At 41.1% G+C, this 57671-nt stretch carries 51 protein-coding genes, 3 tRNA genes and 1 pseudogene (1 of these 55 running past the window's edge); 27 read left to right on the top strand and 28 right to left on the bottom strand.

Translation table 11 applies throughout. From position 1 onward, the window contains the following. Positions 1 to 67: 67 nt before the first annotated feature. From HM003_03405 to HM003_03365, 9 genes are all read right to left on the bottom strand, one after another. Entirely contained in the window at positions 68 to 529 is a 462-nt protein-coding gene (locus HM003_03405) for a hypothetical protein (protein ID MBX5328384.1), read from the bottom strand. A 103-nt stretch (positions 530 to 632) separates the two neighbouring features. After that, a complete protein-coding gene (locus HM003_03400) occupies positions 633 to 4193 on the bottom strand; it encodes a hypothetical protein (GenBank protein MBX5328383.1) in 3561 nt (1186 codons plus the stop codon). A gap of 2 nt (positions 4194 to 4195) precedes the next feature. Then, positions 4196 to 5500 carry a hypothetical protein gene (locus HM003_03395; GenBank protein MBX5328382.1) on the bottom strand — a complete coding sequence of 435 codons (1305 nt, stop codon included), beginning with the start codon at positions 5498 to 5500 and terminating at the stop codon, positions 4196 to 4198. 1 nt (position 5501) lies between these two features. Beyond that, entirely contained in the window at positions 5502 to 6716 is a 1215-nt protein-coding gene (locus HM003_03390; GenBank protein MBX5328381.1) for a hypothetical protein, read from the bottom strand. A gap of 14 nt (positions 6717 to 6730) precedes the next feature. Beyond that, complete coding sequence (locus tag HM003_03385; protein ID MBX5328380.1) at positions 6731 to 7213, bottom strand: hypothetical protein; 483 nt, start codon at positions 7211 to 7213, stop codon at positions 6731 to 6733. 21 nt (positions 7214 to 7234) lie between these two features. Then, on the bottom strand, positions 7235 to 8092 hold the full coding sequence (locus HM003_03380) for a hypothetical protein (protein ID MBX5328379.1): 858 nt from the start codon (positions 8090 to 8092) through the stop codon (positions 7235 to 7237). A 12-nt stretch (positions 8093 to 8104) separates the two neighbouring features. Beyond that, positions 8105 to 9799 carry a hypothetical protein gene (locus tag HM003_03375; GenBank protein MBX5328378.1) on the bottom strand — a complete coding sequence of 565 codons (1695 nt, stop codon included), beginning with the start codon at positions 9797 to 9799 and terminating at the stop codon, positions 8105 to 8107. After that, entirely contained in the window at positions 9777 to 11405 is a 1629-nt protein-coding gene (locus tag HM003_03370; protein ID MBX5328377.1) for a type II/IV secretion system ATPase subunit, read from the bottom strand. Before HM003_03370 ends, HM003_03375 begins: the two co-directional genes overlap by 23 nt. Positions 11406 to 11483: 78 nt before the next feature. Further along, positions 11484 to 14207: a PKD domain-containing protein gene (locus tag HM003_03365; protein ID MBX5328376.1), complete on the bottom strand. Its 2724-nt coding sequence runs from the start codon at positions 14205 to 14207 to the stop codon at positions 11484 to 11486. 179 nt (positions 14208 to 14386) lie between these two features. On the opposite strand from HM003_03365, the gene cofE reads away from it, so the two are divergent. After that, complete coding sequence (cofE, locus tag HM003_03360) at positions 14387 to 15160, top strand: coenzyme F420-0:L-glutamate ligase (protein ID MBX5328375.1); 774 nt, start codon at positions 14387 to 14389, stop codon at positions 15158 to 15160. On the opposite strand, the gene HM003_03355 is transcribed toward cofE, so the two are convergent. Next, a complete protein-coding gene (locus HM003_03355; GenBank protein ID MBX5328374.1) occupies positions 15155 to 15793 on the bottom strand; it encodes an MBL fold metallo-hydrolase in 639 nt (212 codons plus the stop codon). The genes cofE and HM003_03355 overlap by 6 nt on opposite strands. Before the next feature lie 121 nt (positions 15794 to 15914). On the opposite strand from HM003_03355, the gene HM003_03350 reads away from it, so the two are divergent. The 5 genes from HM003_03350 (at position 15915) to HM003_03330 (ending at position 25682) form a co-directional block, all read left to right on the top strand. Continuing rightward, a complete protein-coding gene (locus tag HM003_03350; protein ID MBX5328373.1) occupies positions 15915 to 16121 on the top strand; it encodes a hypothetical protein in 207 nt (68 codons plus the stop codon). 92 nt (positions 16122 to 16213) lie between these two features. After that, positions 16214 to 20797, top strand: a complete 4584-nt coding sequence (locus HM003_03345) for a glycosyltransferase (GenBank protein ID MBX5328372.1) — start codon at positions 16214 to 16216, stop codon at positions 20795 to 20797. After that, complete coding sequence (locus tag HM003_03340) at positions 20779 to 21627, top strand: class I SAM-dependent methyltransferase (GenBank protein ID MBX5328371.1); 849 nt, start codon at positions 20779 to 20781, stop codon at positions 21625 to 21627. The genes HM003_03345 and HM003_03340 overlap by 19 nt, the downstream gene beginning before the upstream one ends. 87 nt (positions 21628 to 21714) lie before the next feature. After that, positions 21715 to 22461, top strand: coding sequence for a glycosyltransferase family 2 protein (locus HM003_03335; GenBank protein ID MBX5328370.1), 747 nt, complete (start codon positions 21715 to 21717; stop codon positions 22459 to 22461). 116 nt (positions 22462 to 22577) lie between these two features. After that, on the top strand, positions 22578 to 25682 hold the full coding sequence (locus HM003_03330; GenBank protein ID MBX5328369.1) for a hypothetical protein: 3105 nt from the start codon (positions 22578 to 22580) through the stop codon (positions 25680 to 25682). Between the two features lie 37 nt (positions 25683 to 25719). Here the strand turns inward: HM003_03330 and HM003_03325 are convergent, their stop codons facing one another. Further along, positions 25720 to 26970: a glycosyltransferase gene (locus HM003_03325; protein ID MBX5328368.1), complete on the bottom strand. Its 1251-nt coding sequence runs from the start codon at positions 26968 to 26970 to the stop codon at positions 25720 to 25722. Positions 26971 to 26993: 23 nt separating this feature from the next. Beyond that, positions 26994 to 28196: a glycosyltransferase family 4 protein gene (locus HM003_03320; GenBank protein MBX5328367.1), complete on the bottom strand. Its 1203-nt coding sequence runs from the start codon at positions 28194 to 28196 to the stop codon at positions 26994 to 26996. Between the two features lie 223 nt (positions 28197 to 28419). Here HM003_03320 and HM003_03315 point away from each other — a divergent pair, with 223 nt between their 5' ends. Continuing rightward, positions 28420 to 29778, top strand: coding sequence for a site-2 protease family protein (locus HM003_03315; protein MBX5328366.1), 1359 nt, complete (start codon positions 28420 to 28422; stop codon positions 29776 to 29778). 374 nt (positions 29779 to 30152) lie between these two features. On the opposite strand, the gene HM003_03310 is transcribed toward HM003_03315, so the two are convergent. Next, positions 30153 to 30401 (bottom strand): hypothetical protein, encoded by a 249-nt coding sequence (locus tag HM003_03310; GenBank protein ID MBX5328365.1) that lies wholly within the window; start codon positions 30399 to 30401, stop codon positions 30153 to 30155. 281 nt (positions 30402 to 30682) lie between these two features. On the opposite strand from HM003_03310, the gene HM003_03305 reads away from it, so the two are divergent. The 7 genes and pseudogenes from HM003_03305 to HM003_03275 all read left to right on the top strand — a co-directional run bounded on the left by HM003_03305 (position 30683) and on the right by HM003_03275 (position 35368). Further along, the gene (locus HM003_03305; GenBank protein ID MBX5328364.1) at positions 30683 to 32044 is read left to right on the top strand and encodes an NAD(P)/FAD-dependent oxidoreductase; all 1362 of its coding nucleotides are present in this window, start codon (positions 30683 to 30685) and stop codon (positions 32042 to 32044) included. A gap of 61 nt (positions 32045 to 32105) precedes the next feature. Then, positions 32106 to 32777, top strand: coding sequence for a TIGR00289 family protein (locus HM003_03300; protein MBX5328363.1), 672 nt, complete (start codon positions 32106 to 32108; stop codon positions 32775 to 32777). Between the two features lie 245 nt (positions 32778 to 33022). After that, positions 33023 to 33598 (top strand): 50S ribosomal protein L15e, encoded by a 576-nt coding sequence (locus HM003_03295; protein ID MBX5328362.1) that lies wholly within the window; start codon positions 33023 to 33025, stop codon positions 33596 to 33598. Between the two features lie 46 nt (positions 33599 to 33644). Continuing rightward, positions 33645 to 33842: pseudogene (locus HM003_03290) on the top strand (ribosomal protein L13e). A 34-nt stretch (positions 33843 to 33876) separates the two neighbouring features. Next, a complete protein-coding gene (locus tag HM003_03285) occupies positions 33877 to 34323 on the top strand; it encodes a hypothetical protein (GenBank protein MBX5328361.1) in 447 nt (148 codons plus the stop codon). Further along, the gene (locus HM003_03280) at positions 34320 to 35063 is read left to right on the top strand and encodes a hypothetical protein (protein MBX5328360.1); all 744 of its coding nucleotides are present in this window, start codon (positions 34320 to 34322) and stop codon (positions 35061 to 35063) included. The genes HM003_03285 and HM003_03280 overlap by 4 nt, the downstream gene beginning before the upstream one ends. Next, positions 35048 to 35368, top strand: a complete 321-nt coding sequence (locus HM003_03275; GenBank protein ID MBX5328359.1) for a hypothetical protein — start codon at positions 35048 to 35050, stop codon at positions 35366 to 35368. The genes HM003_03280 and HM003_03275 overlap by 16 nt, the downstream gene beginning before the upstream one ends. 121 nt (positions 35369 to 35489) lie before the next feature. Here the strand turns inward: HM003_03275 and HM003_03270 are convergent, their stop codons facing one another. The 4 genes from HM003_03270 to HM003_03255 form a co-directional block, all read right to left on the bottom strand. Beyond that, on the bottom strand, positions 35490 to 36230 hold the full coding sequence (locus HM003_03270) for a rhomboid family intramembrane serine protease (GenBank protein MBX5328358.1): 741 nt from the start codon (positions 36228 to 36230) through the stop codon (positions 35490 to 35492). A 147-nt stretch (positions 36231 to 36377) separates the two neighbouring features. Further along, entirely contained in the window at positions 36378 to 36749 is a 372-nt protein-coding gene (locus HM003_03265) for a hypothetical protein (GenBank protein ID MBX5328357.1), read from the bottom strand. Positions 36750 to 36831: 82 nt separating this feature from the next. Then, a tRNA-Val gene (locus HM003_03260) sits at positions 36832 to 36905 on the bottom strand. A gap of 258 nt (positions 36906 to 37163) precedes the next feature. Then, positions 37164 to 37325, bottom strand: a complete 162-nt coding sequence (locus tag HM003_03255; GenBank protein MBX5328356.1) for a hypothetical protein — start codon at positions 37323 to 37325, stop codon at positions 37164 to 37166. 292 nt (positions 37326 to 37617) lie between these two features. Here HM003_03255 and HM003_03250 point away from each other — a divergent pair. From HM003_03250 to HM003_03230, 5 genes are all read left to right on the top strand, one after another. Beyond that, positions 37618 to 37691 (top strand) — tRNA-Phe (locus tag HM003_03250). Between the two features lie 55 nt (positions 37692 to 37746). Beyond that, positions 37747 to 37950 (top strand): VOC family protein, encoded by a 204-nt coding sequence (locus HM003_03245; protein MBX5328355.1) that lies wholly within the window; start codon positions 37747 to 37749, stop codon positions 37948 to 37950. Positions 37951 to 37970: 20 nt separating this feature from the next. Continuing rightward, positions 37971 to 38162: a hypothetical protein gene (locus HM003_03240; protein MBX5328354.1), complete on the top strand. Its 192-nt coding sequence runs from the start codon at positions 37971 to 37973 to the stop codon at positions 38160 to 38162. A gap of 181 nt (positions 38163 to 38343) precedes the next feature. Then, positions 38344 to 39231: an RsmB/NOP family class I SAM-dependent RNA methyltransferase gene (locus HM003_03235; protein MBX5328353.1), complete on the top strand. Its 888-nt coding sequence runs from the start codon at positions 38344 to 38346 to the stop codon at positions 39229 to 39231. Continuing rightward, positions 39228 to 39698 (top strand): hypothetical protein, encoded by a 471-nt coding sequence (locus tag HM003_03230; protein ID MBX5328352.1) that lies wholly within the window; start codon positions 39228 to 39230, stop codon positions 39696 to 39698. The genes HM003_03235 and HM003_03230 overlap by 4 nt, the downstream gene beginning before the upstream one ends. Here the strand turns inward: HM003_03230 and HM003_03225 are convergent. Genes HM003_03225 through mtnA form a run of 3 tightly spaced genes read right to left on the bottom strand, consistent with a single transcriptional unit; the run spans position 39695 to position 42623 of the window. Beyond that, the gene (locus HM003_03225) at positions 39695 to 40990 is read right to left on the bottom strand and encodes a histidine--tRNA ligase (GenBank protein MBX5328351.1); all 1296 of its coding nucleotides are present in this window, start codon (positions 40988 to 40990) and stop codon (positions 39695 to 39697) included. The two genes, HM003_03230 and HM003_03225, sit on opposite strands and share 4 nt — an antisense overlap. A gap of 14 nt (positions 40991 to 41004) precedes the next feature. After that, a complete protein-coding gene (gene endA / locus HM003_03220) occupies positions 41005 to 41562 on the bottom strand; it encodes a tRNA-intron lyase (GenBank protein MBX5328350.1) in 558 nt (185 codons plus the stop codon). A 32-nt stretch (positions 41563 to 41594) separates the two neighbouring features. Further along, a complete protein-coding gene (gene mtnA, locus HM003_03215; protein ID MBX5328349.1) occupies positions 41595 to 42623 on the bottom strand; it encodes an S-methyl-5-thioribose-1-phosphate isomerase in 1029 nt (342 codons plus the stop codon). A gap of 74 nt (positions 42624 to 42697) precedes the next feature. Here mtnA and HM003_03210 point away from each other — a divergent pair, with 74 nt between their 5' ends. After that, positions 42698 to 43408: a hypothetical protein gene (locus HM003_03210; protein ID MBX5328348.1), complete on the top strand. Its 711-nt coding sequence runs from the start codon at positions 42698 to 42700 to the stop codon at positions 43406 to 43408. Here the strand turns inward: HM003_03210 and HM003_03205 are convergent. The 4 genes from HM003_03205 to leuS form a co-directional block, all read right to left on the bottom strand. Beyond that, the gene (locus HM003_03205; protein ID MBX5328347.1) at positions 43374 to 44132 is read right to left on the bottom strand and encodes a helix-turn-helix domain-containing protein; all 759 of its coding nucleotides are present in this window, start codon (positions 44130 to 44132) and stop codon (positions 43374 to 43376) included. The genes HM003_03210 and HM003_03205 overlap by 35 nt on opposite strands. Positions 44133 to 44293: 161 nt before the next feature. Next, positions 44294 to 44677, bottom strand: a complete 384-nt coding sequence (locus HM003_03200; protein ID MBX5328346.1) for a hypothetical protein — start codon at positions 44675 to 44677, stop codon at positions 44294 to 44296. Between the two features lie 219 nt (positions 44678 to 44896). Then, positions 44897 to 45008: transfer RNA gene (locus HM003_03195), tRNA-Arg, on the bottom strand. Between the two features lie 45 nt (positions 45009 to 45053). Then, positions 45054 to 47963 (bottom strand): leucine--tRNA ligase, encoded by a 2910-nt coding sequence (gene leuS / locus HM003_03190; GenBank protein ID MBX5328345.1) that lies wholly within the window; start codon positions 47961 to 47963, stop codon positions 45054 to 45056. 320 nt (positions 47964 to 48283) lie between these two features. On the opposite strand from leuS, the gene HM003_03185 reads away from it, so the two are divergent. The 3 genes from HM003_03185 to HM003_03175 all read left to right on the top strand — a co-directional run bounded on the left by HM003_03185 (position 48284) and on the right by HM003_03175 (position 49974). Then, positions 48284 to 48970 (top strand): Dna2/Cas4 domain-containing protein, encoded by a 687-nt coding sequence (locus tag HM003_03185; GenBank protein MBX5328344.1) that lies wholly within the window; start codon positions 48284 to 48286, stop codon positions 48968 to 48970. Positions 48971 to 49205: 235 nt separating this feature from the next. Next, complete coding sequence (locus tag HM003_03180; protein MBX5328343.1) at positions 49206 to 49457, top strand: GIY-YIG nuclease family protein; 252 nt, start codon at positions 49206 to 49208, stop codon at positions 49455 to 49457. Between the two features lie 46 nt (positions 49458 to 49503). Then, the gene (locus HM003_03175) at positions 49504 to 49974 is read left to right on the top strand and encodes a hypothetical protein (GenBank protein ID MBX5328342.1); all 471 of its coding nucleotides are present in this window, start codon (positions 49504 to 49506) and stop codon (positions 49972 to 49974) included. Between the two features lie 46 nt (positions 49975 to 50020). Here HM003_03175 and HM003_03170 read toward each other — a convergent pair whose 3' ends face one another. Together HM003_03170 and HM003_03165 are read right to left on the bottom strand one after the other, a co-directional pair. Then, positions 50021 to 52786 (bottom strand): alanine--tRNA ligase, encoded by a 2766-nt coding sequence (locus tag HM003_03170; protein MBX5328341.1) that lies wholly within the window; start codon positions 52784 to 52786, stop codon positions 50021 to 50023. Positions 52787 to 52891: 105 nt separating this feature from the next. Continuing rightward, on the bottom strand, positions 52892 to 53200 hold the full coding sequence (locus tag HM003_03165; protein MBX5328340.1) for a hypothetical protein: 309 nt from the start codon (positions 53198 to 53200) through the stop codon (positions 52892 to 52894). Positions 53201 to 53290: 90 nt separating this feature from the next. On the opposite strand from HM003_03165, the gene HM003_03160 reads away from it, so the two are divergent. Continuing rightward, positions 53291 to 53554 carry a hypothetical protein gene (locus tag HM003_03160; protein MBX5328339.1) on the top strand — a complete coding sequence of 88 codons (264 nt, stop codon included), beginning with the start codon at positions 53291 to 53293 and terminating at the stop codon, positions 53552 to 53554. On the opposite strand, the gene HM003_03155 is transcribed toward HM003_03160, so the two are convergent. After that, a complete protein-coding gene (locus HM003_03155) occupies positions 53551 to 54891 on the bottom strand; it encodes a DUF1743 domain-containing protein (protein MBX5328338.1) in 1341 nt (446 codons plus the stop codon). The two genes, HM003_03160 and HM003_03155, sit on opposite strands and share 4 nt — an antisense overlap. A 91-nt stretch (positions 54892 to 54982) precedes the next feature. Next, on the bottom strand, positions 54983 to 55222 hold the full coding sequence (locus tag HM003_03150) for an Lrp/AsnC ligand binding domain-containing protein (GenBank protein MBX5328337.1): 240 nt from the start codon (positions 55220 to 55222) through the stop codon (positions 54983 to 54985). 133 nt (positions 55223 to 55355) lie between these two features. On the opposite strand from HM003_03150, the gene HM003_03145 reads away from it, so the two are divergent. From HM003_03145 to HM003_03135, 3 genes are all read left to right on the top strand, one after another. Further along, entirely contained in the window at positions 55356 to 56888 is a 1533-nt protein-coding gene (locus tag HM003_03145) for an NAD(P)H-hydrate dehydratase (GenBank protein MBX5328336.1), read from the top strand. Then, complete coding sequence (locus tag HM003_03140; protein MBX5328335.1) at positions 56872 to 57390, top strand: DUF367 family protein; 519 nt, start codon at positions 56872 to 56874, stop codon at positions 57388 to 57390. Before HM003_03145 ends, HM003_03140 begins: the two co-directional genes overlap by 17 nt. An 80-nt stretch (positions 57391 to 57470) precedes the next feature. Further along, positions 57471 to 57671 carry the 5' portion of a hypothetical protein gene (locus HM003_03135; GenBank protein MBX5328334.1) on the top strand. It continues 297 nt past the right edge of the window, so 201 of the gene's 498 nt are visible here — the first part of the coding sequence; it begins with the start codon at positions 57471 to 57473; its stop codon lies beyond the right edge, outside the window.

The raw sequence follows: 57671 nt of genomic DNA, 5'->3' as shown, positions 1-57671 counted from the left end.
GCGAAAGATTAGGTTTGTTATAATAAAAGTTTAGAAATCTAAGATATAAGTTATTGAAAATTTGGAATTAGGGTGCTTGTTCTGGGAATGGTAGTTCGTGTCCCGTTTCCGTGACTATCTTGTAGTAGTAGTAGTTTCCCGATGCCCAGTCATTTGCTACATCGTTTGGCCAAGACAATGCTATTGTGGCTACTGATTTTGCGTTAAGCATAATTCCCGTGCCAATGTTCGTGTATGCTGTCACATTAACAAGGTTGGCTTGCGCTGTTCCCAGGTAAAGCCTCACTATTTTAGTGTTGCCAGTTCCAGAATTGCCTACAGTTATGTAAGTCTTTTTTTCAGTTGAATTCCAGTAAATATTCTCTTTGTATAGCGATACGCCTGCTTGTTGTCCAGAACTACTTACGTAGGTCATTATCCACGCGTATGTAACAACTATAGCTGCAACGGCAATAACAATCAGCAATAACGTAGCCAATATTGGTGATATAGCTTTTCTAGATTTTAACACGTTATTTTCTGTTAACATAGCATCTCCCTTTTACTGTTTAGGAAATCCTCAGATTTCTTATTTAACTTGTATGAATCTGAAATCTGCATTCTAAATAACTCGAGAATCGAACAGTGCAAACCTAACCCTCCGTTGTAACCGTAACTGTTGGTGGGTACTCAACAATTATCCACAGGCCATTTTCTCCGCTATAGATTGGTGTAGTTCCGTCAAACGTAACCACGGCGCCATGCCATGTAACATCTAATGCATACGTAAACGCCACTTGAGCCATCGATGTTACTGGAGCTAATTCAATAGCTCTTTCTGTGGCATTAGAAACTCTGAGAGCGCCTGTTTTGTCTCCTGCAATAGCATCAAAAACGTAGAGCATTTCATTCGCTGTGTCAGTGAACATTATTCCTGTACCTCTATTTCCAGAGATGAACTGGCTCCAATGGTGTTCCCAAGTGGAACTTGAGGTATTATAGAATAGACCTGTTGCCTCCGAGACTGCAGGAAAACCGCCTACAATTCCATTTTCAGTTTGTGGTGTACCTATCATAGTGGTTAATTTAAGTGGGCATAAGTCTGTGATGGTTCTGGCTTGCTGTGAATTTACAAACATTAGTCTCAACTGGTAAGTGTAGTAGGATGCGTTGGCTGGCAAAGTTATTACTACATGGGCGTAAAGATTCGGACAGTTGTCAGCTCCGCCACTCCACTCTGATTCTTGATGCACTATGTCCCTTACTATGCCATGATGAATTACGTATGCTGGACTTGCTCCATAAACACTCCATTCGTTGTTGATGCGCATGAATGATGCAACTGAAGATTGGGTCCCAGCAGTAGAGGTTACAGGAAATCCATTATCATTGTCGTCAGGAGGAAACTGAAGTGTCAATATTCCATTTGTCAGCGTTCTGCCAGAAGGATTGTCTCCGGTGAAGTATCTGTTGGTGTATGCATAAGCTGTCTGATTAACGTCGTCTCCTCCATCCCACCATATAGTGATTTTAGAAACTTTGCTAGTTACGAGAAAAACCAGCATGTTCCTGTTGTTAAAAACACTCGCATTGTTAGCCAGTCCTAACGGTATGCGATATTCTGACGCCCAATCTTCAATTTGGAACGGAACCTCTGTATTTACGCCATCTATGGTTTGGTTTACTCGAATAGCCTTCACTGGTATGGGTGGAATAGGTTGAGCTTGTGTTGACAACTGCAAATTCTGGCCGAGCCACCTCATCGTGCCATTTTGTAACAACTCAATAACAACCGTCGCATTTTGCAAAGACGCATACAAATCTGGAGACGGCCAAACTTTTAGAATTGTTGCGTCTATTCTCCAACTGTCTTGAATAGAATCCAAGCTTTCGCTAGCGCCCTTAAATCTTATAGTAAACACTGAAGCGTCTAAGTAAGGAATAACTGAAACGTTGTTCCATCCGTTTACGAGACTTGGGAAAAGATTCTGCCATGAGCCACCATACCAAACATCCACCCGCAAGTTTTCTGTAGCGTTCATATTGTCGACGTAAATGGCAAGTTCCTCTGTTGTTCCGTTATAGTAGACATTTGTCCATTGAACTTCCAAGTCAAGTTCATAGTTGTCTCCTCCAAACGCCACATAAATTACTTGTCTTCCAGAAGCTTCTACATTGCTCCAACTCAACCTGAATCCGGTAGACAAGAACGAAACAAAATCTGCTGAACCTCGTAATGAGAATGTGTCGGAAGCGGTTCTATCTCTCCATTGAATGATTCTTGTGTTCAAAGTTTCCATTTCATTATCCGAAGTGCTTAAGCCATCTCGGTCTTCAAACCATGTCACGCCCCTATCAGCTGCAGATGTCGCTCCACCTAGAGATGCTTCAGCGTGTTGACCTATCATAGTTGATGAGCGCCCTTGCGTTGCCAACATTATTGCTGCTGGTTGAAAACCAAGAGTTGCAATATCCTGGGTTCCTGTGGAAGTTGGCGAATTGAAACTTCCCACATCATAATTTCCACCTTTTAATGCAAGATAAAAGATTGGAGTTATAGCTGCAGGAGCATCAATTTTGTTAACTCTAAAACCGTCAGCTAGAAATTGGCTGAAATCAACAATTGCGTCTTGACTGCCTGATGTTGGATCCAGAAGAAGTATGCAGGAGTCTGTTCTCTGTTGTCGCCATGTATCTGTGGTTCCTCTGCCATCTTCAGAAGCGGCAACCAATGCTGCCCTCTTTGTTGGGGACGCGGCAAATCCTATGCCTATCTCAGCGTGAGAGGTGCCTGTGTTCACTGCTTCGGTATAAGTCCAGAGAAACATTGCAAAATTTGGTTGGAAGCCAACACCTGTTATGTCTTGTGTTCCAGACGCTGTCGATAGACTAAATGAACCTGCTTTTGCGTAGATTAAGTCTTCTCCACCTAGAGCTAAATAATGTATTATGTCCGCTCTATTCTCGTTTATTTGCCAGTTTAAGGAAAAACCGTCCGCATCAAAACTCGTTATGCTGGCTAAAGCCGTAGCGGTGGGGTTTCCTGAAGACAGAATTATTATTGAATATGTTTCAGACCTGTACCTTCCAGCATTTGAGTCTGCCAGTCCATCGTCTGATGCAAAAGCAACTCCGCGATTTTGATATAGCCCGCTATAATTGGTTGCGAATCCGTAGCCTACACTAATGGAGGGTAATTCACCCAATAAGGTTTGTCGTGTCCACCATAAGATAACTACTTTAGGCGTGAAACCAACACCAGTGACTGCCTGTGTTCCTGTCGTTGTGGCTTTTGTGAAAGTTCCCTTTTTAGCCAGGAAATTTCTACTGGTCTTTCCTTCTGTTAGAGTGTCGAAAACTCCATCAAAAGATTGCTGAGCTGGAAAGTTGCTATGTGACCCTTTATCTTCTGAGGCATCTACATCCGATGTGTTGTTATCCACGTAGTTTTGCGATGAGGATTGAGCTGAGCTCCATGATAATGTAATCGTATAGTGGCTGAATGTGGAAGCAACAACAATTATTCCTCTTGAATCTTTTACTTGAATAACATAAGACTTTGGGTCTATCCCTGATGGAATATCTACTAAATATGTGCCATTTGCGTAGGCTATTGGCTCCGTGCTTGGCTCAATTAATGTCCATGACGAATTTGTTTCCCAGTAACGGTAGAACTTGAAGTTTTGTTTTCCAAGATTTATGAGCGGTTCAATCCCATCTTTGGTTATCTCTAAACAAGCTTCATTGTCCGCTGTTGTGTTCATGACTTTAACATCTAGTCTGCTTGATGTTTCATAGGATACTCCGTAAATTCCGAGACCAGTGAGATTGTATGTTATTACGAGTTCTCCTGTGCTGTAGCTGGTGTTTGTGAACCAGTATGCATAGAGCTGTGATCTGGTTACGTTGAATGATGTTCCCCATTCTGGATGCATGTTTCCCATGTTTTCTAATCCGCTTTGAAGATAGTTTAGGGCAAGCGTCTTCGCGTAAGAAGAGTTTCCTGTAACTTGCAGAATAGAGCCGTAATAGCCTATGGTGAAGCCTAGAATTTGTTTCAAGGCAAGATTAGTTTCATCTATTGCGCTTTGGACTTGTGGTTGATTTTGGATTGGGCTGTTGCGTATCGTGGAGTAAGTGATTACAACTGTCGATATAAGGATAACTGCAACAAGCAAAGCGGCAATTATTGAGAATTGCCCTTTTTCATTCAAGATTATACACCTCCTACAAGCCCAAGCTGCAAAACGACAAGCCTTGAAGTTCCATAAGCTGTGTACTCGGATCGATAAAGTCTTGGCTTATAGCCGCACAAGAGACCTAACGCTGTGAGTCTAATATCCGGGGTTCTTGTTAAACCCAAAGCTAAAAATGAACCTGAAACATTGTTCTTGAAAAACGCGCCTGCAATCCAGTTATCCACTTGATTGAAGATGTAGGATGTTACCGTTAAGTGATAAGTATTCAGTATTGATGAGGGAAGTGCTCTTGTGGCTGTTTGATATGGAGAAGGATAAATACCATAATAATTGCAATAATACGAGGCTTCGTTGGAAAGATAAACAACTCCTGGGCTTCCCGTAATCCAGCCGGAATTATACACATAGTTTTGGTTATCTATGCCTTGAAGGAAAGCTGTTAATCCTGCTGGTCCGACGTGCCTCATTCCGTAGATGCCCCATGTGTTTTGTTCGTCTGGAAATAGCGCAGTATTGCTGACATAGTAGAGTGGATAGCCTACTATGCTAACCCATGTCCAATTGTACTGACGTACTCTTAATCCTAGAGTATGGCAATATTTTGCGTAGGAACTGTGTGCTGGGTCGTATCCAACGCCTGAGCTTGCGTAGTATCCTGCGGGTATTGGTACGGCTTCTCCGAAGGTGTTTATGATTACGGCATTTTGTAACACTTCGTTCTGCAATGCTGTGCCATTTAGTACCTGTGCAAGTTGGGCAGTGTTTTGAATCATTATTGTGATTTGAAAGTATGGTGAAAGTAAATTGTATAGGTCTTGTGCGAGGCTTTGGGCTGTGTATCCGGTGATCCACCATCCGTTGGCATCGCTACAATTCAATATGTACAGCGTTCCTCCGCCGCCTTGCTCTCCAATTTTCTCCGGAACAACATTAAAAGTCACATTAGAAGAAGCGACCAGATAAGATGAAGCTTCTGAATCTATTCCAAGGCTTTCTGCGTTGGAGATTGATTTTAGAGGACTATAGAGTATAGCGCCATCGCTCGAGACCTCGTAAACCGTCAAGTTGTAAACAATACTAGGAGGTAACGTGGCTGCGAGTGCTATTTGAAGTTCGCTCCAAGAAGGGTCATTAGGTGGTTTGAACACTATCTCGCTTAGATCGTAATCCCTATCCAGCGTCTGAAGGGTCGTTAATGCAAGTCTTCTTAGATTGAGAGGTGAAACTTCTCGTGGCTGTGGTAACACGGCGAAGAAGGAGGAAATTATGAAGGCTGCGGTGATGATGATTATTACGAGTAAAACCTCAATTGTTCGCATCATTTTACTTGATCACCTGGTAACCCTCAAGGCTCCACAAAGCCAAGGTCGCTTGATAGGCAATGTCATTGACTATGACTTGGCGTATGTCAGTGGCTACCCATTCCTTTCCTGAAGGGTCTTCTCCGAATACTACTGGAAAAGCCATGGCGCTTATTCCCCATGGCATCATGATGATGCCTCCTTCCACCGCACTTTTTTTGTAAGTGATAACCAAAATGCCGGGGTTATGGGTTGGAATAGTGACATTCTTGTATGGTTGTCCTTTGCCATAATTCACCTTGCCAATTTTATCCGCGCCCAATGGTACTTCACGTAGAGTGAAATCTTCTGCCAATAAAACAAAAGTTGCATTGTAAGAAATCTCTGCTGGGTTATCTCCACCATGAACATCCCAACTATGCGCAATAATCACTCGGCCCTCTTCAATGTTGTCAACAAATGGCATTACGTATTGTCCAGTGGAGCTTACACGTTGATGATATCCAACTCCAATAAGTCCACTTAACTTGGCATACGCAATTAAGGCATATGAAGTGTCTTCCTTTGTGATCTCTGAAAATTCTAACGATGTCGAACCTTTTTCATCAGTATAAACCGTACCGTATGTTGTTTTGTAGTCTGGAAACACTCCTTTTAAGTCAACGGTGAGAAAACAGTAGCTTACTGCAGCGTTTGCTAGAGGGAATCCTCTTCCCGTAACATTAACAGCTATTCTCAATGGGCTTTTGGATTGGGTTTCTGAAATTGAAAGAGTTACAATTGGCGTTATGGTTAGTTGGAAGCCGTAAGTACCGTTTAATCCGAGGAGTCTCGATGCTGTTGAATAGTTAATAGCCTCACTGAATGATGTTAGTAAAAAGTTTCCGAAACCCATTGTTATGTTGCTGTACCATTGATCGGTTTTCGGGTAGTACACTGGTGTCCCAACGGAAGAAATCAGCCGCATAAGCGAAAATGCGCTAAGTCTGTACTGCGTGAACTCTGGATCTTGCAGTCCAAAACCGGTAGGCGTAACGTTTGTTTGCCCCCAATTAGATGGTATGCCTGGGCTCAATAACATGTTGTCAAGCAAATCGCTGCATTTCATTGCGAGGCTTCTGTGCCGTTGATATAATGCTGCGGTTTGTAGAATTTGGTTAAATAGGCTAATGAAAATCAGTATCGCCGCTAAAAAGGCAACGACGGAAACGAGGTGGTCTATTGTTGAACCTGCCATGGCTTATTTCTCCCTCATCCTCCAAAAGATAGAGAAATTGTTCCATTCTCAAATTTTTCAGCCACTATGCAAGTGTTGGCTGAATTGCTCACGAAAGTGGAATTTTTCCATAAAGCATTTTGACCTAGAATAACGCGTGTTGTTGCTGTGATTCCAGTGTTTTCTAGTTTGAAGGTTATGTCCAAAATTTTGCTCGCATTCTGGGTTTCGTCTACTACCGTTTTCAGCGTTGCGCTTCCTGTATACGGATTATTCTCTATATATAGTGGAACATCTGGTTTTTGCGTTACAGAACCAGCTAATATTGTGTCATGGCTTAATGAGAAATACATTTGTTGCATTATGCTGCCTAAATGGCTAGCTGCTTCTTGAAGAGCCAAGCTTCTTCGTGAATCCACCCATGTGCTCATGAGCCAGCTTGCTGTAAGTGGAAATAGGAAAATCTGTAATATTAAAATTGGGACTAAGATGACGTATTCGATGGTTATATGAGGCATCCATATTTCCTCCTTACATCATTATGGATAGAGCCCTAACGATGTAGTCACCTCTCCCGTGTAAAACTTAATAACAGAACCATCCGCTACGTCAATTTCTTCCACTGTGTTGCGAAAGTTGAAGAAACTCTCATCAAATCCTAAACTTTGTTTCAGGAAAGAAACTTCTATTCTAACCGAGTTAACGCTACCCTCTGTTTTGACAGCGACATTCTTTCCCATGAGTGTAACGGATTGTGAAAGGTAAGAATGATTTCCCGAGTTGAGTATGGGCAAGTAAAACTTTGCATAATTAATCGTTTCTCCTCCTGTAAAAATTGTTGAATTCAACATTCTGATTGATGGAGCGACAACTACCCTTATGAAACTTCCATCATTCATTGCCAACTTTTCAACTACAAAAATGTGATTTACTGGCGCGGATGTGCCTTTCTGAAGAAAAGAGTTATCTAAGGGAAAAATGCGTTCGTGATAATTGTCTGCAACTGAATATCTGCTTATAGGCATTTTGAACAAGATGACGCCAGTAGTGTAGTTTGCTAAGTAAACATATCCAGCACCCTTATTCACATAGACAGTGTAATTCAAAACTGCGGTTTCGAAATATATCTGTCCATACTTGCTTGCGTAACGAACTGTTTGTGTACGTCCAGGCATCCATGCCACATCATCTATATCCAGCCCTACTGTTTGCATGAACTGTTTCATCGCGGCGAATTCGTTCTCTGCAATTCGCCCATTCAAGTAGTTGTTTGCAAAAACAACCGCTACAAGAACCAAAACCACAACAGCGCTTGTTATTATAACTGCAGAAATTGCTGGGCTAACTGCTCTTTTATCATTTCTTAGCTTTTTAAGGTGAATATTTTTTATCTTCATTTTCCTCCCTTTTTAACCCATTAACATTGGGGTCAACTTTGCCGCCAACACAGCAATTATTACCAGAACAGAGGCATGCTTGAAACCAGCAGCAATCGATTCTTCACTGATTTTACCCGCAACCAAACCAATAAGGTAGCTGTGAAAAATGCTTGAAGTAACGAAAATCGTTATTGTTGGACCTAGGTTTGTTGCTTTTGAGCCTCCTGCAACTCCCAGAGTTGCTGGCATGATACCAATCATCATTGTTGTTGTCGCCACTAGTAGAATCGCAGCAAAATATGGCATTAATACATAGGGACGAACTGCCATTCTCTTTTCTTTATCGACTTCTTGAGTAAGATTGTTAAACCTAGCTATAGATTCAATCATGGCTATCGTTCCGCCTCCCACATCTATTGTTTCGACAAGCAAGAACATGATGACTTGAGTCATCCAACTTTTGACTCGCTTGACAAAATCAAGTATCACTTTCCTAATTGGGACTCCCCAAGAGATTTCTGAACTTATCTTACGTAGTTCTTTGCTGAATTCGCCATAATCCCGATGAGCAAGACTTTCAATGCATTTTTCCGGAGACAGCCCTGTTTTCCTAACTTCTGTTAAGTCTCTCAGAAAACTGTTTATGCCTTGTTCCATGCTGGATTTTTTCTTTGACAATCTACTGTGCACAACCGCTGCTGGTGCTGTTGCAATGAATAAGGCTATGGAGATTGCTATGGGTAAGTCTACCATTGTTTGAATAGGTTTTAAGAATGGAACTTCTATAAATCCCAAGAAATTAGTGAGTAGCATCAGTAGCACTATTGCTATTGCGCTGCAGATTCCGAAGACCTTGTAAGGGCGTGTTTCTACAACTGGCGTTTTGGGTTGCATGCTATGTGCTAAGTAAATGAACACTATTGACAACATGGGCGTAAACAAGTAAGTGTATAGAATTATGCCTGAAGAGCTTGATATGCCAGCGCTGTAGAACGATTCTACACTGAACAGTATGTAGAAGCATAGAGACATCAGAACCATTACGATTATGAAGGTCTCTAAGAGCATTCCAAGTCTTTCAGCCGCAGCCTTAACGCGCATTGCTCTTGTTTTGAAAATATCTTCGGCTTTCCTCTCAAGAAAATGTCCAATATCGCCGCCTATGATAACCGTTGATGCATATCCTGAAAGAAAATCCTTAAACACGTCCAACGGGTTTTTCTTTGCTGCATTCTCTATGGCAGTGAGTGGGTCTATGCCGAAAATCTCCACGTCCTTCAAAATTTCTCTTGCTTCGCTTCTCATTGAAGGCATAAGCTCAACTTCTGCAAGTCGTTTGAAGCTTGTGTAAGGAGCGATGCCTCCAGAAGCCATGACGCTGATGTAAGCAGCTGCGAAGGGCATTTCTCTCTCGAGGTTGCTTGCTCTATCACTTGCTTTTGACATGGGTATTAACAGAAAACCTATCATGACATAGAATGGAAGCGGAACTAAGAATATTATTGGCAAAAAACCGTAGAAGTAAAGAAGTAGTATAGATATTATGCTGACGGGAAGTGTAAGCACAGCAATAAAAAACATCATTGAAACATAGGTTTCTGGATAAATCTTGATTTTCGCCCTTTCCAAGTAGCCCTTGAATTCAAAGACATTCTTAAGGAAGGAAGGCGCCAGCCTACCAAAGATGCGGAAAGACCACGCCTCAAGGGTTTTTAGTAGCGACAACTACTTTAACCTCCTCCCCCGCAAGAACTTTTTCGTAAATCTGCTTTGGTCTAGCATAGTATTCTGCGATAATTGCGGCTACGTCCTTGTAACTGCGTATGTTACGTTCTCGCATCCAATGCAGAACATCTTTGCGTCTATTCAATTCCTCAATTAATTCTTTCTTAGTAACGCCTATCCGCTCAGAAATTCTCGTTAGCATTAAACTTTTGTCAAATGAAGATACATACATGTCTTTGGTTGGATTCCACTTTAACGCAGATCTGTAGTCCTCGTAATCTGCGATTTCGTTCACATCTATTACACGTCTATACGCTTTTTTCTCTGTTCCTTTCGTCAAGTGAACTCTTTGGACTGATAACACAATGTTCATTAATGGAATGTAAGCAGGTGAAATATCCATTGGTTTCGATGTCAAACGTTTCACTGCTGAATCCAAGTTTTCAGCGTGCATTGTACACATGCCACCGTGACCAGTGGCTAAAGCTTGGAATAACACGTATGCTTCTTGACCTCTGATCTCGCCCACAATCAGTATGTCTGGGCGGTGTCTCATCGACGTCTTTACAAGGTCAAAGAGTGTTACTTCGCCAACGCTGGTTCCGCCTAAACCATAGCTCTGTCTTGCTATGAGTGAGACCCAGTTTTCATGAGGTAGATTCAGTTCCGCCGTTTCTTCTATGGTTATTATTTTGCTTCCAGGCTTGATGAGGCAAGCAAGAGCGTTCAAAGCTGTTGTTTTTCCCGCCGCCGTGCCACCTAAAACCATTATTGATGCTCTATTTTCAAGGCAGAGCCAGAAATAGGCCGCCATCTCTTCTGAGTAAGTGCCTAAGTTTATCAAGTCTATTATTGAGTAGGGGTCTTCTCTGAATTTTCTGATGGTGAAGGCTGTTCCGAAAGGCGTGACTTCACGTCTATAGCATACTGCTAATCTATGTTTACCCGGCAGTGAAGCGTCCACTATTGGAAAGGCTGAGCTTACATGTTTTCCAGCCATGTGAACAAGTTTGACAACTACGTTGTCAAGTTCTTCATCGTTTTCAAACTCAAGATTCGTCTCAATACTTTCGTAATTTCTGTGCCAAATATAAACTGGTTTGCCTACACCGTCGCATGAAACGTCTTCAATGTTTGGGTCACGCATTAACGGGTCAATTCTGCCGAAACCAACAAGGTCTCTTTCGGCGTGATATAGAATCTTATACCATGAAACATCGGGCAACCATCCTAAACTTATGCGGTATTTATCAACAATTTTCTTAGCTTCTTCTGCAAAAAATTTTCTCGGGTCCAAGATTTCCTCTTTTGGCGATTCTATTTCTGCAAGTAATATCTCCAAGATGCGGTTGTAGACGTTTCTTTCTAGGGGATCTAATTGTAATTCGTCTAATATGTATTTGTATTCGCCTGTTTTTGGATTCTGTACTATGGCAACATGAGCAAATGGTTCATAAAGCGGATATTTATCAACAACCTTGAATCCTCTCGGAACAGGCTTTGGTGGTGGTGGTGGAATTGCAACTTGTTGACGTTTCCCTATATTGAATCGAATTTTCACTTTTTTAAGTTTAGCTAATGTTTCTTTGACTCGGAGCTTCGCCATTGTCTTTTCTCCTATTCTACTATTATTGATATGTCCAGATTATTAAATATTACGTCTCACGATATATTACTGTGGACGTCACGTCTCTTCTTCATGGGAAATCACGATGATTTTTAGCTTAATCAGAACAACCACTATAATCACAATCACTACGGGAATTAGTATCAGAAGTAACATCCACAACCATCCTCCATCACCTGAGGGGGCAGCTTTTAACACTGTTATTTTTGTTTGGCTTTCTCCGGGTATGTATCCTTCTTTGGCTACGTTAGCAGTTAGGGTCACGTTGAGATTTGAAGATGTTATTGGAGCATTAAAAGTGAATACGCAAGCGCCTGTCGAGTCAGTAGTTTGTGTAATTATCTCAAAGCTTCCATACGTGGAGGACATCGTAACGGTTGCACCAGCAACGGAGGTGCCATCCTCATTACATACCGCAATAACTGTAACCATGGCGGTTCCTCCCGACTCGACTGATGGCGCAACTATCAGAACATTAAATGTTCTGGGGTTAACCGTTATTTCCAATTGGCTTTCTGTTCCAGCATATTCAATCGCTGTAGCATAGGCTGTGATTACAATGTTGGTTTGTTCGCTCACTGGCGGTGCGGTGTAAAGGAACGTTACATTACCATAGCTATCTGTTAATTCTGAACTTTTTGAGAAATATCCACTATCAGCTGTTATGGTAACATTTGCTCCCGAAACGGGATTCGCGTCGTATTCAACATGAACTGTAACGTTTAACTTTGCTTCTGATATTGTTGTTGCGTTAGGTGCGGATGTAATCTCAACCGCAAGCACTTTTGGTTCTACTGTTATTGTTGCATATCCTATTCCGTTCATGTATCTGTCTTTTATCGCGGCTGCCGTTATGTCCACGTTGAGCAATGTTGTTGTTTGAGGAGCAGAGAAAACGGCTGAAAGGATTCCGTTTAGGTTTGTTGTTCCGGTTTGTGGAGAAAGGCTTCCTTTACTAGATGACAATGTTACGCTTGCGTTGGCAACGGGTTCTCCACTACTTTCAACGTAAATTGTTATTTGCGAGGTTTCTCCTGATTTAATAATTTGTGGATTAGCCGTTATTTGAACCGAGAGGAATGGCAAAACTTGCAAATATTTATAATCTGATCCATCAGCATATTGGATTCCATTTCTCGTTGCTCTCGCCACAATTCTGACGCTAGTTCTTTCAACCACATCCGGTGCTATGAAGTTTGTGATGAAATAGCCGTTAGTGTCGGTTGAGCCGCTTGATTGGGAGAAGTTACCTTCTTTAAATGAAAGCATTGTTACGTCTGCATCCTGCACTGGAGCGGTTCCATTTGTCACGTAGACTGTGACAGAAATTTGTTCTCCTTCGCTCACAGAAGAGCTGCTCAATTCAATGTTAACGTATAATTGTGGTGTTGTTGAAGAGAGGACGTTTATTGTTACAGAAGCGACATTGCTTAAAGCTCCGTAGTCGTCAATCACTCTGAGGTTTGCAAAGTAGGTTCCCTCAGCCGAATATTTGTGCGAGAAAATCGATAGTGTGGTCCAGCCGCTGTTGCTGTCGTCTCCAAAATCGAAAAGGTACTTGTCAACTTTTCCGTCTGGATCATAGGAGTTTGTGCCGAAAAACATAACATCGGCGTTTCCGGAAACCCAAAGCTTGTCTGCTACGAGGTTTGCTGTTGGACGCTGGTTGATGATGCCAAATGGTTTTGTTGAGAAGAATATAAAATCTAAGTTAACGCCGTCACCGCCTACTTTGTTGCCTCTTCCTGTTGGGTTTAACGTTTCATGGTATGGACCGTTTGAGGCACCCCAATAATTATATTCTGCAGTAACAGTTGCGTCGTTTTCAATATTCATGCCATAGTCGATGTTATCGTATATGTCGTTCCATTTTGCGGTATGATTTCCCGAGTCATATAAGAATCCAATTCCGTTGCAAGAAATGGAGTTATTAGTTATTTGTGTGCTTTGGCTTGTGGAAATGTGGAAGCCTATGTAGTTTGATGCTATGTTGTTATTGATTATTGTGATGTTGCTATGTGTGCTGGCTTCGATTTTTATTCCGCTTTGCGTGTTTGCTGAGATTATGTTCTGGCTTATGTGCACGTTTGATGCGTCGCTACCAGTTAAGAGTATTCCGTTACCATTTGATAGTAAGGAGTTGTTTTGTATGGTCACTTGACCATTACCAATGAGGTATATACCATTTCCAGAGTTCTGTGTTATCTGGTTGTTTATGATTGTGGAATCGCAGTCTACTATGTTAACTCCATTTTGGCTGCAAAAACTGATTACATTGTTCTTAAGTGTTAACTTTCCATTTGCGGCTGTGATTGCGTTCTGGCAATTGCTAAAAACACAGTTTTCAATTTCGACATTACTGTTCACAAGGCCTATGGCATTTTTGGCATAAGATATGCTGCAATTAACTAGTACAGATTTCCCGGTTCCTGTGAATAAAATTGAGCTCCAATCCTGGTTTGTTGGTTGTTCTTTATTAGATGTGAAGACTATCATGTTGCCTGTGCCATTTGCGTACAGTCTTCCAGAAACGATTACCCAAAAATCCCCGCCAAATCTTACTTCTACCCCAGGCTCTATTGTTAATGTGGCGTTTGAATAAACTGTAACATTTTTTGACACTATAAATGGACTGTCAACCAAAGTCCATGTAGTGTCTTGTATGATGTCTCCCTCAACGTAAGTGGCATTAACAAAAGAAACAAAATTGCTGCCAATAAAACTGAAAATGTTAAAAGTTATAGCTAACAGAATAACTAATACGGTTAATTGTTTTTTCATATACATTCATCCGCTCGTTTAGTTAGATTTACAGTATCCCTCTGGTCGCTTTGAGTTTAAGCATTATGAATTCGGAATAAAACTTCAAAATCTGTATAGCATTCTCATTTAACTAAGCAAATAAGCAAGAGATTTAACAAAGTAAGAGAACAACCTAGAATCTGTTAGGAGGAAAAAGCTTGAAAGAATTCACTGCGGCCGCTCTTGAAGATTTTCCTTTAGTGAACTCAGGAGATGACGTGGCAGAAATTATTGTTGAAACGGCGGGTAAGAACGGCTTGACTATTGAGGATGGAGATGTTGTGGTTGTTGCGCAGAAGATTTTTTCGAAAGCTGAGGGAAGAGTGGTAAGGTTAAAAGGTGTTGTTCCTTCTAAAGAAGCGGTAGAAATTGCGAAATTAACTGGGAAAAGTCCGAAGTTCGTTGAGTTGGTTTTGAAAGAATCAAATAAAATATTGAAGGCTTCTCGAGAAGTGTTGCTGGTGGAAGATAAACGCGGTTTGGTCTGCATAAACGCTGGAATAGACAAGTCAAATGTGAAGGGAAGAGGAAACTTTGCGTTGTTGCCAGAAAACCCTGATGAATCAGCAAGAAAGTGTCGTGTGGGCATCAAGAAGTTAACGGGTAAAAATGTTGCAGTGATAATATGTGACACTTATAGTCGTCCTTTTAGGCGTGGGCAAGTGAACTTCGCTATAGGTGTTGCTGGCATCAAGAACTTCAAAGACTATAGAGGTAAAAGAGATCTTTTTGGGCAAATTTTGAAAGTAAAGAATGTCGCGGTCGTGGATGAAATTGCTGCTGCTGCAGAATTGCTTATGGGTCAAGCAAAAGAAGCCACACCGGTTGTGATTTTCAAAGGCTTAAACAGTATAGTAGAGTTTTGTGAAAAATGCAGCTCAAGTGAATTGCATATCTCAAATGAAGAGGACCTTTTCAAAAATGCGTTATAACCATTGAAGAAACGGGTTAGCGTGTTTTTCTTCGCCGATTGTTGTTGTTGTTGGTCCATGTCCTGGGTAAACAGTGAGGTTTTCAGGTAGCTGTGCTATTTTTCTTAAGGAGTTTTTCATATCGCGCTCAGAGCTTTCTGGGAAATCTACTCTTCCAATCGAGCCCATAAACAGTGTGTCTCCGGTGAAGATTTCTTTTTTGCCGAGAAGTGAGATGCTTCCGCGGCTGTGGCCTGGAGTGTGTATGACTTTTAAGAGTGTATTTCCAATCTTCACAGTGTCTCCGTCATGTAGCAGTTTGTCTGCTTGTGGCGAGAAATTGTGAAAGCCGAAAAATTGAGCGATTTTCTTGCCTGTTTCGCCGAGCATGTGTGCGTCATATTCGTGGATTAAGATTGGTATGTGAAATTTTTCTTTCAATATGCTGTTTCCGCATGTGTGGTCAGGGTGACCGTGTGTGTTTACAATAAATTTTGGTGTTAGTTTTTCTTCGTTTAGGTGTTTGAAGATTTTTTCTGCTTTAATATGGTCATCGAAACCTGGGTCGATTATGATTGCTTCTTTTGTTTCTTCGCAATTTACAATGTAGCAGTTTGTGAGTAAGCTGCCAACTGTAAACATTTGCACATTCATTTGTTATCAGCCTTTGGAAACAAGGAGTTTAATGTTAATAAATTGTTTAATCTCTGATTAATGAAATATCAAAATTATTAAATTTCTCGGCGAGTATTATCTTATGGAGATTGGAGAGCACTTGAGATTTCAAGAAATTGAGGACGCATTTGGTAATCTCAAGGTATGTCCCAAATGCAACTCGAAAGAAGGTTTCTGGCTGGGAATAAAACGTGATAAACCTTACGTTCATTGTAAAGGTTGCGGAGCGACATACGAACTCTATGAAATTTACACGGTTAGCAAAGAAGCTAAAACTTCCAAAAAGTTGACATTTTTCAGAAAATAGTTTTTATTCTAGTTCGGAAACCGAACTTTATTCAATTTTTGAAAGAAGATTCATAAAGAATGTATCCAGCACACGCTAACGAGGAGGCTTCAGTGAAAGAACTAAGCGAGTTGCCACTTGTTTCAGTTATAATTCCCACATGTAACTCGCAAAACTCCATAAGACAATGTTTAGCATCTATTAAAAAACAAACTTACAATAAGATTGAGATATTAGTGGTTGACCGCTATAGCAAAGATAAAACTGCGCAGATAGCTAAAAAATTAGGAGCCAAAGTTTTCCTTTTGGATGAGGAAAGAAGTAAAGCCAAAAATTATGCAGTTAAAGAGGCTCATGGCGATTTTCTCTTATTCATAGACTCAGATATGACTTTAAACTCTAGAATAATCGAGGCTTGCGTGAAATTATGTTTGCGAAACGATGTGGACGCGGTGGTTATACCTGAAAAACCTGTTGGTGAAGGCTTGCTGGGTGAGTGGCGAGAAAAAGAAAAAGCCTCCTTATATATACACGGCGAGTTTGTAGAAATTCCACGGTTTTTCAGAAAAACAGCGTTTTTGCAGGTGGGTGGGTATGACGAAAAATTGGTGTGTGGGGAGGATTTTGATTTTTTTCAAAGGTTTAAAAGAGAAGCTTACAGGATAGGCAGAATAGACTACGAGATACTTCATTTTGAAGGTGAACTTTCTGTAAGTAAACTTTTGTCTAAAGCTTACTATTACGGTGGAACAATTCCCACACTTATAAAAAAAGACCCTTCGGGCACTGTTAAAAGATATTTCAGTATGCGCTTAACATCTCTTAACGATGTTGGACCAGCCTTCGGTAGCTTAGGCTCAATGTTAGGTTTTGCTGTGATGAAGCTTTTCGAATTTGCAGCATATCTGCTCGGGTTTTCTTCCAACCTATTATATGCATTTTCGGAAAAACGTGGAATCAAAAGAATAAAGAATGTTGCATTAAAAAACAAAGCCGTAATTTTAAATTTCCTAGTAATATTAGCGATTGCCATTATGATTTTCAGAAATTTCCTCTTCACCGACGAATGGCCAGGAGGCGGCGACGTTCTCGGCTTCATATCTAGAGCTTATTTGTATGGCAGAGATTTTAGATGGTTGTTGATGTGGCGTCCCTACTCTTTCGGTTTTGTTGAAGGGATAAATTTCATGGATTTTTTCTTAATGCTGCTATACCATATTTTTAGAGACCCTTCATGGACCGTCAAAACATTCTTGTTCTTGTCATATTTGACCGCTGGCTTCTCCATGTACTTATTTGCTTATCGACACACACGCGTTCACGCTGCATCGCTCGCGGCTTCATTAGTCTACATTTTGAATCAGTGGCTTTTTTCTCAGTTAACAGAAGCTCATATTGACATAGTTTTCAGCTATGCCTTAGCTCCATTAATCTTCATAGCTTTAGATAAGGCACTCTGCACAGGTAAGCTCAGAGATATTCTTTTGCTCTCCGTCAGCCTTAGCCTTTTTGCAACGAGTTTTCATCCAGAATGCATAGTGATTTATGGAGTTTTCCTGATACTTTTTGTAATCTTTTTCATATTATACCCTGTAAAAATGGAGACAGCGAAAACTCGTTTTTTGCGTTTTCTCAAAACGCTTTTGCCGTCTGCGTTGCTTGTTTTTTTGTTTTCTGCGTTCTTTTTGATTCCGTTTTTCATGAATGTTAGGTCGCCTTATTTTCATCCTTCCTACGAATATCCGTTAGAAGATGCTTACTTGTGCAGTTATTCAAACATGAGCGACGCTTTTACTTTGAGGGCTGTGGAACGGTGGGGCTACATTAACATTTTAGACGTGTATTCTGAAATGGGCATTGTAGATTTTCCCTTGTATAGTCTTCTTTTCACTGTATTCTTTCTAGCTTACTGCGTCCTTTTAATTCGTAGAAATCGATACACAATTTTCTTCGGTGTTTCCATGCTTATTTCAATTTTTATCGCAAAAGGACCTAACTCGCCTCTGGGACAAATGTTTATTTGGGCGTGGCTTAACATTCCGCACTTCGCAATTTTTAGAGCAGCAAATCGATGGGTGATGATGGCTATTTTTTCTCATGCTTTTTTTATTTCACTTTTGACATGTTACCTGATTGATTATGCCAAGAAGAAAAAATATGATAAAGCAGACGAATTTTTGCTCAAAGTAAGATTAGACACGAGTAAGATTTCCAAGAATAGAAGATTTGCTTTTTCCGTTGACTCTTTTAATGTTTTATTAAAGAAATTTCATAAAATTCTCTACTTTCTCAGCATAGTCCTTCTTATTCTAATCTTTCTTAGCGGTTTTCTCTCGTGTTTCTGGTTCTTCTTTCAAGGTTTACAAGTTTACACGCCACCAAAGCAGTATTTAGCTCCCTACGAGTGGCTTTCACTTCAACAAGACGACTACAAGGTTGTTTCAGTAGGTAGGAGTTCTTATGAGTGGATGATTTCGCCAGAGGAATACTCAGACTTTGCCTCAAGTGCAATGTGGACCACCATAGGTTGGGAACATGACATAGGGTTCGACAGCGTATTCATACACGACAAACCAGTGCTTCAAGATGGCGGATGGGATTTTATGCCACGCCAGTTTGTTGACCATTTAAGGTTTAGGCTTGCAAGAGAACATTTAACTGATAATTTGTTTAAGATTTTGGGACCGTTCGCTTACAAGTACATTGTCATACCGCCTTATGCAACCGATAAAACCCGCGAATTTTTCCTAAACCAAGAAGGATACCAAGTAATCTATAATGATACAGCAATTATTCTTCAAAACGAATACGCAATGCCCAGAGTCTTTGCAACAACCAATTCCATGCTTGCCATCGGCGGTTTAGAATCTTTTGACGCATTATGCAAGATTGAAGGTTTCAATTTAAATGAGACTACTTTATTTTTCGCATCCCCCTCAAGCGATAGCGGTTCTTTCGAAAGTGAAGTCCTTGATAAGTTTCAAGCCGTGAGCTTTATCAACTCTGACATTTTGGATTTGGCGATGCTCTCTTTCACTGACGGAAAAAATTTCATACTTGCCGGAAACTATGGGGTTCCAAGCATAAATTACACGGCTTATTGGGTGAAGATGGCTTCTTGGAGGAGAGTAGGCGCTTTTGTTTTAGGCGGCGACACATTAACAACCTCTGGAAAAAACAGAATTGATCTGCCTTTCGAGTTAGATGCAGATGGATATCATGATTTATGGTTGCGGATAGGGTTCGCTCCTTCTCGTGGAAAATTAAACATTTACGTTGACGGCGAGCCAATCCAAGAGATTTGGACAGAAGCTCCTTTGTGGTCAAAACTCGCATGGATTAATATAACAAGGATAGACCTCACTAAGGGTCGTCACTTAATCACTCTTGAAAACGATGGAACCGGCTACAACGACATTGACGCAATAGCTGTTATCCAACCGCCAGAACTTGAATCCGAAATAAACAAAATAATACAAGCACTACAGAATTTTCCAGGTCGCATTTTGTATCTCTACGAAGCGGAAAGCGTCTTTTTAGACTCTTCCAGTAAAAGCTGGACTTGGACTGTAAGACCCTGCGATGGATATGTGGCTCGTTCAGAAAGTTTAGGTTTAAACGTTGCTCCCTTTGCTTCTGCAAATGCTAGTTCCATAAGCTGGGCGGACGATTACTCATTTGACGCAAAATATGCAAATGATGACGATGTGCGCACAAGGTGGGCTTCTGAAAAAAGCGTAATACCTCAATGGTTAGAGTTAACGTGGGAAGAACCGCAAGAGCTTTTAGGCGTCCATTTGCTTTTTGAGAATGCGTATGCAGAAGATTATTCCATACAAACTTGGAACGGCACAAACTGGATTACCCAGACCGAAGTAGTTGGGAATGATGCACTCGATAGAACACACGTTTTTGCGGAGTCGGTAGAGACAAATAAGCTTCGAATCTACGTTACGGCTTTCTCAATCCACGATCGCGTGAGTTTATGGGAACTTCAAGCTTACGCGCCTGGAGCAACCTCTTCCTATGCAAAAATAACAATTCCACGAGAGGGAAACTATGTCTTAGCTGCAAGAATCGCAAAAGGCCCAAACTATGGAACCCTGTATTTTAACGTGAGCGGCAACCTTTACTCAATTTCGTGCTACAGTCCAATTAGCCAATTCGAATGGTGCGAAATTGGTCAATTTTTCTTTGAGGCAGGAGAGCATCCAATAAGCGTTGGTGGAGTAGGACTGGTTGAGCTTGACGAGTTTCTAATTTACTCGCTTAAGGAAGGAGAAACTTACCTAGCATTAAATGATCTGTTTAGTTCGAGAGATCCGCAAGTGTCAATTAGCTATGAACAGGTGAACTCGTGCCTTTTCAAAGTACATGTTAATGCTAACGAACCATTTACGTTGGTCTTTTCAGACACTTACAATCCACTGTGGAAAGCCTTTGTTAACGGAGAAGAAATCTCTTCAAATCTTGCCTATACGCTTGTTAATAGCTTCTACATGAACAAAACTGGTCAATTTAATGTAACCATTTATTTCACTGGTCAACACTACGCCGATTTGGGCTTAACAGTATCCATAGTTAGTTTCGTTTCAGTCTTCACAATCACGCCTGCTTTCCTAGTAGTTTCTCGTAAACGAGGATTCACTAGACAATCTTTTTGGAGGAGGCTTACTTTTTGGAAGAAGGAGAACTAGAAAAATACTGGGATTATGTGGCTTTAGAGGCTAAAGATTTTGAGAAAATACTTCGATTAGAAAAGTGGAGAAAAGTTGCGAGAAACTGGCTTGCTGATTATGCTGATAAGAGGGCGTACGATTTTGTATTAAAAGTTATAGAGAATGTAATTAAATTAAATAAGCCTGCGAAAATTCTTGATGTAGGATGCGGTCCGGGAAAATGGTCAATACTCTTCGCCAAGAAATTCGGTTCAACAACCGCGATAGATGTAAGCCCAAAAATGGTTCTTTTAGCCAGAGAAAACGCCAGAAAACATAATTTAGAAAATGTCGATTTTTACACAATGAGTGTTTCAAAACTGAATTTTCCAGATGAAACATATGATCTTGTCAACTGCGTGACAGTGCTACAGCATGTGCTTAATGATGACGATTGGCGAAGTGCAGTACATGAGATGGTTAGAGTGACAAAAACTGGGGGACACATATTACTGTTTGAGACAGCGCCTAATTTAGCCATAATAAGGCGTACAAGGCATCTTTCAATAAGGACCATGCGGCAATACATTGATGAATTCAAGAAGGTAGGAGCACGCTTCATCTATTGGCGTGCGGTAGATCTTTCTTTGCCTATAACCTTTTTTGGATTGAAAACTTATTCTGCCTCATTTAACAAAAAAGTCTATTACTTCATGTCTAAGCGTATGTTGTTTTCTGCTGGTTTTCTGTCATTCTTGTCGCTTGCAGCAACTGTTTTGGCTGAGTTGATAGATTATCGATTTGCTGAAACTCCTTTGAGTTATCTTTCTGCTGGGCGAATTCTCTTATTTAAAAAAGTCAAAGCGTAATGTTCTAAGTCGGAAACGGAAGTCTCCTTAAAACTCTTTTTCTCTGCCTCCAAAAGTTCAAGCGGCATTCATAGAGCGAATGTTTAAATGAAGTGTTTCATAATTCTTCCATGCTTCAACGAAGAAAGAAACATAAAACCTCTCATTCACTCGATAAACGAGGTTCTCGAATCGCAGCTTCCTTACAAAATTATTGCAGTAAACGACGGGAGCTACGACCAAACCTGCGAGATTCTTAAAGACTTGTCAATGGATTATCCTGTTGAAATCCTTGAGCATCCTCGTAATATGGGTTTAGGAGCTGCCTTAAGAACTGGCCTGCTTGCTGTTGCGGAGGAGTCTTTTGAAGATGACTTTGTGGTAATTATGGATTCTGATAATACGCATAATCCGAAGCATGTTTTGGACATGGTGCTTGCAGCTGAAAATGCGGATGTTGTAGTTGGGTCTCGCTACATAAAAGGTGGAGCACAATTGAATGTGCCTATTCACCGAGTGGTTTTAAGCAAAGCAATTAACCTTCTAGTGAGAAAGTTGTTTCAGTTGCCTCTGAAAGATGCAACGAGTGGTTTTCGATGTTTTAGAGCGGTTCTGGTGAAGCGGCTTAGTGACGCTTTCCAAGATAGTATTATTGAATCTGAGGGTTTTACTGCTTCTTTGGAGTTACTGCTTAAGGCGGTTCGTTCCGGAGGCGTGGTTGCTGAAGTTCCGATTCTTCTTGATTATGGAAAAAAAGGTGGCGCTAGTAAGATGAGGCTTTTTTCAACGATTATTAATTATGTGATTCTGCTTTTTAGATTTAGAAAATTGAATAGTTCAAAACGTTTTTGTTAGTTTTGTTTTTTGTCTGAGTAATTTTTTTGTTTTTATTCTAATTCTGAGTCAGAACCTCTAAAAAATTTTTAATAAACGTGCCACGCTCTCATACATGACCTAAAAGAGGAATGAAAATGGAGAAAAGAAAGAAAATACTTGCTATACTAGTTGCCGTATCATTTGCAATCTCAATCTTCGCACCTATGCTTTTAATAAGACAAGTAACCGCAGCGGACCCTGACAGTTGGTACACAAACGTTTCAGGCGTGCTGGCAAGCGACTACTACTCACTTTACCCCTTCAACTCAAAAAACTTAAAAATTGGTTTCTCGCAGTTCGGTGAAATGATAGACAGCAGATCCACATATAACATAGGTCTTGAGTACGACACGAGAGATCCCTTTGCACCCCCATCTGGGTCTTCTATTCCATCGGATATACCAAAGCATAAATGGAGCCAAGGATGGCTAATCAACATAACATACTACCACGTCCCAACAGGCCAAAACCGAAATGTCTGGGCATGTGCATTACACGCCGACCTAACTTCCTATGGAAATAACTGGATAAGAGTAGACAACGACTGGTACGGAGGAGTATCAGGAGGGCCCACATATGAGTACGAAGAAGACCCGAGAGATCCTGGACGTTTAATCAGCGATCCAACCTCAGACACTCATACTGGTGGAAGAAAAACTAACGGGACAGTAACCACAGATTCAATTCGCGTTTTGTATAATGGACCTAGAATGTACATTGCCAGAACCGTCAATCATGTTAGCGATTGGATACAAACAAGCAATACGACAGGCACTGATGAACCATTAGTTGATGTAGTATTTACAATAATTTTCAACAAAGTCTCAAAAGAAGTTATCGTTCTAAAAGACATCAAAATTACAACAACAAAATTCGTGGTAGGCCCCATATGGGTTCCTGGAATGCAATATCAAGAATCTGGGCTTATCATCCAATTCAGCAACAGAGGAGAATGGGACCTCGGACCAAGCTCTGGCTCAAACGCATTCCAAAGCTATGTACACCTCTATCGCGGAAACGACACTGGACTGACCACCGTTTACGACTCAGATTACCACCTAAACCCAACAACAGCACCAAGCGTCTATTCTAACTATGGTTCACAACCGGATGCCAGTGGCTATTACGACTTAGCTCAAATAATCTCTGCAGACCTGACCTATGTGGGCTGGGCTGCTTTCTGGCCAGCACTCTCTGACTGGAGTGTTGACGCTGGAAGACAAGACCAATGGTGGAAATCCTTAATGACTTACGACACACACTCGATTGATGGTGTTGGCGGTGAACCATTCCGTTCGCCATACGTACTTGGTGAATGGGACTTTTTCCTGACTGAAACACGAAGTTCTGTGGGTGGACGCTACTTTGATAGGCAGTTCCGCGGTGTCACAGTCTACGGAGTAACTGACCTTTGGGATGGAGACGATGCAGGAACTGGTGGCTCAAACAATATCGATGCTGAAGTGGAGTATCAAGTCCAAGAAGTTATGAACCCGTGGGACTTGTACAGTGCAATACACAAAGACACACGAAGATGGGTACAATTCCACAACGTAACCACCGCAGAAAAAACCGCGGCAGACGCTGGAACAAACTTGAACATAACACTCGTGCATAGACCGGTCAAGTATGCGCCAATCTGGGAAAGCTACTGCAATTTCAGCGAACGCGTCATGTGGGGTGGCGAACTGAAATATCCGGCAAGGTCGCCGTACTATTCCGGCAGCAGTTTGTCAGCGTACGAACCCTACGAATTATACGTTAACGCTACAGGATATGGGACCATTACGATTCGTGCAGCTTCGGTTCCCGCTGCTGGATCAGTCATAAAGATATTGTATTCGACAAACTGTACATATGACTATACGCACACGGCTATTGCCAACTACTTTGGCGGTAGCTTATCGCTTGGAAACAACACCTTAACTGTTACAAACGCTACCAAAGGACTAATTGTGCCAAACCTGTCTATCAACTCTACCTCATGGACAGACGTTTTTGACGTAGTTCAAAACATAACAATACTCTACGACGAGTTCATGTTCGTAACCAACGCAAGTGCCGCTCCCAGCGCAGGTCAAATATTGACTGGCATAGACGACCTTAACATAACTGTTGACGTGAAGATACCGCCGGAAGGAGGCAACATTACAGTCTACAATTCAACCTATTACGGAGTTGCCCCCATAAGCCCGGTGTCGAATATTCAGAACTTCACTTTCTACGGAAACATGAGTATCATGTATAAGATTAACCCACCTGATGGTCTTTCAACCTATGCACACGAGTACGTTCACATAACTGGTAGCATCCTCGTCCGCGCTAATCACACACTCTATTCTACGGGAGAAGCCTATGGCGTTACAGCCAACTACACTATAGCAGAAGCAGCGTTAAGAAAAGAGATAATGGGACGCTATGAATGGGTGGTTGTTGGTAATCACTCAAGAGCCATAGACTCAGTCGGTGCAGCAATGGTCTCTGAAGCTTTCAAAGAAAAACAAGTGATAGCAGACAATGGTGGCTTAGACCAGATGGACATGTGGGGAACCCGCATACCCTACCTATTATCCGACTTGGGCAATGCCACTTGGCGTGCAGGTGGTCCAGCCTGGACGGATATCTATGACAGCTTGGGTAGATTAGCCTACATAGACGATTGGTGCTCGCGTTATCCGGTGTCTTCATCCAACATAATTACTGTTGCAGGACCTTCTGCTAACCTCTTCAGCGAATACTTTAACGAGTTTGCTCAAGCAATTCAAATCTACGGCATTACAAGCGGTAACTTAATTGATGTAATCTTCGCAACGACATGCTGGAACACAACGGCGGGAAGCAATTATCTCGGCCAGTACTACTACAGCGACGGACAATTCTACACCGGCAACACTTCCACTGGAATAGGTGTAATCACAACATACAAAGATATCAACGGCACAGTAGGCTTCATGATCTACGGCTGGAGCGGAGATGACACCTACTACACATGCAAGTGGTTCCAGGAATACGGTGCTTACTATCTGCAAACAGAGAACCGTGGAGTAACAACACTTGTGGTTCGTTTAGAATACTTGAACATTACAGCGATTTCAAGCAATCCAAGACCGCCATACTACACGTACGACGCCCACTTCCCGAGAGTGACAATTATTGAACGCCTAGGAACAATAAGTGAGAAGACACCACACGACCCGTAAAATCTACTCCGTCACCCATTTTTCTCTCTTTTTTATGCTAAGCATCTTTTTTAAATATTCTAAGCAGCTTCAAATCTTCTTTAGCAACTTCTTCCCAACAAAATTGCCGCGAATAAGACTTTGAAAAAAAGCTTAATTCACGCCATTCCTTATCGTTAACGTTTAAGATATCCAAAACCGTCGCAGTCATATTCTCAACATTTCTTACTGGAACCAAAAAAACGCTTTTGCAGTTTCCAAAAACCTCTCTTAACGCGGGAATATCATAAGCCACTACTGGCAAGCCACACGCCAAAGCCTCAGCAACAGCAATTCCCCAACCTTCAAAAAGACTTGGAAAAATGAAAATTTTGCTTGACTTTAACAAACTGTATAATTCTTTGTCGCTGCATCTTCCATGTAGGCAAACCTTATTTTCTAAACCTAAAACAGAAACTTTCTTTTTAACAATGGAAAGTTCAAGCCCGCTTCCAACGAGTAAGAGCTTTGCCTCTTTCCTGACTTTAACAACATTTTTCCACATTTTCAGCAAATCAAAAACTCCTTTTTCTTTAGCGATTCTGCCAACGAAGATTCCGTCAAAAACTTTTCCAGCCGAGAAAGGCTCAACAGCCTCTATAAAATTTAAATCTAGAGCGTTTCCGCTGAGGACGATTCTCGCTTTGGAGACTCCAATGTTTCTTAACGTTTTCACTGTGAAGTTTGAAACAGCTATTATTCCCTGTGCTCTTTTTAGAAGAGAAAAACTCATGTAAGTCGCTACCGTTTTGGCTAACGAGACAAATCTGCTATAGCGTATGCTTCGGTAACAAGTGTAAAGCGAATAATTCTTTGAGGCATGCCGCGAAAATGGTGTGTCAACATGATGAACGACGATGCATAGTGGCGTCTTAAATATCCAAGCAACAAAGCAGCCTAAAAAAAGGTTAGGCAAAGTGTTGTTTGGAACCAAAACAACCTGAGGTTTTACGCGACAAAAAAGGAAAAGACTTTTGAAAAAGGCCTTCCAAATCCAAACAGCCCATTCCAAATACGTGCCTAACCAGCCTTTTGCGTGGAGATTTACCGTAACAAACTCTTTTCTGCACGTTATTTGTGGGTTTTGTAGGAGGCTTGGAGTGGCTTCCAAAACTGTTATTTGTAAGTCCCGTTCTCTGCAAAAAAATTTTAACGTTTCAACTAACCTTTTCTCGGCGCCTCCCATGGCGGTTACAGAAGTTTTAGGATGAAAAAAAGCAATAAAAACTCTAAGTGGCGCCTTCATCTTTTTGGATTGTTTCAGAATCATAGCGTAACAAACGCTTCTACATTCTATAACAGCTTATAAATTGTTTCTTCCAAAATCTTAAAATGCTTTTCACAGGAAAAATTCTTTTCAACAAAGCTACGTGTGCTCTTTCCAATTTCTGTCTTATCCATTTCAGCAGCTTTCAAAGTTTTCTCAGCAAAGTCTCTCATATCATACGGCGTCGCTCTGAAACCAGTCTCGCCATTAATCACGGTTTCGCATGGTCCACCACCATCGTCCCACACAACCGCGGGCGTTCCACATGCCATAGCCTCAACTGGACCCAACCCAAAATCTTCCCTCGGAACCGAGTAAACGTAAACATCCGCAGCATTATACAGTCTGACAAGTTCTTCCTGCAACCTAAATCCCAGAAACCTAAGATTCTTATCGATTCTCAGTCTTTTAGCACGTTTCCTAAGCATTTGGATGTATTGGATGTTGTCTTTCGAAATTTCGCCAGTTATGGCTAAGGTTACTGAAGGAAACTCTTTTGTTATGTAGCTCATTATTTCTAGGAGCCATTCCCAACGCTTTACGGCAACAATTCTTCCACTTGAAAGAATCAGAGGCCAACCGAAACCCTTCCGAAACTCTTGGACTGTTTTTTCATCAAGAATTCTGAAACTTTCTGTGTCGACTGGAGGATAACAAACTTCTGCAGGCACACCGTAGATGGCGCGAATTCGCCTTGCCGTGAAGAAACTGTTTGCCAAAACAAAATCTGAATTTACCACACTTACATAGTCAATTTCCTTCAACACTGGACCAGCAATTTTGCTTAACTTGAAAATTATTTCACGCACATCGTTAAACCTCCATAGCGCTCTTTCTCTTCGGTCTAAATAGAGAAATCTGGGAGGTGAATGAATGTAACTGATATATCGTGTGCCTCTAATTTTTTTATTTAGGTAGCCAATCCATGGACCTGGACCGTATCCGTGGCATATGAGAATGTCCTTTTCGTCAAATGCGGATAGGGCTATGGGCGCCAGAGGCAGCGACAAAATTATTCTCGTTGCTGCATTATTCGGAATCAACGAGCGGAAGAAGCTTTTTGTGAAACAGTGAGGATTAGCTGATTCCTTGCGCAAGTTTTTGTCTACGTATGCAAAGAAGCATTCCGTGTCGTGCCCTCTTTTATGGAGCAAATCAACTTGTTTAAGAATTACTCTTTCTGCTCCGCCCAATTCTTTCAAGTGGCTATAAAGTATTGCAATTTTCAAGGAGCCCCATCCTTTTTGTCATGTTTATGCGTGTGGCGTTTGCGTTTTCCCTTTCAGTTTGACATTTTTGTGACTGTTCTGGTGTGTGGTGAGTTTTGTCTTTAAACGATTATTAAAGAATTTTTAGAGGTTCAGATTCTGAACAAGAACAACATAAAATTCCAATAACCTTTTCTATTCCCGCACACTCATAAAAACACCAAAACATTAAGGAAAAAAGGTCATGACTGAAATACCAAACGAAACCTCTGAAGCACAATTTGACCAAGCATATTTTGAACAAATAACCGCGCTTGTGACTGCAGAGTTCCAAGTGGAAGAGGCGTTGATAGAACATAACGTTCCAACATACTTTTTAAAACAACCTCAAGAAACAAAAAACGCATTTTTAAGATTGTTGGACAATCTGGAAAAGATGAATTTAATAGCGATTTTACGAAAACGTGACGGTAAAATTGTCTTAAAAGTGGTTCGGAAACCGCCTACAAAACCAAGCAACATTCTGGTCAATTGGTTATTGTTTTTTGCTACTATTGGAACGACGTTTGCGACTGGATACTTGATTTCTCCTGCAATGATTAACCCGCTCATAAGTGGAGCAACATTCACGGTTGCGATAATGGCTGTTCTTGGAGCGCATGAAATGGGACACAAACTAACCGCGAACAAAAGGAAAGTGGATTCGTCACCGCCATATTTCATTCCTGGTCCGCCGCCTGTTGGACAAGTGTTTGGCATCGGTACTTTCGGTGCAGTTATAATGCAGAAATCTTTGCCGCGAAACAGAGACGCGTTATTTGACATAGGCGCAAGTGGGCCGTTGATAGGATTTGTTATTACCGTTATTGTCACTTTTGTTGGTCTTGCGCTCTCGCCAGTAGTGTACAGGCTTCCTGAGGGACCGTTTGGGTCGTTTCCGATTCTCTTCGACCTTATAGGAACAGCGTTGAGTTTTCTTGGTGTGTATGGACGCGGTAATATAATTCTTATACATCCTGTTGCTTTTGCAGGTTTCATAGGCATGATTGTTACTATGCTGAATTTGTTGCCGGCAGGCATGTTAGATGGTGGTCATGTTGCAACGTCTATTTTAGGCGGAAAAATGAGGGGCATATTGAATGTTGTAGCAATTGTTTTTCTTGTAATCTATGGATATTATCCCATGGCGTTTTTTGTTCTGTTTTTGTCTCTTTTTAGGCATCCTGGACCTTTAGATGATGTGTCTTCTCTCTCAAAAACGCGGAAATACGTGATTCCCGTGCTCTTTATAGTTTTTATTCTTTGCGGGATAACTCTTCCTCCACCGCAAGTTCACTCTCTCAAAGTAGACTCTAATGTGCTTGGAGTTAATTTTTGGATACAATACGCGGAGTCTGAATATTTCCGAAGCAGTGCTCCTTGGGAAAGCACGTTGGCTGAAGGAACCTACTTTATTCTTGTTAACTCAACCATTACAATTGGAGGAACAGTCTATACATTTTTGCGGTGGGAAGACGGAAGCACTAATCTGAATAGGACTGTGACTCTTAATCAAGATATGGTAGTCTTTGCTAACTATACAATGAGTGCGCCATTGTTCTAGATCTTTCTGACCTGTATCTGTGTTGAACTGGTGAACAATAACGTTTATTAAATATTGCTATACAAGACTCTATTGGGTAAGAAACAGTCCGAAACAAAACATAATAGTAAATGTTAGGCGATACGCCATGAGGGGCGCCGTAATCCTAATAGTCTTCTTCTTGTTGATTACGTCAGCCTCTATAATAATGCAATCACCCATGTTTCCCGGAAACCTCTTCTGTGCACTAATTGGAGACACCGTGCAAAACTTTTCCAGTTATTTAAGCGCCATTTTCAACGGTATTTTTTATGGCGTAATCTTATGGTTAATCTTTGTTGCTATAAGTAAAAGATTAGAAGAACAAAAGTAACTTTAAAATTGTCGTTGAGTTTTCAGTTTTCTGGTTGTGATAGAAAACCTACAAGCTTTATTTTACTTCCACATTTGTTGCATATCAATGTCAATTCTGCCAGTTCATCGTTTTGGACTCTTGTTTCAACAATCTGGTAGACTTCTTCAGTTTCGTCTTCTGGTGATATCATAACTCCACATTTTGGGCATGGAAATGCTCCGTCTCCATCAATTTTTGTTAAATCGATTGTGTATGTCATGTTTTTATTAACTGTGGCTTTTTTCATCATGTTTTTGACACACCATTTTGTTTTGATTTTTTGATTGTGTTTCCATGGTTAGCCAAGAATATAATTAACAATTATGAATTCTCAATTCAGATTACAGATATGCTAAAACTTTCATTGTACGTTTAGGATTGGTAATTAAAGAACCATGAACTCTGAGGGTCTGCAGAGTTTCCTAATGGTGATGTTGGCTTATACCAAGTGTGCAAGGGCTTACTTCACAATTTATAAAGGTTTATTTATACAACAAAATATGGAGTTTCACCTTTGAGGAGGAAAACTGTTTGGAGAAGTTTGACGTTGTTGTGGTCGGCGCTGGAACGGCAGGTTGCCTAGCAGCGAAAACAACTGCCGAGGCAGGCTTAAAAGTTTGCATAGTTGAACGGAAAAAGCGGGAGGAGATTGGTGAAAAGATTTGTGGAGACGCTCTGGGAGAGCATCATCTGAAAAGTGTTGGTCTGGAAAAGCCTCAAGGCGGTGAGTTGGAAAAGAGAATTGAGGGCATTAAAATTTATTCGCCTGATTTAGAGACGGTCTTCAATATTCACCATGAGGATTTTGTTGGTTACTTGCTGAATCGGCGCCTTTTTGGGCAGTGGTTGTTGAAGAAAGCTTTGGATGAAGGTGCTGTTCTTTTGGATTCAACGCTGTGTTTGGAGCCAGTTATTGAGAAGAGTTTTGTAACTGGAGTTATGGTTAAGGATGTAAAGGCATGTAGGAATCTTCAATTAAAGAGCAAAGTTGTTGTGGACGCTAGTGGTTTTCCAGCAGTAATTAGACGGAAGCTTCCCGAGGCTATGAAAATAGAGACTGAAATTGCAAACGAGGATGTCGAGGCTTGTTATCGTGAAATTAGACAGCTCAAACAAGAAACCAAGAACACAGACTACTGCGAAATTTATCTAAACCAGAAGATAACACCCGGCGGTTACACATGGATTTTTCCAAAAGGCGGAGCAAAAGTCAATGTTGGCTTAGGAGTTTGCATGCATGGCAATTTTCCAAACCCAAAAAACCAACTTTACAAGCACATCCTAACAAAACCTCTTTTTGAAGGCTCGCTGCTTCTTACTGGCGGCGCTTGGTATGACCCCACACGCAGACCCTTAGATAACATGGTTGGAAACGGAATTGCAATTCTAGGCGACGCAGCGTGCCTAGTAAATCCGATACATGGTGGCGGAATCGGGCCGTCTATGCTGAGCGGCTATCTTGCTGGAAAGACAATAGCTGAAGCTTTAGAAAAGGGAGATGCAAGTCAAGAATCATTGTGGTCTTACAACTGTAAGTATATGGAAATGTACGGGACGAAACAAGCCGGGCTGGATGCTTTTCGCATGTTGCTTTTGACATGCCGCGACGAAGACTTGAGTTATGGAATGAAATATAGACTCTTGACTGAAGAAGATGTCTTAAAGGCTGGCTTAGGCGAAGAGTTCCATTTGAACATAACAGAAACTGCCAAACGAGTTTTCAAAGGCTTAAAAAGAATACGATTTCTGAACAAGCTCAGAATTACTGCCAACTTAATGAAGCAAATAAAAGCTCACTACAAAAACTATCCAGAAGCTCCGGAAAACTTTGAAAAATGGCAAAGAAAAACAGAGGCTTTATTCAAGGAAGCAAGAGCAAAACTTGTTGAATGACGCTGTTCACTCTCTTTAAATTTGAGATTAACTAGTTGACTAGTTAGAAGTGTAATGGTACATGCGTGTTGCGGTTTTAGCCACTGGTGGAAAGGATTCTACCTTAGCGCTTTACAGAGTCTTACACGCAGGTCATGAAGTGAAATATCTGGTAAGCATGATTCCATTAAGAGAAGACAGCTGGATGTTTCATTATCCGAACATTCGCTTAATGGATTTGTTTGCACAAGCCGTTAAAATTCCACTTGTAAAAGCAGAGACGTCTGGAATAAAAGAGATAGAAGTTGAAGACCTTAAACGTTTAATTGGGACGCTTGACGTGGACGCAGTGGTCTCCGGCGCAATTGCCTCAAACTATCAAAAAATAAGAATTGAAAAAATCTGTGAACAACTGAAACTAAAATGTATAACACCACTTTGGGGAGAAAACCCATTAAACCTTATCAAAGAAATTCTACAACACCGATTTGAGACCATAATCACTGGAGTTTACGCATATGGCTTTAGCCGAGAATGGCTTGGAAGAAAAATCGATGAAGCCACAGTTAAGGATTTAATTGAGTTAAATAGGCAATATGGAATTTCTATTGTTGGCGACGGAGGCGAATACGAGACACTCGTGCTTGACGCGCCTTTTTTCAAAAAACGAATAAGCATTATCGAAGCGAAGAAGACGTGGAAAAATCAAAGCGGATATTTTCTTGTCACTAAAGCAATACTCGAGAACAAATGATTATTTCTGAAGCGCTACATTAAACCAGTTATACTCTGAAATTTTCAATCCCAGTTTTCCACAGACAAACCTCTCGAAAGTTCAATCTATAAATAAGGGGGGCTAGAGACTCCGATAAGCTATAAGTTATCTGGAAAAGTTTATTTTACTGCACGATGCTATGAATCAAAGCTATTGGCGGATTAGACATCCGCTGGGATGTAGCCTATAAAGGCTGAACCATAAACTAGTGTGAGGTGAATTAAATGGCATACAAATACATTGCTGAAGCTTGGTCAAAGCCGGAGAAATCCTTCGTAGACGAGTTAATGCGCCAAAGGTTGATAGAGTGGCGAAAGCAACAAGCAATAACCCGCATAGAAAAACCAACACGTTTAGACAGAGCAAGAAAGCTGGGCTACAAAGCAAAACAAGGCTTCGTGATGGTTCGCGTACGCGTCAGACGTGGAGGCTTAAGAAAACAAAGACCAAAAGCTGGAAGAAGACCAAAAAGAATGGGTGTTAAAAAGTTTAAGCCTGCCAAAAGCCTAAGACTAATCGCAGAAGAAAGAGCCGCTAGAAAGTTTCCAAACCTTGAGGTTCTCAACTCTTACTGGGTAGGCGAAGATGGACGCTCAAAATGGTTCGAAATCATCATGGTCGACCCCCACCATCCTTCAATAAAAAATGACAAAAACATCAGTTGGATATGTCAAAAACAACATAAAAAACGAGTTTTCAGAAGCCTAACAAGCGCAGGCAAAAAAGTTAGAGGCTTAAGAAACAAGGGACGCGGAGCCGAAAAAGTTAGACCGAGCAGAAAAGCAGCCAGAGGAGACTAGGCTGATGATTGCAGTAAAGCCTACAGTTTTCAAAAAAGACGGAAAACAACGCCTTGGAAGAGGCTTCAGCCGAGAAGAACTAAAAAAAGCCGGAATAAGCGCACGTGAAGCCTTAAAGCTTGGCGTGCCCGTGGATTTGAGGAGAAGAACCGTGCACGAGGAAAATGTTAAGGTTGTTAAAGAGTTCTTGGAACGCAAGAAAGCTGAATCTAAACCTAAAAGAAGAGGAAAATCTAAAAGTTAAATCACCATTTATTCAAGGTTAGTGTGATGCGTATTTGCCTTCTAAAATTCCTATAGGCTACATTGACATACGAGTCTTTGCGCATGCAACCGAAGACGTAGACAAAGTTCTCAACGCTGTACACAATACGCTTCCAGCTGAAGTAATTGAGAATGTCGCTATTAAAAGAACAAATTTAACTGGGCACCATGGAAACCCAATAATTCTTTTAGAAACAAGAATTAAAGAAAAAAACGCCGTCCAAGCAGTTTTTGAAAAGTTGTCTTCCGGACTGAGCATGTTAGACAAAGAGCAGCTGAGCAGCGAAATTAAAGAACACTTGGACAAAGGAAACCTTTACTTAAGGCTCGATAAGCAGTTGGCTTATTTGAATGAAATTAAGCTCTCTCGTGCAGACCCGATACACTTCTGCATTCACTTCCAAAAATCTAACCCAGAAGAAATAGTAAACGTCTGCCGAAAATTTGGGATGCTTCCATGAAAAGAATCTTTGCAGACCTTCATTTATGCCTAAATCTGAGAGACTTGGAGCAAACTGCATGCATAATAAGAAAAGCTTCACAGTTACGCTACCGCCTCATCGCAGTGCCTTTACCATCAAACTTTACTGAAGAAAAACTAACACAATTACAGAGTCTTTGCAGCGAAGCTGGCGTTGATTTTGCATCACGCATTGATCTGAAACCCAAAACACCCAAAGAACTACTGAACATTTTAAGAAATTTTAGAAGACGATTTGAAATAGTCGCAGTGATATGTGACTCTAAAAGTGTGGCGAGACAAGCGGCAAAAGACCGTCGTGTAGACCTCTTAAATTTTCAATCCATAGATTTTCATAAGAGATTCTTTGACAAGGCAGAAGCAGAATTAGCCTCCAAAAGCTTTGCTTCTCTTGAAATTGACCTGAAACCATTACTTGTTCTGGAAGGACCCGCTAGAACTAGGCTTCTCTCGTATTTGCGGAGAGAAATAGCGATTGCGCAGGAATTTCATGTTCCAATCGTTATCTCCAGCGGGGTTTCAGAAGAACTGTTACTGCGCAAGCCGCGGGAATTAGCTTCCTTAGCTTCTCTTTTCGATTTAGACGTAACATTAGCTATAAAGGCTGTTTCAGAGAATCCAGTGGCAATCGTTCGAAGAAATAGAGAAAAGCTGGATTCACGGTTTGTTGCGCCTGGAATACGCATTATAAGGAGAGGAAGAGATTGCGAAGAAATGTGAGATGGCGCTACTTAGCCTTAAGAGTAGAAGTTGAAGACACGTTTACTTCGAAAGAATTGATGGATACAATTTGGAATTCTGTTTCCAAGCTTTATGGCGAGTATGGCGCAAGCCAGACAGGTTTGGCTTTGATTGATTACAATGCGGAAGAAAAGTTTGCTGTTATCCGTGCCACTCATGTTGGTCTTGAAAATGTTAGAACAGCGATAGCTGCGATAACCAAAATCGGAAACAAGCCTGCTGCAATCCACGTTTTAACTGTTTCTGGAACCATTAAGGCGCTACTTAAAAAGACAAAGCATTAATCATTTTATGAAAGCTTATTTGACTGTTTTTAGTTAGTCTTTTTGGGGGATGATGATGCCGTCCCAGTCTGATTTATGCAGATGAGGAACTTATGACGGGCAGACCCCAAAACTATTCGAGCTAAAAACTGCGCTTGGCATCTCGAGCCTTTTTCATTCTCCGCCCAAAAATGAGAGCTAAAATCATTCCCGCAATGAAGCCGCCTATGTGTGCCCAATAAGCAACTCCTCCAGAGATGTCGAAGAATCCATAAAACCATTGCATTATGAACCAGAAGCCAAGAAAAATTACCGCTGGAATTGGAACTATTATCGGCCACCCAAAGAAAACCAGTGTGAGAATTCTTGACTTCGGATAAAGTATAAGATACGCACCCAAAACTCCTGAAATTGCTCCTGAAGCCCCAACAACACCCGTCATCAAGTCTGAACTGGATGGAATGCCGATTAAGTTGCCTATTGTGGGTGCAAAAAATATGCTCGCTACATGTGATAATGCCGCAGTTATTCCGCAAACAAGATAAAATATTAAGTAACCAGCATGTCCAAAAGTGTCTTCTACATTATCTCCGAAAATGTAAAGATAAAGCATGTTACCAAGTAAATGGAGAAGCCCTTCCATCAGCCCTGACGGGTCATGCATAAACATCGAAGTTATAATCGTGTAAAGTCGCTGTCCATTAACTATTTGGTAAGGGTACATCGTAAAATTTTGGTTCATGTCCTCCGCAAACTCAACATTTAAAATTACGTTGAAGCTGGCCAGCCAGAAAACTATGAAAACAACAATGTTCGCAGTTAATATTAGGCGATTTACATGTGGCGTTCGCAAAGACCGTGTTAAGTCTCTTAACGGAAACAAATGCTGGCAACCCTTGTTACTGATAAGTTTTATAGTTGAATAATTATTCCTTTCCTTTTCACAAGCAGAGTAGAATCTCTTAGAGAAGCATGGTTACGCTTCTAGGCATTGCTTCATAACGGGGTTTCTACATTGCATATTCAGTTTTCAACGAACCATACACTCAATCATTTTGCCGCATGTAAGGCATTCGTCAGGAATAGGCATGTCCCTTGAACGTTTTTTCAGATAACCCAAAAAGTGTTTGCATTGAGAGTCCTTATCGTGAGATACTCCCCTTTTCTTGGAAATGTCAATTGTGCTTCTTTTTTCTTCACTTTTTTCTGTCTTTATGTTGCCAACTTTTACCATGCAACGAGGGCATGCTAAATAAGTTCGCACGCTTCCGTGGGACGCGACTGTTGCCAAAAGCGGCTTTTGGAAGTGTTCTCCACAAGTGCCACACGTGAAACCATCATGCGCTTCTCGCGATGAATAATCTTCATTGTCAAACTTTAATGAATCAACACTTCTTCGCATCGTCTTCACCCTTACTAGATATAAATAGTGAATATTAATATGTAATAAACCTTTTTGAAGACATGTACAACAAAAAGACACATGGGCCCGGCCGGATTTGAACCGGCGACCTTCGCCGCGTGAGGGCGACGTCCTAACCAACTAGACTACGGGCCCTCCTAGGTTCCCTAGCCATTGGTTTTGTCTTTGACTGTCTGATATTGTTTACTGTAGGGTTTGAAATACTTATTTTGGTTTCATAAAATCTTTGCTTTTAGCTTTTGAATAAGAAAGTGGTGAAGCGTTTTTGAATAGTTTTGAAAATGATGTGGATTTGGAACAAAGAAAAATTGATAGAGCCTTGAAAATCTATTGTTTTTTGGTATCCGCTTTTGCGGGTTATCTTTTTGTCTATCTTTTGCGGTTGTTGATGGTTTAAGGGTCTTTCACTGTTATTTTTTTTACTTTTTTAGCCCAAGGAATAGACACTGCATCTTCCTTAAACCACTCAAACAGTTCTTGTATAATTGTCTCATTGTTTTCCACAAGACTTTCATCAACCAACTCAACAGTGATTAACACCATTTTCTTTTTCATGTTTCATCCTCTGTAGTTTTCAACGCCCTTTTAGTTTTAAGCAGTATTTCCTTTCTCGATGTATCATAAATTATGATTCTGAATCCAAAAAAGACTGAAACTTTGTTCCATAAACCTTTTCTATAGAAACTTTTCACTTCAACAACGGGTGCAAGTTGGGAAGTTTACACAACCTTCTCCTTTCTCCCTTCTCCTCTCGGCTAGGTGAGAAACAAAAACTTGCACCCAACTGTTTTATCTTTTAATTCAGAAAACTTAAAAACACCTTAGTCCTTTTTGAATTGATGGCATTGCCGAGGTAGCTCAGCCTGGGAGAGCGCCCGGCTGAAGACCGGGTTGTCGCAGGTTCAAACCCTGCCCTCGGCACTACATAAATAGTTTTAAAACTTCAAAATTTATGCTAAAATATAGGTGCAGAAAAATGAAGTTTACTTACACAGGTATTCGAGTTAGGGATCTAAAGCGTTCTATTGACTTCTATACCAAAACAATGGGTATGAAAGAAATCCAGAGAGGGAAAATGCGGGCAGGTGGCATGTTTGTGCAATTGAAAAGTAAGGGGCCACAGCAAATCTTAGAACTAAACTATTATCCACATAGAACGAAATATTACGAAGATATATAGAGGGTTCAGAATTAGATCACTTGGCTTTCTGGTGTAAGGATGTTCGAAGAAGCTATGAAGAAGTGCTCGCTGGCGGTGCGACGTTAGCCATTGAACCATGGGATGAAGATGGTTACACTTTAGCATTTGTTAGAGATCCAAATGGAATTTGGATTGAGCTTATCGGAAAGACGGTAAAGTTAACTTCAAGCAAGCCCTCTAAGAAGCTTTAGGTGTATTCTTTTCTTTTTTAATATGTGCATGTCATGGAAGGATGTGTATTTTCCATCAGTTGTTGTTCCAAACACGGTTTTCACAATAGCCGTTTTGTTTTTGCGTGTTGTAATTTGCTTTTGATTTTTCTGCATACGTAGAACATCAAGTTTTTATGAGGACTCGTCTTATTATGGAGTTATGTCTGGCAAGGAGTTTTTTGTTAGCCGCTATGAAATGCTCGGTTGGAGATTTAGAGACGTGGAGCCTAAACAAGCAATCAGAGTAAACAAAATGAATATTGCTGAGGAAGAGCTTGTTAAAAGGCTGCAAGCTTCGGGAATAGAGCTTGAGAAGATTTCTTTTCTTAACGATGGCTATTGGATTTGTAAATCAAAATTTTCAGTTGGAGCGACTCCCGAATACCTTTTAGGCTTGTACTCAATACAAGAAGCAGCAGCTCAAATTCCAGCCACATTATTTACAGATTTAAAAAATAAGATTGTTTTAGACGCTTGCGCGGCTCCAGGCGGAAAAACTGTTCAACTAGCTGATTTAATGCATAACACCGGCGTAATAGTAGCTTTGGACGTGGACAAGTGCAGATTGACAGCATTATCTAACCATCTAGAAAGATGCAATGTGCACAACACTGTTGTCTATAAGATGGACGCAAGACAAGCTTCAAGGCTTAACATGAAATTTGACAGGATACTCTTGGATGTTTCATGCTCAGGAAACTTCTCCACCGACAAGGACTGGTTCAAGCGAAGAACAATCAAAGATGTGGAGAGAAACGCTAAACTTCAGAGAGAAATGTTAGCCGAAGCAGCTAAAATTCTTAAAAACGATGGCGAACTGGTTTACGCGACATGCTCGCTGGAACCAGAAGAAAACGAACTAAACATCAACTGGGCAATAGAAACGCTAAACCTCCAAACCGAAAAAATCAACTGCTACGGCGAAGAAGCACCAACCAACATTTTCAATAAACAACTAGACGCTTCTATAAGAAATTGTAAGAGAATATGGCCTGAACAAACGCAAGGGTTCTTCGTTTGTAAACTGAAAAGGCGTAATAAACTGTGAAGCCCCTAAAAGATTTTGCAAATCGCCTCGGTGCAAGCATCAAATTAAACGAAAATTTAATAGTAAAGAAAGAGAACCGCTACTTCCTCATCAACGAAAATCTGAAAAAAGCAGTTGCCAAAGACTTCTTTTACGTTGGAGCTTATCTAGGAAAAATTAAGGGCAACAAATTTTTTCCAAGTTTTATTTTGCTAAAAATGATTGCTAAAGAAAAAGCAAACAAAATAATCGTTGACAAGAAGACAGAGTGGTTTTTCATTTGCGGAAGAGACGTATTTAAAGGGGGGATAATTCAAGTATTCGGTGCAAAAAGAAGAGGCGCTTACGCTTTAATCCTTAATCAACGTGGCGAATGTTTAGGTTTCGGCAAAATACTCTGCAATTTAGACGAGAAAAAGTGCAAAGTTGCCGTAAAGAATATTTTGGACATAGGGGATTTTCTGAGAAGAGAAGCACATCAAACCTAAACATGCCGACCTCTTATTGTTTCCACTATCTTTTCAATTTTTACAATCTTTTGTTCTCTCTTAGCTAAATTTCGAATAACAACTGCATTTTCTTTCAATTCCTTCTCCCCGACAATTATTGCGTAACTCATTCCTCTTCTATCTGCATCTTCTAACGCTGTAGTTACTTTTCTTCCCATAACCTCAACTTCCACGGGCACATCCGCTTCTCTCATCAGTCTTGAAATTTTCAAAGCTTCCCCTTTCAACTCTTCCTTAACTGGAATAACCATGACAGTTTTCTCTCCAGTTTCCACTTCAGCCTTCTGCATCTGCAACGCCAACATTATCCTATCTATTCCATGAGCAACACCAACAGCTGGTGTAGGTTCGCCGCCAAACAACTCGATAAGCTGGTCGTATCTTCCACCTCCACCCAAGGCTATGTCAAACTCCGGCACGTACACTTCAAAAATCATTCCGGTGTAATACTCAAGCCCCCTAGCAAATCCAGCGTCAACAATAACATCCATTTTACATTCGCTTTCCACCATTAACTTCAGAATTGCAGCAAGATTCTCAACCGCAGAAACAGCCTTATCATATCCCTTAACAACCGCCTTCATTTTTCCCACAGCCTCAAAAATTTCGCTACCTTTAATTGTCACAAGCTTCTGAAGAACATCGGCGCACTTTTCAGAAGCTCCAGCATCTTTAACCATTTCAAGCGCAACTTCATACTCTTTTTTATCCATCCGCTGCATAACCGCATTTTGCACATCATCCTCCAATTCTTCTTGAACGAAAATTCCCCTCAAAACTCCCACATGTCCAACCTTGAAAACATACTTCTTCAACCCAGAAGTTGCCATGAGACTATTAGTCAGCATCAATATTTCTGCGTCCCCCTCTGGCTTGCTTGAACCCATCAGTTCATAGTTCGATTGCCAAAACTCTCTATAACGTCCCTTTTGTGGTTCATCATAACGATAAACAGTGCCAAAACTGAAAAGCCTAAGCGGTTTAGGTTCAGTTCTCAAGGTTGTCGCTACCACTCTAGCAACGGAAGCCGTAAACTCTGGACGCAAAGCCACATCTCGTCCACCTAAATCCTTGAAAACAAACATTCGCGAGCGAACTTCTTCGCCAGCCTTCGCGGCAAGAAGCTCGTAGGATTCCACTACAGGCGTTACAACTTCTTTGTATCCGTAAAGTTCTGCCACTCTTCTAGCTTTGTTTTCAATAAACTTCAACATGTTCGCTTCTTCTGGCAGAAAATCTCGCATTCCACGAACAGTTTTGAAAGTAGGCATCAACGATTTCTCCGTTATTTTAAGGTTAATTGTGAAACCGAATAGTAAACTATTTCTCCTCTGCGGTTCATAACGGCTAAAACTAGTTCTTTCTTTAGGCTTTGGCACTGTAGCATTATGCGTGTTAAATCTTCAATTGGAATCGGTTTGCCTTCTTGAATGCTTAAGATTAGGTATTTAGCCGTGTTTTTGCCATATTCGCCCTTTTCATAAACACGAAAGTCAACGCCTAAACCGAAACCTTCTCTAACGGTGTATCCGCGGCTTCGCAAATCTCGGTAAGTCAAATACTTAACCCAAGCATTCTCCTCTAAATCCTCATAACATCGCAGAAGTTGTTGAAAATCCATCTTCTTGCCCTTTTTCGCCTCAACATCTAACCATCCCTTATCCAAAAGGTAAAGCGCTTCATAAAAAGTCAGCAAGAGCTCATCGTTTTCTTTAACACCATACCCTCGAGACGAAAGCTCATTTATGTTTTGTTTTTCAGAAATTTTAACTCCTTTCTCCACTAATGTACCTTTAACTTTGAATTCAGAACGGCTAGGTTCTTTCTCTTCTCTTTTGCTCATACAAATCCTCAACCAGCATAAGCTACATTTTTTCACTTATAGACGTTGGCTTTAAATTTGTCAAAATCTTTCTTGTGCAACACGCCGTCTTCACAAATTATTGCTGTGACATAATCAAGCGGAGTTATGTCGAACGCTGGATTAAGAACGCTTATTCCTTCAGGAGCAATTCTATAAGAGCCCACATGTGTGACTTCTTCCGGTTTTCTCTCTTCAATCACAACCTCATCCGATTTGCGTGAAAAGTCAAAAGTGGATTTTGGAGCAGCAACATAGAAAGGTATGTTGTGTTCTTTAGCTAAAACAGCAATTGTGAACGTTCCAATCTTGTTAATAACTGCATCAGTAACTATTCTGTCAGCTCCTACAACAACCATGCTAATCAACCGTTTATACATGACATAGCCAACCATACCATCAGTAATCAAAGTGACCGGAATGCCTTCCTTCTTGAGCTCATAAGTTGTTAACCTTGCGCCTTGCAATTTCGGACGAGTTTCAGTGGCAAAAACCTTAATCTTTTTTCCTTGTTCCCAAGCAGCTCTTATGACGCCTAAAGCTGTGCCATATTCAACTGTAGCTAAAGCGCCAGCATTACAATGTGTCAGAACCACATCACCGTCATGTATAAGTTCAGCTCCGTATTTGCCAATCAAACGGTTTGCCGCGGCGTCTTCATCAGCTATTTTCTTTGCTTCATCAACAACAAAAGCAGCTAAATCTGCAACGTTTCCAGAAAAATTTTTTGATTTAGACATGATTCTGTCTATCGCCCAGAAAAGGTTAACAGCTGTTGGTCGTGTTCTCTTTAGAGTTTCTGCTGATTTCTCCAACTCTCTGATTAACTCTTGTTTGGATTTTGCTTGGGAATTGTGAGCAGTTAAAGCTAAAGCAAAAGCTGCAGCTGCTCCTAATAGTGGTGCTCCTCTTATTTTCATGGTTTTTATTGCTTCAGCCACTTCTTCACAGCTTTTCATCTTGAGAATTATTGTTTCGTGTGGAATCCTTGTCTGGTCTATTGTGACAACTGTTCCGTTGCGCCATTCTATTGTTCGCCTCATTGTTGCAGCAAACCTCAGTAAACCGTTTATGCAGTAGGCTGTATAAAATTTTGTTAGACAAGTGAATATTGCTTATGAAACGTGAAAAACTGAAAACGCTCCTTGAAAACCTCGGGACGAGATACTCTGAAATATTGGGTATAAATCTCTCAGATGGAAAAGAGGAAGAAATTTTCAAATGGTTTCTTGCGGCTATACTTTTCGGAGCACCTATAACAGAAAATTCAGCCATCAAAACTTTCAAGTGCTTCCATAAGTATGACGTTTTGACACCAAACCGAGTTTCTGAAACTGGCTGGGATGGTTTAGTTAGAATCCTTGACGAAGGTAGCTACACGCGCTACGATTTCAAAACAGCAGACAAACTTTTAGAAGTTATGCAAAATCTCATTGAAAAATATGATGGACGCTTGATAAACATCCACAACAAAGCTTCTGACTCGCGTGATTTAGAAAAGCGACTAAAAAATTTGGGAAAAGGCATTGGCGACGTAACAGTAAACATCTTCCTAAGAGAACTGCGTGAAATTTGGGAAAAAGCTGACCCAAATCCAACAAGCTTAGTAGTTCTCGCAGCGGAAAATCTTGGCATAGTAAGAAAAGGAGCAGCAGCCAAAGACGCGCTAAAACAGCTAAAAACTTTTTGGCTCCAGAACGAGATTGCAGGAAAATCTTTCATTAACTTTGAAACAGCACTACTTAGGCTAGGCAAAGACTATTGTAGAAAAGGAAAATGTGGTGCATGCTTAGTTAGGAGCGAGTGCCCGATTCATAGGGCGCTTTAACATAGGTTATGACTTCTATTGGGCATTCACCGGTTAACTTCAGTTTCTTTTTCCATTCTTCTCCAACAGCTATGAGCGAGAAAACTCCTGAAATTTCAGCCTTCGCTTTTCGAACAAGATTCACCAATGCCGCTTGTGTTTCTCCAGTTTTAATCATATCATCAACGATTAAGACGCTGTCCCGTTTTTTGATGGCTTCCTTTGGAATGTAAAGTGTCATAGTCACGCCTGAGTCTTTGCCTAACACGTAGGTTTCTTCCAAAAAAGCCTTAACCCCGACCTCCTTGCTTCTCTTTGCAAGTATCAAATTGACGCCTAATGCGTTTGCAACCATGGTTGCTAACGGTATTCCATCAACAGCAGCTGTCAAAACTTTCGTCACACGTTTCCCTGCGAAAATGGCGAGCGCGTGATTGGCTGCTTGTTGGATGATGTTGAAATCGCCTATAATGTCAGTATTATCGAAATATCCGTCTTCGTCAAACTTTATTCTGCTGCGAAGCTCCACTTCTAGCCCAACAAGTTTTGACAATACTTTCCAAAGCTGCTTCGCTCTTGCGGTGTTCGGCAAAACATGTCCCTTCGCGTATCTACTTAGAACTGTCACGGGCAAACCTGTTTTAGAAGCTAATTCGCGATATGTGATGTTTCTCTTGTACTTTGCAGTTCTAAGTAGTTCAATGGTCATTAAGCGAAGTTTTAACTCGTCTGCATGTGTGCTCATAACTTTCCCCCTTATACAAGGATAACTCAAATACTAGAGTGTTTACCATTTATTATTGCATTACCAATTTAAAATTTCCGTTCGTAAAGCGAAGAGGCAGAATTAGCATAATTCATGGTTATGGCTAAAACGAAAAATCAGTTAAGTTATGCAATAATCTATCATGTAGTTTGGTTCTTGTAATTGTAAGAAATATGATAAGAATACTTGTGACAGATTTTGAAAGCTTCGATGAATTCTTCTGCAAACTTGTCTGCATGCTTCTCTGTGCCTCTGTGTTTTCCGTCTTGTGTCCGGAGGTGATGGTAAAACTCATGCAGAATCACGAAGGGCTCCTCAAGTTTTTCTTGGTTCATAACGTGAATGGTTTTGGTTTTGGCGACATAACACCCAACTTTTTTACTGCACTTCTTCGGCATTCCAACTTTCAAATGTGGAATATCAACCTTGTAATGGTGACTAAGTGCTTCTATGGCTTTATAGGGTTCTTTAATAAGAATCAATTGCACAATCTTGGCTTTGAAGAGGTTTTCTTCGTCGAACATCTGGAACTCCTTTTTAAAGTTTAGAGTCCCTTGATTTAAGGGTAAAGTGTTCTGGTGTGTGAAGACAACGCAATTAAAATTCATAAGCCTAACGGCGCAAAGAAAATCGTAAAGAGGAAAATAAATTCTTTCACGAGTAAACGCAATTGCAGCAAGCATACTGTTTTCATCTTTGTTAAAAAGGTAAAAACAAGAAACATTTTTTATGAAATAAAGTTTTGGCGGGCCCGCTGGGATTTGAACCCAGGACGTTCAGCTTTCTTCAATGCTTAGTTTTAGAAGGCTGACGCGCTTTTTGGCTTGTTTGGTGTCCATGCTGCGCCACGGGCCCTTTGAGTTTGGTCGTATAAGAAAAGGAGTTTTGCCGTGATATATTTTATTCTATGTAAATGGCTGGGCGATATGGTTTTGCTTGTTGTGCTCTGTTTTTGGGGTCATAGCGGTCTGCAGATTCTTCGTTGTAGATGTGTATTTTGGCGTGGAGTTCTTTTTCGAGGAAGTTTTCGGCTTCTTTTAGTGTTTCGTGCTCGTTTATGGTTACGATTTGTGTTAGTTTTTTCTTTCTTTCTTCTGGCATGTGGTTGATTTCTTCGATGATTTGATTGGCGAATTTTGCTACTTTTTCTGCTTTTGCTCTTAAATTAGAATCGGCCATCAATTCTCTCATCAAGTCTTTTTTTTGAACTTTTCCAGAAATGGATTTTTCGAGAATTTTTGAATAAACTTTCCATTTCCATGGTGTAGCCGTGTAGTAGAATATTTTTTTGGGCTTCATCCCTGTGGCTTTTATGATGTTTGACGTGTCTTCGAGTACGTTCATGATTAGGGTTTCGTTTTCTTCAGCTATTATGTCTATTTTTGTTTTGTCTGGTGTGGGCCAAGAACTTGTTGACACGAAGTTTTTTTTGCCCATCATTTCCCATAGTTCTTCGCATATGTGAGGCGCTACTGGGGCTAGCATTCGGATTTTGGCGTCTAAAACTTCATCTATTACGTATGTTTTATCGCTGTTTTCTTTTTGTTTCTCAGTTCGTTTTTGGTACCATTGGAAGTCTTGGTCTAGCTCGTATATTGCTGTGTGTATGGCTTTGCGCACTGCTAGTTTGTCCATGGCTTCGGTTGTTTTTCTTATGTGTTCTTGTAGTCGGCTGAGCATCCATTTGTCTATGGCTGACAGTTTTTTTGGCGTTTTTCTTGTGTGTTTTTTCTTTGCGAATTCGGCGACGAATCTGTGTAGGCGTTCTAGTCTTTCGCGCATTGATTTGGCTACTGATGGGCTGAAGTCGACGTCTTGTAGTAGTTCGGCGGTTGCTAAGACGCTGAGTCTTATTGGGTCTGCGCCGAATTTGGTTAGGCCTTCTCGTAGTGGGATTATGTTTCCGAAGGATTTGCTCATTTTTGCGCCTTCCATTAGGACGTGTCCGTTGGTTACTATTTGGCGTGGCCAGTGTTTTTCTGGGAATATGGCGGTGTGGTTGAATATCATGAAGGTTAGGTGGTTTGGGATTAGTTCGTGGGCTGAGTGTCTGCTGTCGAGTGGGTAGAAGTATGAGAATTCGTTGTGCATTGCTTTCAGTGTTTTTGTGTCTATTTTGGTTTTTTTGGCTATGGTTGTTGGGTTGCCTTTTCCGAGGAAAATGTAGTCGAAGACGTTTTCTGTTAGTTGTTCTGCTTTGATTTTGTGTTCTTTTATGTGCTTAACGATTGTGTAGTATGCCATGTATATTGTGGAGTCTGAGAGGGATTCGATTATCCATTCTTTGTCCCATGGGAGTCTTGTGCCCATTCCGGATTTTCTTGCGCATGCTTTTTCGTGTAGCCAATCGATGACGTAGTTGTATTCTGGGCGCATTTCTTCTGGTAGGATTTCCATTTTTTCTAGGTTTTTGCGTGCTAGGGCTTTCCATTCGGGTTTTCCGTAGTCTATGAACCATTGGTCTTCCAGAATTTTTACGATGCATTCTGTTCCGCAGCGGCATAGAACTGGTCTGTTTAGTAACTCGTACATTGTTGTGGCTTTGTTTTCAGCGATTAGGTCTTTTTTGACTTTGTCTTTTGCTTCTGCCACGGTCATGCCTTGGTATTTGCCTGTGTTTTGTTTCATTTTGCCGTTGTGGAATTCGTGGCGGTAGACTTCTTTTGTTGCGTCTTCTAGTTTTGGGTCTGTTTGGTTTTGGATTTGCATTTTTTTGACTACGTCTGCTGGTGGGATTTCTGAGTAGTTTGGAACTTGGATTAGGGAGATTGGTTTGATTGCGTTTATGGCGTCGGTTGTTATTCCGTATTCTTTCAGTTTTGACGGTGTTTTCTTTATGTTTTCTAGTGCGACATAATCGTATGGCGCATGTCCGGGAACGGACATTACTACGCCTGTTGCGTTTTTTGGGTCAACGAAGTCTGCTGGGAGGATTAGGATTTTGGTTTTGGTTGCTGGGTTTTCAACTTTTTTGCCTATGAGTTGTTTTCCTTCGAAGGTTTCTATAATTTTGACTTTTCTTTTTTGGTAGGTTAGTTTTTCGGCGCTTTCTTTGCTGATTATCCATTGTTCGCCGTTGATTTTTGCTTTTACGTATTTTGCGTTTGGGTTTAGCCAGATGTTTGTTACGCCGAAGATTGTTTCTGGGCGTAGTGTGGCTGTTGGGAAGACTATGCTGTTTTGTTTGAATTTTATGACTGTGAATTCGCCGATTTCTGGTTCTACGTCGCCTTTTGTGTCGTGCATTCCAACTGGGTTTCCACATTTTGGGCAGAAGCCTACAGGGTGGCTTCCACGTTTTATGTATCCGCCTTTGCGTAGTTTTTGGAATTGCCATTCTATGAAGCGGTTGTAGTGTGGGTCTACGGTTGTGAATTCGCGTCGCCAGTCGATTGAGTAGCCTATTTCTTTCATGCCTGTTTTGATTTCTTGGTGGAAGTAGCGTGCCATTGTGATTGGTTCGGTTAGTTCTTTGAGTTTTTCTTTTGGGATTTTGTAGATGGTTATGAAGTCTTTGATGAGGTCTTTGTCGTTTTCTGCGAGGCGTTTAGCCATGGCTAGGACTGGCGTGCCAGTATAGTGGAATGCCATTGGTAATAATACGTTGTAGCCGCGCATGCGCATGTAGCGTGCGTGTACGTCTGCTAGTGTGTAGGTTCTTCCGTGTCCGATGTGTTGTGGCGAGTTTGGGTATGGGTAAGCCACTGTTATGTAGTATTTTGGTTTTTTCGGGTCTGGGTTTGCTTCGAAAATTTTGGCTTTTTCCCAGCGTTTTTGCCATTTTTCTTCTGTTTTTTTCAAAAATTCCATAAAGCTTTCTGATTTGGTTTGAGGGGTATTAAAGTTTTTGTTTTCACGGGCAGAGAACTTTATCCCTCATTTTGTGCACCAGTGGTTAATGTGTATGTGGTTGGATTAATCTTTTGCTGTGCGCGGAGAGCTATAGCCCCCCTTATAAATAGGTTGAATTTTTAGACTGACCAAAAGGGGCTTTGGTAAGATTTGAAGTCACATTTTTACTTTATTCTCTTCAATAATCTAAAAGTAATGCAAAATACAGATTTTCCATGCTTATTTTCTCTTCACAAATTATTTCTTTGTCTGAAATACTCATCAGATTGGTAAATCACATGGAATTAACCAAAGAGAAGGCAACTTTAGCCTTCTCCCCTAAAAAAGGGAATGATAAACGTTTTAAAAAATTTATTTGGGTTACTTGGGTTGCAAAATTGATGGCAGGAGAAAGTCGATGTCTCTGGTCTGCATGGTTTAAAACCCACTATACAAATTATGAGAAAGTGCCATCCAAATGCGAATTTATTAAATATCAACTAGAGCACAGCCGCATGATTAATGAACTTAGAGAGGAGCGAATAGCAAAAGGCGAGAAAGTTTTTGTTGAGGATGCTAACCGTTTTTCTCTGGAAATCAAGCCAAAACTTACTCTCAATGGAATGCCGGATTTGGTTGCCCTTTCAGGAAACAAGGCCACAGTTTATGAATGTAAAAGTGGGATACAAAAGGATTCATATCAAATTCAATTAATGATTTATCTGTATTGTCTTCCACTTTGCTTTGATCAATACAAAGATATAAAACTTGAGGGTTGCCTCTTGTATTACCCTAATACTAGGATTGAAGTTTCTCAAAGTATAATCGACGAGAGATTTATTGACCACCTTAATTATTGGCTAAACATTTTGGGTGCAGACACTCCACCAGCAAAAGCTCCGAGTGAAAATGAATGTCTATTCTGTAATATTGCCAAAGCTAATTGTCCCGAAAGAATAGAAAAAATCCAGACAAAAATCAAATAACCAATTAACCAATTAGTTAAACTAGTCATTAAGAAGAGAATGGGTAAAAACATGTCCCTTCTCCTACGTAGTTAATAATCATCATTCTTCCCTCTAGGAAAGGCAGACACGAGGAGTTGAGTGGGGTGATATATTCCCGAAAAAGAAGAGAAGGAGTATGTGTTGAGGTAATTGTTATATGTGGTTGTGTGCTGAATGGAGAGATAAAGCGTAAATTTGGCGTGGAGTTTGGTGGATGCCTTACTACGTTTACATTATTCAGTGTAAGGGCGGCTGCTTCTACACTGGTTACACGAAGGATTTAGATTCGCGGATGATGCTTCATGTTAATGGAAAAGGCGCCAGATACACGCGGATGCACAAGCCGAAGAAACTTGTCTATGTTGAAGAGTTCAATTCTCGGTCAGAAGCTATGAAAAGAGAAAGAATAATCAAAAGGATGACTCACCGCCAGAAACTTGAGCTTGCAAAGTCTAAGCCTTGTTGAAGGCTTATTAGCTGAATGCTTAGAAACTATTGCTAGAGGAAAACGTATGGCGAAAAAGAAAAGCTGGAGCGAAAAACTGCACGACGCTAAAGGCTTGTCTAAAGTGGAGAAGATTACTGGCAAAATTAGCAAGAAATGGGGCACGGGCACCGTGGTTATTCCTGCACCATTGGAAGTTGACGAGATTATGCGGAAAGTGCCAGAAGGAAAGGTTACTACGATTAATGAGATTCGGGCAGCTCTTGCTAAAAGGCACGGTGCAACAATTGGCTGTCCAATCACTACTGGAATTTTTGCTTGGGTTGCGGCTTACGCAGCAGAAGAACAACGCGAAAAGGGTGAAAAGAAAATTACGCCTTACTGGCGAACGTTGAAAGTAGGTGGAGTTTTAAACGAGAAATATCCTGGCGGAGCAGAAGCGCAAAAGAAGCTTTTAGAAAAAGAAGGACACATGGTTATACAAAAAGGCAAAAAATACATAGTAGCCAACTACGAAAAAGCACTAGCAAAAATATAGCGTTTCCTTAACAAACTGTAAATTGGTGTAGGATAACCGTAAAACATCAGCATTTTAGTTGTTTCTTTAGGATTTCTTCTGCTTTTTTTATTGCTTCTTGCAGTTTTTCTAGTTTTGTTCCGCCGCCTTGCGCGAAGTTGGGTTTTCCTCCGCCTCCACCGCCAATGATTGCTGAGGTTTCACGTACTACTTCGCCAGCATTTACACCTTTTCCTAGCGCAGTTTTTCCAGCCATAACCATTATCCGTGCGTTCTTTCCATCCGAACCATAAAAAACCGCGACTGTTGCATCGTCTCTTTTGATTACCTCGCTTGCAGTTTGAACCATGCGGTCAACATCAATTTCTTCCTTAAAATCACGAAAAACAAGCTTTATCCCACCTACTTCTTTAACTTCTTCAGCCTTTCCCACGCCTACTCCAGCGCTTTCACGTTCCGCCAATTCTTTAATGAGTTTTCTTCTCTCCGCATTCGCTTCCTTCAACTCTTTAACAAGCCTTTCCGCAGTTTTGTCCAGCTTCTCTAAAGGCGCATTCAATATTTCTGAGACACGCCACAACAACCGCTCATTTTCCTGCACAGACTTCAAAGCGGGAATCCCAACAGAATAAACAAGCCTTTCAACGCCATCCTGCACTCGTTCCGTGTGAATTATCTTTATGAAACCAATCTCACCAGTGCTTCTCAAATGCGTTCCCGCACACGCTTCAACATCCCAATCACCAGTAGCCACAACACGGATTTCCTTGCCTGGAACCGCTCCGCCTTGGTAAAGCCTAAAACCGTAACGGCTTTCCGCTTCGCTTCTCGGCATCCAAACAGTCGTAACTATCATATTCTGCAAAATCGCCTGATTCGCCAAAATCTCAATTTTATGAACCTCTTCAGGCGTAAGCCTCCGATAATGCGAAATATCCAATCGAGAACTCTCAATGCCCTTCTGCGTTCCAAACTGCCAAACATGCTGCCCCAACACACGCCGCGCAGCACCATTAATCAAATGCGTAGCCGTATGAGCCTTCATTAGACCATAACGTCTATCCCAATTAATAACGCCAGTGATTTTGCTGCCTTCTTTTGGAAGAACCTTGCTTTTGACTTTGTGAACGATGACTCTGCCAACCTTCCTTACGTCAAGAACCTCAACTTTCTTCCCGTCAAACTCAAGAAAGCCGGTGTCAGCTGGTTGTCCACCGCCTTCAGGATAAAAGCATGTCTTATCTAAAACTGCGTATTCGCCAAACAATACCTTGAGAACTTTAGCATCGAAGCTTTGCATGTAAGCGTCTTTATAATACAGCTGCTCAGTTTCCGGCAAACCTGAAACCGCTGTTTCCAACCGTTCTTCTGGTTTAACCTCTTCCTCAACATGCTTCTCAGCTTGCATGTGCCTCTGAGCAATCAAAGTGTAAAAATTGTCTGGAATCGCAACCTGCAAATCTTCTTTTTCTGCAACTTCTTTAACAATCTCAGGCGGAAGCCCATGCGAATCATAAAGTTCAGTTAAAGTTTCTACTGGAATCTCCTTTTTCCTTTTCGCTTTTAACTCTGCTGAAATCCGCTTAACCATTCCTTCGCCTCGTTTAAGCGTGTCTCCAAACTTCTCCTCTTCCACCTGTAGCATATCAATAATCTCGTTCTGCATTTCCTTAAGATGCGGGAAATCCTCACCCCAAAGACGAATCTGCAAATCGACAATGTCATAAAGCTTGTCTGAAATACCAAGCATCCTCAAAAGCCTATAGACTCTTCTGAACATGAGCCTCGCCAAATAACCCTCTTGAATATTGGATGGAACAACACCCTCAGCAAGCAAAAAGCTAAGGCATTTAGTGTGGTCCGCAACCGCGAAAACATTCTCAATAGGAACCAAAAACTTGTCAAGCTCATCCACGCTTAAGCCAACAAGAGCCGCTTCCCTCTTACGAGTCTCCAATCTACTCGCAGTCTTATCCAAATTAACCAAACTGGAAAACTTAGCCACTTTCTTTAACAATTCAACGTCAATTTTAGCCAAACCCGCCATTCTAAACAATCTGTCAAGCAAGTCGCCATAAACCGCATGGAAGCCGCTTGGAGCGCCTTGCGAAAGCCAAGCATAACGGTCCATACCATAACCAGGATCAACTGTCCGTATTGGCAATTTAACAAATTCGTCATCAACAACTTTGTATTGCATGAAAACAAGCGTCGCAACCTCCAAACCTCGAATAATAGACTCTAAACAAGGTCCAGCGTTTCCGCCTCCAGACCACACTTCCTCCTTGTAGGTAACCTCGTCAGATTTTACACCCAAAACTTCCGTAACCCATCGATGATGATACCGAACAGTCTCATCTTTCCAGTAAACCTCCCTGTCCGGATAATTGAACGCATGCGCCCCACCCATCTCAAAAATCGTCAAATGCCTGCCAAACGTTGGTCCAGTATTTGCTATGTCCACCAATCTTATGCAAGGCTGAGAAACCACAAGCGGATTCGCAGGCGGCGGAGCAATACCATTCGTTACGTAAGGTTGAAAATCAATAATGCTCGCATGCGTCAAGTAAATGTCATCTCGCCACCTCGCCACGACAGGATAAGGCTTTATACGTGTATGTCCATTCTTCTCAAAAAACGAAAGAAACGCCTCACGCATCTCACGCAAACCATAACTTTTCCGAGTAGGCGGATTATCTATAAACGTGTAACATGCACACTCGTCTGAAGACGCTTCACCACAAGTTTCTTGGCTATGGTTTTGCGTCCAAAAATATTTTCCGCACTTAGGACACAATTTCCTAACGTAATCTGTCTCCTTAAAAAATGGAATATTGTATTCTTCTGCGGGAAACCTATCCAACTCTTAAGCGCTCCAATTAATGTGTAATTTAAGTTTTCAAAAGGTTAACGGACAGCAAACATTTAAACTATTTCGCTAACCAAGTTTGAAGCCTAACAGAAAGCCCACGGCGAAGCTTCCGATGAACGGTAAAACCGATATTACGCCAACAAGCCACGATGCAGCTTGCTGGGCGCCACCAAGCCATCCGGCTACAGCGTCCCAAAGTGCACTGTAGTTTATGTTGATTATTCCTTGAGTGCTCAAGTATACGAGGGCTATTAGGAAGACGCCTATCAAGATGACTATGAGCTTGCTAATTTTCTTAATAGCGTATCCGCAGATGAAGCCGCCTACGGCGCCTACGCCCAATTGATAAACAAGGGGAGTAACTAACTCGCTCATTCAATATTCCTCTTTATTGGCGTGTGTTATGAAAAGTTTGATTTAAATGCGTTTTGTTATTAAGAATAAAAAAATGTTTGCAGTGAGGAGGTGAAAAACACGGAGTTGCTAGACATATACATATTGAACCTTCTGGTTACCATAGGCATGTTTGTCGTTTTAATTTTTAGAGCATGGGTTGAACAGAAACATTACCGCATGATGTGGCAAGAAATGGAATGGCGAAGAACATACCAAACCATGGAGCGCATACTGAAAGCAGAAAAAGACCTATTCTCAAAAATGGAAGGCGGCGACGAACTCTACCAAATGCTATGCGAAATCTTCAAAGTCGACGAAAACAAGAAAACCTAAGGAAAACGCCACCCCTCAATCATTTCTCCATGCTCTTTGCTGTGTTTTTCCATTCCATAACGCCTAAAAGGCTTCGTCAAATGCCTCTGAGACCTAGCTGATGTAATGTAAAGACCTCTTTTAACTTCACGCTTCACGCGAGTCTGAATTTTTTTGAAGTCCGCGTATCTTGAACCGCATTTTTTACATCTAAACCCTTTATTCTTCCCCATAGACTCTAAGCGTTTGCCACATTTTGGACAAAGCGGATTGTGACTGATAATTTTCGGCGCAAGCTTCAACAGTCTAATTTTTTCAAGATTCACAGTCAACAGTTTATCCTTCGACGGCGCTCTTACGCCGCCATAAACTTCCACGAAATCTCCAACTAACAGTTTTCCCGCAACCTTCCTAAGAGCCCCGGTTGGCTCGTAGGCTGCACAGTCAACTTGCGCGCTGTCATCCTTTATCGCGAAAACAACGTGTCTTCTCGGAATTACAATGGGATTTGACGCCACTGTTCCTCTCGCAATAACCGGATGATAAGGCTTAATCTCGCTAAGACTTTTAACCCGTTTAAGATGCGCATCCGTGCCATGATTCGTGCGAAAAATGACCCACCGCTCAACCAGCTCAAGAGGCTTAACCATAAAAAAAGCCTTTTTCACAATTTCCGGAGTTTCTCCTCTGATACCAAAAAGTATTGGGTCGGGTCCCCGCGGCGTTATAATAACTCGCTTTTTCTCAAGGTCAACATTGTTAAAAGTGTATGGCGCCGTAGCCTTGTCCATTTCAAAAATTGAAGCTTCATCTATGCGTCTTTTTGAACCATAATTTTCTGGAACCCGATACGCAATGATTTCGTACGTGTGGTCTCCTTGAAGTGGCTCGCCAACGGCAGCCAAACCGCCAATGATTCCTCTGCCATTCTTGAAACCCACTGCTTCTGCTCTAAATAATCTCAGAAGATTTAACGCCTCTTTCAAACTTACAATTCCCGTTATGGCATTTTTGGCAAAACTCTTAACCAATTTTGGAATGTTGGCTCTTTTAAAGAAAACTATGCCGGGGTCTGTTCCCTTAAACTCAAGGTCTGCTTGCTCTTCCACAGCGCTCATCACTGTTTCTTTAATTTCGTTTTCCACACGCTCATCGTATCGTATTCTTAGGCATAAGGCTCCGTTTCCTCTGGTTTTCCACGGCACGTTAGGATTCAGCCTAACCAAGTTTGGATAATCAATAAAAGTTGCGCCTAGCTTTTGCAGTTTTTCCACGAGAAGAGCGGCAACGTAGGTTGTGCATCCCTTTCTTATGGAGTCGGTATCGTCGAATCCTATGTGCATTGTTTTTGTGGTCATCTATGGCAACCTTTTCTTTACGATTTAGAGAATAGCGGAGCGTATGCTAAAAGTGTTGTTTTGGTGTGAATGAAAAAAGAGGAAGCGTGTGCTATTTTGTTTCTTCGACAACTATCATTGTTAATGTTGAGCGAACCTTGTCAAGCCTTCTGACACGCCATGTCACAATTTCTTTCAGTTTATCCATTGTATCTGCTTTAACCCGCGCAATTATGTCGTAGACTCCATAGACTGCATAGGCTTCATCTACGCCTTCAACTTTCTTCAAATCCTTCAGAACATCTGCTTCTGACCCTATTTCCGTATTTATCAGCACAAACGCTGTAGGCATTTTAAATCTCCTCACTTAATGTTTAACGTTGTACATTAAAATATTTTGCTATAAAAACAGAAATGAACAAGCGCACTCCATTTGGAAAGATACTCTTATCTTCTGTTTAAGATAATAACTATTAGGTTTAAGCATGTCAACCACTATCACAAGCCGCGAAATGCGTGCTTTAGAGCTTAACGCTGAATATTTCGGGGTCTCTCAGCTTCAATTCATGGAAAATGCTGGACACAACATCGCCCTAGAAATCGCATCGAAATTTCCAAAAGACAAAACCGTTGCCATTTTCTGCGGTTTAGGCGGCAACGGCGGTGACGGTTTCGTCGCAGCGCGACATCTCTCCGCATTAGATTTTAAGGTCACAGCCATTCTCGCTGGCAAAGCAAAGGAGATTTCCCATAAAGCGGCTTTAGAAAATTGGAATGCCTTACAGTTTTTGAAAGAAAACATCATCATTCATGAAGTATACGACAGCGCACTCATACCAGAAATAACCGCAGACATAGTCGTTGACGCGTTATTAGGAACTGGCACAAAAGGAAAACTAAAGCCGCCTATTCTGCAATTGGTTCAAAAAATCAACGCTATGAACGCCTTTAGAATAGCAGTAGATGTGCCAACAGGAATAGACTCAGACACAGGCGAAGTCTTAGGCGAAGCAGTAAAAGCAAACCTAACAATCACATTTCACAGAACGAAACAAGGACTTGAAAAAGCCAGAGATTACATTGGAGAATTAATCGTAAAAGACATAGGATTACCAAAAGAACTCGAAAATTTCGCTGGACCAGGAGACGTAATACTTGTTTCTAAACCACGACCAAAAGAATCTCATAAAGGAGACTTCGGACGCTTACTAATCATTGGCGGAAGTGAAACATACTCCGGCGCGCCTACACTTGTGGCTTTAGCTGCTTTACGAACAGGCGTAGACCTTGCTTATGTTGCGGCTCCAGAAAAAACCGCGCATGCAGTTTCCTCCATGACGCCGGACTTAATAACGATAAAGCTTGAAGGAAAACACCTGAACATAACCAACCTGCCAACATTAAAAACCTACATAGAAACTGTTAACGCCGTCGTGCTGGGACCAGGTCTGGGATTACACGTAGAAACCAAAGAAACTGTCAAAGCCATAATTGAAATTGCCGAAAATGCAGGTAAGCCTTTGCTTTTGGACGCAGACGGCTTAAAGGCTTTTGCAGAGTTCAAAAGAAAACTGAAAACACCTCTCGTATTGACGCCTCACGCCGGAGAATATACCATATTAACTGGTAAAAAATTGCCAGAAGTTTTGAAAGAAAAAATTCTTGAAGTGCAAAAAACTGCGGCAGAACTAAGCGCAGTGATACTACTTAAGGGACCAGTCGACATAATCGCAGACGAGAAACGTTTCAAACTCAACTTCACAGGCAACCCAGGCATGACAGTTGGCGGAACAGGAGACGTGCTCTCTGGCGTTGTTGGCGCCCTTCTCGCTCAGAAGACTGACCCATTTGAAGCTGCTACTGCCGGAGCTTTTGTCAACGGAGCCGCCGGAGACTTTGTTTCAGAAGAAAAGGGTCATCACATGATTTCTACAGACCTACTGGAATGGATTCCACAGGTCCTAAACGACCCGATGAGCCACTTAAAGGTGCGCAAAACAAGTGCAAAAACAACTTAAAATCATTGTATACCATGCCAAACAATGCGACCCCAAAAAATGTACAGCTTTAAAGCTTAAACGCCACGGACTCGTTCGTGTAGTTCACCAAATAAAATTTTTGCCGAGAAGAGCAATTGTACTTAATCCCTTGTCTAAAATTGCATTTTCACCAGCCGACAAAGAAAGAATCAAGAAATTTGGGTTAGTTGCTTTAGACTTCAGTTGGGAACACGCGGAGAAGGCTTTGCTGAAAAATGTTAGAGGAACCTCCAGATGCTTGCCTTACTTAATCGCTGGAAACCCTGTTAATTTTGGAAAACCCACAAAACTTAGCACCGTGGAAGCGTTAGCTGCAGCTTTGTACATCGCTGGGTTCAAAAACGAAGCTGAACAGTTGCTTTCAGTTTTCAAGTGGGGACACACCTTTCTTGAAATAAACCATGACCAATTAGAAGGCTACGCAAACGCGAAAGACAGCAAAGACGTAGTACAACTACAAAAGCGTTTCATGGAAATTTAAGTTATCAACATTGTAAACAGCTCCGACAGACTTTAAAATATCTCCTTTATAGTTTTAAGTGCAAAGGTGCGCGGTACACAGTGTACGAAAACATTGCCAGCCTAATAGTGTTCATTATAGCAACCGCAAATTGCCTTACGTTTTTCCTGCGATGGAAGAAATTTTCCTCACTTTACAATAAAACCTCTTTCACCATTGAATCTACACGAACATATTTTATCTGGAACCCTTATGGAAAACCAAGAAAAATATTTCACAACCTAATATTCTTAGCTGGAATA

Source organism: Candidatus Bathyarchaeota archaeon A05DMB-5 (genome assembly GCA_019685655.1).
Lineage (GTDB): Archaea > Thermoproteota > Bathyarchaeia > Bathyarchaeales > Bathycorpusculaceae > DSLH01.
The sequence above is the reverse complement of the archived record's forward strand: the minus strand, read 5'-3'. Positions and strand labels throughout refer to the sequence as shown.

Bases quoted from the DNA above. Each gene is read 5' to 3' on its own strand.
- HM003_03175 (MBX5328342.1), top strand. From the start codon at position 49,504: ATGGCGAAAAAGAAAAGCTGGAGCGAAAAACTGCACGACGCTAAAGGC.
- HM003_03265 (MBX5328357.1), bottom strand. From the start codon at position 36,749: ATGCGAAGAAGTGTTGATTCATTAAAGTTTGACAATGAAGATTATTCA.
- HM003_03180 (MBX5328343.1), top strand. From the start codon at position 49,206: ATGCCTTACTACGTTTACATTATTCAGTGTAAGGGCGGCTGCTTCTAC.
- HM003_03205 (MBX5328347.1), bottom strand. From the start codon at position 44,132: ATGAGCACACATGCAGACGAGTTAAAACTTCGCTTAATGACCATTGAA.
- HM003_03255 (MBX5328356.1), bottom strand. From the start codon at position 37,325: ATGAAAAAGAAAATGGTGTTAATCACTGTTGAGTTGGTTGATGAAAGT.
- HM003_03150 (MBX5328337.1), bottom strand. From the start codon at position 55,222: ATGCCTACAGCGTTTGTGCTGATAAATACGGAAATAGGGTCAGAAGCA.
- HM003_03385 (MBX5328380.1), bottom strand. From the start codon at position 7,213: ATGCCTCATATAACCATCGAATACGTCATCTTAGTCCCAATTTTAATA.
- HM003_03185 (MBX5328344.1), top strand. From the start codon at position 48,284: ATGGAATTAACCAAAGAGAAGGCAACTTTAGCCTTCTCCCCTAAAAAA.
- leuS (MBX5328345.1), bottom strand. From the start codon at position 47,963: ATGGAATTTTTGAAAAAAACAGAAGAAAAATGGCAAAAACGCTGGGAA.
- HM003_03330 (MBX5328369.1), top strand. From the start codon at position 22,578: ATGGAGAAAAGAAAGAAAATACTTGCTATACTAGTTGCCGTATCATTT.
- HM003_03355 (MBX5328374.1), bottom strand. From the start codon at position 15,793: ATGAATGTGCAAATGTTTACAGTTGGCAGCTTACTCACAAACTGCTAC.
- HM003_03365 (MBX5328376.1), bottom strand. From the start codon at position 14,207: ATGAAAAAACAATTAACCGTATTAGTTATTCTGTTAGCTATAACTTTT.
- HM003_03380 (MBX5328379.1), bottom strand. From the start codon at position 8,092: ATGAAGATAAAAAATATTCACCTTAAAAAGCTAAGAAATGATAAAAGA.
- HM003_03295 (MBX5328362.1), top strand. From the start codon at position 33,023: ATGGCATACAAATACATTGCTGAAGCTTGGTCAAAGCCGGAGAAATCC.
- HM003_03210 (MBX5328348.1), top strand. From the start codon at position 42,698: ATGAAACGTGAAAAACTGAAAACGCTCCTTGAAAACCTCGGGACGAGA.
- HM003_03405 (MBX5328384.1), bottom strand. From the start codon at position 529: ATGTTAACAGAAAATAACGTGTTAAAATCTAGAAAAGCTATATCACCA.
- HM003_03395 (MBX5328382.1), bottom strand. From the start codon at position 5,500: ATGATGCGAACAATTGAGGTTTTACTCGTAATAATCATCATCACCGCA.
- HM003_03200 (MBX5328346.1), bottom strand. From the start codon at position 44,677: ATGTTCGACGAAGAAAACCTCTTCAAAGCCAAGATTGTGCAATTGATT.
- HM003_03280 (MBX5328360.1), top strand. From the start codon at position 34,320: ATGAAAAGAATCTTTGCAGACCTTCATTTATGCCTAAATCTGAGAGAC.
- HM003_03165 (MBX5328340.1), bottom strand. From the start codon at position 53,200: ATGAGCGAGTTAGTTACTCCCCTTGTTTATCAATTGGGCGTAGGCGCC.
- HM003_03245 (MBX5328355.1), top strand. From the start codon at position 37,747: ATGAAGTTTACTTACACAGGTATTCGAGTTAGGGATCTAAAGCGTTCT.
- HM003_03300 (MBX5328363.1), top strand. From the start codon at position 32,106: ATGCGTGTTGCGGTTTTAGCCACTGGTGGAAAGGATTCTACCTTAGCG.
- HM003_03225 (MBX5328351.1), bottom strand. From the start codon at position 40,990: ATGCCTACTTTCAAAACTGTTCGTGGAATGCGAGATTTTCTGCCAGAA.
- HM003_03155 (MBX5328338.1), bottom strand. From the start codon at position 54,891: ATGACCACAAAAACAATGCACATAGGATTCGACGATACCGACTCCATA.
- HM003_03235 (MBX5328353.1), top strand. From the start codon at position 38,344: ATGTCTGGCAAGGAGTTTTTTGTTAGCCGCTATGAAATGCTCGGTTGG.
- endA (MBX5328350.1), bottom strand. From the start codon at position 41,562: ATGAGCAAAAGAGAAGAGAAAGAACCTAGCCGTTCTGAATTCAAAGTT.
- HM003_03315 (MBX5328366.1), top strand. From the start codon at position 28,420: ATGACTGAAATACCAAACGAAACCTCTGAAGCACAATTTGACCAAGCA.
- HM003_03335 (MBX5328370.1), top strand. From the start codon at position 21,715: ATGAAGTGTTTCATAATTCTTCCATGCTTCAACGAAGAAAGAAACATA.
- HM003_03145 (MBX5328336.1), top strand. From the start codon at position 55,356: ATGTCAACCACTATCACAAGCCGCGAAATGCGTGCTTTAGAGCTTAAC.
- HM003_03310 (MBX5328365.1), bottom strand. From the start codon at position 30,401: ATGATGAAAAAAGCCACAGTTAATAAAAACATGACATACACAATCGAT.
- HM003_03370 (MBX5328377.1), bottom strand. From the start codon at position 11,405: ATGGCGAAGCTCCGAGTCAAAGAAACATTAGCTAAACTTAAAAAAGTG.
- HM003_03325 (MBX5328368.1), bottom strand. From the start codon at position 26,970: ATGATTCTGAAACAATCCAAAAAGATGAAGGCGCCACTTAGAGTTTTT.
- HM003_03390 (MBX5328381.1), bottom strand. From the start codon at position 6,716: ATGGCAGGTTCAACAATAGACCACCTCGTTTCCGTCGTTGCCTTTTTA.
- mtnA (MBX5328349.1), bottom strand. From the start codon at position 42,623: ATGAGGCGAACAATAGAATGGCGCAACGGAACAGTTGTCACAATAGAC.